This window comes from Streptomyces sp. NPDC030183 (genome assembly GCF_055573455.1).
The window spans coordinates 1-57,671 of the sequence record NZ_JBVIBK010000011.1 but is presented as its reverse complement, the minus strand read 5'-3'; the positions used below and the strand labels follow the sequence as shown (position 1 = coordinate 57,671).

Below are 57,671 nucleotides of genomic sequence, written 5' to 3'. Positions count from 1 at the left end.
GTCGGCACTGGGGTCGAAGAAGGGGTCCTTCTCGTCGCGGGTGGAAGCCGTGATGTGCTCCGAGCGCACCACCCAGAGGGAGACGCCCTCGTTGCGACGGGTGTACAGGTCGCGGGCGTGGGTGAGGGCCATCTGGTCGTCGGCGGCGTGCAGGGAGCCCACGTGGACGTGGTTCAGGCCCCGCTTGCCGCGGACGAACACCTCGTACAGCGGCCAGTCGCCCTTGTTCCCGCGCGCCGCGCCCCTGTCGTCCGTGCCGGTCATGCCGCCGTCCCCTTCCGGGCTCGCTCGCTCTGCCGGGCGGCGTGGGCGGTGGCCGCCTCGCGCACCCAGGCGCCTTCCTCGTGGGCCGTCCTGCGGCGTTCCATCCGCTGGTCGTTGCAAGGTCCGTCGCCGCCGATGACCCGCTTCAGCTCGGCCCAGTCGGGGGTGCCGAAGTCGTGGTGGCCGCGCTCCTCGTTCCACTTCAGGTCCGGGTCGGGGAGGGTGACGCCGAGCTTCTCGGCCTGCGGGACGGTCATGTCGACGAAGCGCTGGCGCAGTTCGTCGTTGGAGTGCCGTTTGATCTTCCAGGCCATGGACTGCGCCGAGTTGGGCGAGGCGTCGTCGGGCGGGCCGAACATCATCAGCGACGGCCACCACCAGCGGTCCACCGCGTCCTGCACCATCGCGCGCTGCTCGTCGGTGCCGCGCATCATCGTCAGCAGCAGTTCGTAGCCCTGCCGCTGGTGGAACGACTCCTCCTTGCAGATCCGCACCATCGCGCGCGCGTACGGGCCGTAGGAGCTGCGGCACAGCGGGACCTGGTTGCAGATGGCGGCGCCGTCCACGAACCAGCCGATGACACCGACGTCGGCGAAGTTCCGCGTGGGGTAGTTGAAGATCGACGAGTACTTCTGACGGCCCTCGATGAGCCGGCGGGTCAGGTCCGCGCGGTCGGCGCCGAGAGTCTCGGCAGCCGAGTACAGGTACAGGCCGTGGCCCGCCTCGTCCTGGACCTTGGCGAAGAGGATCGCCTTGCGGCGCAGGGACGGCGCGCGCGTGATCCACTCGCCCTCCGGCTGCATGCCGATGATCTCGGAGTGCGCGTGCTGCGCGATCTGCCGGACGAGGGTTCTGCGGTAGCCCTCCGGCATCCAGTCGCGCGGCTCGATCCGCTGGTCGCGCGCGATCGTCGCGTCGAAGTGCTCCTGGAGCGCGTCCTCGGGCGGCGCCCCGGCGGAATCTGTCGTCGTCATCGATACCAGCTTCCCAACCGACCATTCGTTCGGTATCAGTGTGACGCGATTCGCGCGGCCGGGCAAGACCCGTCTTCCCTCCCCCCGGCGCCGCCCGGGGACCCGCCGACGGGCCGGGGGCCGAGTCGGTGCCGGCCGCCGCCGGTGGCGCCGTGCCGACCGCCCCCGGTGGCGCTACCGCCCGGTGCCCCGGTGCACCACATGGCCGCCCGTCAGGGTGAGGAGGACCGGTGCCTCGGCGACCTCGTCGGCGGGGGCCTCGACGGGGTCGAGGCCCAGTGCCGTGAGGTCCGCCCGGAACCCTTCGGCGATCCGTCCGGCGACCGCCTCCTCGCCCGCCGCGAGCGCCGCGTGGCTGGTGCAGCCCTCCAGCGCCTGGAGCCCGGTCAGTCCGGCCCGGCCAGACGCGGCGCCGCGCGGTGCCCGGGCCGTGGCCAGGACCCCGCGGGCGTCATGGTGGGCGATCGGCCAGTCCGAGCCGAGCGCGACGACCGCGCCCGCGTCCCGCAGGTCCCGCAGCCGCCAGGCCCGCGAGGCGCGCTCCTCACCGAGCCGGGACGACCACGCGTCGGACAGGTCGGCGCGGGTGTAGCCGGTGTGCGGGGGCTGCATGGAGGCGATGACCCCGACCTCCGCGAACCGTGCCACGACATCGTCGGGCACCGACTCGATGTGCTCGATCCGGTGCGCGTGCCGCGCGCCGGCCCCCAGCGACTCGACGGTCGCCAGCACGTGCCGTACGGCGGCGTCGCCGATCGCGTGGGTCGCGGTCCGCACACCGGCGCGGTGCAGTACGCGCACGGCGTCGCCGTACGCGTCCGGGTCGGGCCAGAACGCGTCGGTGCCCTGGCCGTGGCAGTCGGGGTGGTCGAGCCAGGCGGTGCCGCCCTCGACGGTGCCGTCCATGAAGAACTTCGCCCCGTCCACCCGCCAGTGCCGGCCGCCCGTGCCCTGGAGGGCGATCAGCTCCGCGAGGTCGTCCGCGTCTGCGCCGGGCATGCACCACGGCGCGAAGCGCAGCCGCAGCGGCAGGACGGTCTCCCGCGCCACGGCGTCCACGAGGGCGGGGTCGCCGAGGTCCATGACGTGGGCGCCGGTGAGGCCGGTGGCCGCCATCGCGTGCAGGAGCTCGACCAGCCGGGCGCGGCGTTCCTCGTACGCCGGGCGGGGCATGACCGAGGTGACGAGGTCCATCGCGGCGTGCTCGACGAGGTGTCCGGTCAGGCGTCCGTCGGCGTCGACCGCGATGTGGGAGCGCTGGACGAAGGTGCGTGGCCCGGTGATACCGGCGGACTTCAGCGCGGCGCCCGTGGCGAGGCCGGAGTGGCCGTCGTAGAGGCGGAGGAAGGCGGGCGCGCCGTCCAGGACGTCCTCGACGAGGGCGCGGTCGACGGGGCGGTCCCCGAACACGTTGTGGTCGAGACCCCAGCCGATGACCCAGCCGTCGGCGCGGGGCGCGGAGGCGAGCGCGGAGCGCAGTCCGGCGAGGTCGCGTACGGCGGTGAGGTCGAGCCCGGTGGCCATGTCCAGGCCCCACACGGGGTGGCTGTGGCTGTCCACCAGGCCCGGCACCAGCCATCCGCCGCCCAGGTCCACCACCTCGGTGTCCGGCCCGCGCCAGTCCCGTACGTCCGCGTCCTCGCCCACGGCGGCGATCAGTCCGTCGCGTACGGCGACCGCGGAGGCGTGCGGCCGGCGCGGATCGAGGGTGCGGACGCGGGCGCCGGTGATGACGAGATCGGCGGTGGACATGGCGAGGCGTCTCCTCAGGGTGGGGCGGCGGGTGGGGGTCGGTCGGCCGGTTGTCCGCCGGTCACTCGGCGGCTTCGGCCGGGGGCTCGGCGGCGAAGCCCGCGTACACCTCGGGCCTGGACCGGCGCAGCCACCACCCGAGGGCGAGGCCGATGACGAGGACGGCCGGAACGATGGCCGCGAGGACGGTGTTGACGGTGGTGGAGGCGCCGGTGAACTGGTCGAGATGCGTGACGACCAGGGCGATGGCACCGGCCAGGAGCACCGCCGCGGCGACGGGCGCGACGACCGTGCGCACGGCGCCCTCGCCGTGGGTGACGCGCCGGAAGTAGAGCGGCACGGCGATCGCGGCGAGGAGTTGCAGCACCAGCAGGGCGAGCATGCCGGGCGTGTTCACCCACAGCAGCAGCTGCGTGTACGGGTCGGCGCCGGCCGCGGCGAAGGCGAGGACGACGGCCGCCCCGAGGACGGTCTGGGCGATGCCGGCGACGTACGGGGAGCGGTGGCGGGGGTGGACGCGGGCCAGGGCCCTGGGGAGGATGCCCTCCTCGGCGAGGGCGAGCCCGTAGCGGTTGATGGCGTTGTGGAAGGCCAGCAGCGAGGCGAGGACGCTGGTGACGATCAGGAGGTGCATCAGGTCGGCGGCCCAGGAGCCGACGTAGACCGTGATGGCGGAGAAGAACAGGTCCGCGGGGTTCGAGCCGGCCGCGCCGATGACCTTGGTGTCGCCGAACGCCTGGATGACCGTCCACACGATGAACGCGTAGAACAGGCCGAGGAAGGCGACGGCGAGATAGGTGGCGCGGGGCACGGTGCGGGCCGGGTCGCGGGCCTCGCGGCGGTAGATGACGGTGGACTCGAACCCGGTGAACGCGGCGAACGCGAAGGCCAGGACGGCGATCATGCCGGGGACCATGGCGTTGCCGGGCGCGAAGGACGCGAGGGACAGGCCGTCGGCGCCGCCCTGGACCAGGACTCCGCCCGCGAGCAGGACGAGGATGCCGGTCTCGGCGACGAGCAGGACGCCGAGGACCTTGGCACCGAAGTCGATGGACCGGTAGCCGCCGTAGCCGATGATCAGCAGGCCCAGGAGGGCGACGGGCAGCCAGGGGATGTCGGCGCCGAACAGGGAGCGGGCGGTGTCGCGGGTGGCGGTGCCGAGGAGGCCGTAGACGCCGATCTCCATGCCGTTGTAGCCGATGAGCGCGAGGAGCGCCGCGCCGATGCCGGCCCGGCGGCCGAGGCCGCGGGTGATGAACGCGTAGAACGCGCCGGCGCTGCGGACGTGGCGGCTCATGGTGGTGAAGCCGATGGCGAAGACGGCGAGCGTGAGACCGGCGAGCAGATAGCCCACGGGAGCGCCGATGCCGCCCATCAGGATCGCGAGGGGGGCGACGCCCGCCATCACGGTGAGCGGGGCGGCGGCGGAGACCACGAAGAAGGCGATGTCGGTGGTGCCGAGGGAGCCCCGGCGCAGCGAGTACATGGCGGGCGCTTCGGTCCCGGCCTGGTCCGCGCCGGGCGCGGAGGGGGTGACGGTCATCGGGGAAAGCCCTTCTGGCTGCTGGGCGGACAGGGCCACCGGGTGGGCGGGTGACGAGGCCACCGGGTGGGCGGGGTCGCCCGGACCGGTAAACCTAAAGGCTTTCGGTTTTGGCAATGTAACCTTCACCACGACCGCTGGGAAGACCCCGAAGAGGACGGACACCATGGGACGGCCGCGCACGCCCCTGCTGGACCGGGAGCGCATCACCACCACCGCACTCGAACTCGTGGACGAGCAGGGCGATTTCAGCGTCCCGCAGATCGCCAGGCGGCTCGGGGTGCAGACCGGGTCGCTGTACCACCATGTGGACGGCCGGGACGGCATCGTGGAACTGCTGCGCGAGCGGGTCGCCGAGGGCATCGACGTCTCCGCGCTCGAACTGCGCCCCTGGCACGAGGCCCTCGCTGCCTGGGCCCGCTCCTACCGCGCCGCCTTCGCCGCCCACCCGCGTGCCATCCCGCTGCTGATGACGTCCCCGGTACGGGCTCCGCGCGTCCTGGAGCAGTACGAGCGTGCCGTCGCCCTGCTCCTCGACGCGGGCTTCCCCCTCCCGGACGTGATGCCGGTGCTGGTCGCCCTGGAGAACGTCGTCCTCGGTTCGGCCCTCGACCTCGCCGCCCCGGCAGCCATGTGGGAGATCGCCGACGAGACGGCCACGCCGCGCCTGGCGGAGGCCCTCGACGCGGTCGGGGACCACCGCGCGGACGCCGCCTTCGAAGTGGCCCTGGAGGGCTTCCTCACCCATGCGCGCCGCCGACGGGCGACCTACGCGGGGACCTGACACCGCGGCCCCCGTCACCGGGGACAGCACGAGGAGCACTCCCGCGCACCACCGGCACACCGACGCCCTGACGCGCTCCCCCGCTCGGGCGTGCCCGATTGCCGTGGACCGCGCCGCGGCTCAGAGTCGTGGCGTGGTGCGACGCTTGGGCAGTCGGCGATACCCGGGGGCCGTGTGCCGTTGACGGTCACGGTGCCGACCTCGCTGGGTGTGCGCCCCGGGAACGACACGCGTACCTTCCTGAGCTGGGTGAAGGGGGAGAGCGACCGGGTCAGGTTCCTGTTGCCGGTGGTCGTGTACCCGCCCGGGCGGAACGACCCGGTGAAGCCGGCCGGCGGCTACGACGCCTACCTGGCCTACCTGCGCGGGCAGAGCGACTACCACGTGAAGGGGCGGGACACGGACGAGACCACCGTCGACGGGCACCGGGCGACCCTGATGACCGGCACCACCGACTGGTCGCTCAACGGCAGCATCGGCTGCCCCACGGCCGACGGGGACGCCGAGGACGACTGCTTCGGGCTCCAGCCCGAGTACGCGCTGCGCGTGGCCGTCGTCGACATCGGCGACCGGACCCCGCTGATGGCCTGGGCCGGCGTGAACACCGACCGGCAGCGCGACACCACGGCAGCGTTCACCCGCTTCGAGACCATGCTGCGCGGTCTGGAGTTCTCGCCTCAGTCCTGGCGAAACCCTTCCGCCCGGCGCACCGGGCATGGCGGGAAAAACTCCTGTGCGGCGGTTCGTGCACCTCTGCGATCATCGCGGGATGGTCGACCGTCTCGCATCAGTGGTTCTCCGGCACACCCACCGTCTGCCCGCCCCCGTGGGGTCCGCGGGGGACGGCGCCGCCGCGGCGCGGCAGTTCGACGCCGCGTTGCTGTCGGTGGGGTTCAAGCTGTCGGCGGAGCTGATGGCGCATCTGTCGGGGCTGTCGCCCGCCGCGGTGGCGCACACCGCCACGCGCACGCTGCGCACGGTGCGCGAGATGGTCGGCGACCACGTCGCGCACAACGCGTACTTCATCGACTTCCCCGCCAACGTGCCGGACACCGAGGAGTTCTGGACGCGCTGCGTCGCCGAGGCGCTCCGTGACCGCAAGGCGCGCGGCAGTGTGCTCTCCCAGCTGGCGCACGGGGTGCTGAACCTCCTCAGCCTGCCGTCGTACGGCCGCTACCAGCACACCTACGAGGAGATGCTCGCGGTGCAGGACGAGCTGATCGCCTCGGCCGGCGACCGTCTGACGGTCCTGCACCTCGGCGGGGCCCTGGACGACGAGGTCACCGCCCTGTACCTGGCGCTCGCGGGCAGCACCACACCGCTGGGCGAGGAGCACCTCGCCGATCTCAAGGCCCTCGCGGAGCGGTGCGCGGCGGGGCCGCAGCCCGAGGCGATCCCGGTCCGGGAGAACCGCGCGGTGGTCAACGAGGCCCGCCTCGGCGTCGGCGCCGACCTGCTCCTGGACACCGTCACCGATGTGCTGCGGCTGGCCTGCGCCCTGTCGGGCGGCGACGTGACGCTGCGGGAGCCGACGCGGTTCCGGACGGTACCGCGTCCGGTGCGCCGGGCGCTGCTCGCCGGTCTGGACGCCGTGGTCGCCGCGAACCCCGCGAAGCTCTGCGACGTCCACGCGTACCGCGAGCCCTTCAAGCGGCTCGGTGAGCGTCTCCACCCGCACGAGTACCCGCGGTGGCCGCACGCCGCCCACGTGTTCGCCGTCGCCCGCGGCGAGAAGGAGGCCCGGTCCTTCGACAGCCGGGCGCAGCGACTGCTCGGTGCGTACGACGTCCCCGGCGCCGTCGGGCTGCTCTGCTCCGCCCCGGGCAAGCTGTTCCGGGCGCTCGACCATCTGCTGCGGATCGCCCCCGACCAGGACGAGCGGGACACGGTGGTGGCCGCGGCCGTGGAGGCCGCCCCGCGGGTGTCGGGCCGGGTCGTGCTGGCGGTGCGCGAGCATCTGCTCAACCGGGAGCGGGAGTCCGGCGAGCGCCGGGTGTTCGTCAACCGCGCGGGCCGCGCCTGGGTCGCCGCCGATGCGCGGCCGCCCGTGCCGGCGCCGGACCGCGAGCGCCTGATCGCCGCCCTCGACGCGGAGCTGCGGCGCCGTCTGCCGCCGGCGGGCCGGCTGCTCGTCGACCCGGACGTCCTGGACGTGGCGCTCCCGCTCAGCGGCCGGGCGACCACCGGCGGGCTCGGGGTACTGCCCCGCGGCTCCGTCTCGGCCGTCGAGGGCGAGCTGTTGCGCTTCTTCGTGTACTGGAAGGAGCGGGAGCGGCGAACCGACTACGACCTGTCGGCGCTGCTCCTGAACGCCGACCACAGCACCGACAGCTGGCTCTCGTACACCTCGCTCAAGGCCGTCGGAGGCGAGCACTCCGGCGACGTCACGGAGGCGCCGGAGGGGGCCTCGGAGTTCATCAACCTGCGGCTGGACCGCGTGCGGGCCACGTTCGTCGTGCCGCAGGTCAACATCTACGCCGGCGAGGGGTTCGAGGAGGTCGAGGAGTCGTTCTTCGGGTTCATGCTGCGGGACGGGGAGCAGAAGGGCCGTCCGTTCGAGCCGCGCACGGTGCGGATGAAGTCGGAGCTCCGGGGACCGGGCCGGGTGGCGCTGCCGCTGGCCTTCAAGCGCGAGCGGGACGGCGGGTGGCGGGCGAAGTGGCTGCACCTGTACCTCAGGGGCATCTCGTCGGAGAACCGGGTCGAGGAGAACCAGGCGTCGGTGTCGAAGGTGGTGAAGGCCGTCATGGAGCGGGAGCAGCTGACCGTGCGGTACCTCGTCGGCCTGATGGCGGACGCCGAGGGGACGACGGCCGTGGAGTCCTGGGACGGGAAGTCCGTGCCCGACGAGCCGGTCACGTACCTCGGTCTGGAACGCCCCGAGGGGCTGCACCCGGACTCCCGGGTCATCACCCTCGAAAATCTGCGCGACGTGATTCCGGCCTGAGTGCTAGCGTTGCCGACGGCGAGGCCATGAAGGGGCTTCCTTCTCAATTCCTTTCCAGAAACGAGTCCCTTCGCTTTCCTCGCCGTTCACGTCGCCCCGGGCGGCGCCCGCGTTCAGTGCGCAAGCGCCGCCCGTGCCGCGTTCAGGGCCTGTTCCGCGTAGCCGCGACCGAAGAGCACCGTGTGGACCAGCAGGGGGAAGAGCTGGTGGAGGCCGACACGGTCGCGCCAGCCGGCGGCGAGGGGCGCCGCCCGCTGGTAGCCGTCGAGCACCCGGTCGAGGTGGGGGCAGCCGAAGAGGGCGAGCATCGCGAGGTCGGTCTCGCGGTGGCCGCCGTGCGCGGCCGGGTCGATGAGCCAGACCCGGCCGTCGCCGCCCCAGAGGACGTTGCCGTTCCACAGGTCGCCGTGCAGCCGGGCGGGGGGCTCGGCGGGTCCCGCGAGGCCGGGCAGTCGCGCGCAGACCTCCTCGATCACGGCGGCCTCCGCGGGTCGGATCGTGCCGTCGTCGACCGCGAGCCGCAGATAGGGCAGCACCCGGTGCTCGGCGTACCAGCCGGGCCAGTCGGTGCCGTGGGCGTTGCGCATGGGGGCGCGCCCGATGAACGCGTCCGCCGGGCCGCCCGGGGGCGCGGCGCCGAAGGCGGGCGCTCCGGCGCCGTGCAGGGCGGCCAGCAACTCCCCGAAGCGGGCCGCCGCCTCGGCGCCCGGTGAGCCCTGCCGGACCCGGTCGATCACCAGGCGGTCCCCCTCCTGGCCATGGACCGACGGGATGGGCACCGCCCCGGCCTGAGCCAGCCAGCGCAGCCCCGCGGCCTCCGCCCGTGCCGCGTCCGGTCCGTCGCCCCGCTTGACGACGACCACCCGGCCGTCGTCGAGGGTGACCTCGGTGAGGGCGCCGGACAGCGGGCGCTCGTCGCGGGCCGTACGGCCGGTGAGCCGTACGGCCAGGTCACCGGGTGCCTCGTGACCGGTCATGGAGAACCACCTCCGGATCCCGTGTCGCCGACCGTGTCCCCAGGAACCGTACGGGCGGTGTGCGGCCCCGGTGAAATCCCCCGGCCGTGTCCCGGACGGGGCCGCCGGCGCGGAGAGGGCGAGGTGTGTGCCCTCTCCGCGCCGGGGCCGGGGGCGGGCGAGGGGCGCGGGTGCGCGGACCGGCCCCGACTCTGCCTCGGTAGGCGGTTTCCGCCTCCCAGGACACGAAGTCGCCCCTTTCACGCGGTGCCCGGCCACCCGCCCGGCCTGTTTGGCTTGACCCGCGGCGCGCCCCGCACAGCGGCACGCGCCGCTCACCGCCGCCGCTCCGGCGTCCACCGCCTCGGAATCCGCCCACGACCACGTCGTACGCGCGCCACCCGAGTTCCCCGCACCACCGTCGACCGGTGTTCCGGTGTCCGCCCGTGTTCCCGCGCGTCCCCGCATGTCCAGGCACATCCGCGTACGTCCGCTCACCCTTCGGGAGGGAATGTGACCGCCCCCGTAAGTTCCTCCGAAAGCGCCCCGGATCCCGCCGACGGACCGCACAGCACCAGTCTGAGCACCCGGGCCGCGCGTCAGCTCGCGACGACCACCAAGTCCGAACCGCAGATGCAGGCCATCACGTCCCGGTGGCTGCTCAGGACGCTGCCGTGGGTGGACGTCCAGGGCGGCACCTACCGGGTCAACCGGCGCCTCCAGCTGCGGGTCGGCCGGGGCAGGGTGCAGTTCGACCAGAACGGCGCCGACGACGTCAAGGTCATCCCGGAGACGCTCACCGAACTGCCCGCGCTGCGCGGCTACGCGGACCTCGCGGCGCTGCGGGAGATCTCGCAGCGCTTCCGGGTCCGTGAGGTGCGGGCCGGCCAGGTCCTGGTCGACGCCGGGCAGCCGGTGACCGAGGCGTACCTCGTGGTGCACGGCCGGTTCACCCGCTACACCACCGGCAAGTACGGCGAGGAGGAGATCCTCGGCGTCATCGCCGACGGCGACGGGCTGGGCGACGAGGCGATCGGCCACGCCGACCCGCTCTGGCTCAGCTCCGTACGGGCCGAGACGGCGGCCGTGGTGCTGGCGCTCAACTGGGACACGCTGATGGCGTTCGTGGACCGCACCCCGTCGCTGCGGGCCCAGTTCGACGCCTTCGCCGACCGGCAGAACAAGCCGATGAACCGCAAGGGCGAGGCCGACGTCCCCCTGGAGGCCGGCCATGTGGGCGAGTTGACGCTCCCGGGCGGCTTCGTGGACTACGACCTCGCGCCACGCGAGTACGAACTGTCGCTCACCCAGACGGTGCTGCGCGTGCACACCCGGGTCGCGGACCTGTACAACCACCCGATGGACCAGACGGAGCAGCAACTCCGCCTGACCATCGAGGAGATCCGGGAACGCCAGGAGTGGGAGCTGGTCAACAACCGCGAGTTCGGGCTGCTCCACAACGTCGACTACGGGCAGCGCATCAGCACCTTCTCCGGGCCGCCGACCCCGGACGACATGGACGAGCTGCTGTCCATGCGCCGCAGGACCCGCCTGTACCTGGCCCATCCGAAGGCGATCGCGGCCTTCTTCCGGCAGTGCAACCGGCGCGGCCTGATGCCCGGCACGGTCACCGTCGGCGGGCACGAGGTACCGGCGTGGCGGGGTGTTCCGCTGCTGCCGTGCGGCAAGATCCCGATCAGCCCGCAGCACACGACCAGCATCATCGCGCTGCGCACCGGCGAGAAGGACCAGGGCGTCATCGGACTGCACCGGACCGGTATCCCCGAGGAGTACGAGCCGTCGCTGAACGTGCGGTTCATGGGCATCGACACCACCGCGATCATGAGCTATCTGGTCACGGCCTACTACTCGCTGGCCGTGCTGGTCCCGGACGCGGCCGGGATCCTGGAGAACGTGCAGATCGGGTGGATGCCCGAATGAGCGAACCCTCGCCGTACGCCACGACCGTGACCCGTCTGCCGGGGCCGCCCGGCCTCGCCCGTTCCGGACGCGCCCGGCGCGGCGGCGCGGTCCCGGGGCTGCGGTACCGCCCTGCCGCGCCCGCCGACCCCGGTACGGTCGCGGAGGTCGACCGCAGGCTCGCGGCGTGGGCCGACCGCCTCGACCTGTTCCCCCGGCAGTGGCGGGCGCAGTTCGACCGGTTCGGACTCGGCCGGGCGATCGTGCTCGCGCATCCGGGCGCGGCCGGACTCGAACACCTCACGGCCGCCGCCAAGTTGCTGCTCGCCGAGCATCTCGTGGACAACGTCTACTGCGAGGTGGACGAGGGCAAGGGCGGGTCGCCGCGCGGCCTCGGCGGCCGGCTGCTCATGGCCCAGTCGGCGCTCGACCCGTTCCACGGCATCCCCGACCTGGAGGAGCGGTGGCAGCGCGGCGTACGGGCCGACGGGCCGCTGCGTTCGTACCGCCACGCGCTGCGGGACTACGCGGTGTTGGCCACGCCCAGCCAGACGAACCGGCTCGTCCACGACCTGGCGCGGCTGCACCTGGGCTATCTCGGCGAGGCCGCCTGGGCCGAGGCCGGGCACATGCCGGGGGTGTGGGAGTACCTGGTGATGCGGCAGTTCAACAACTTCCGGCCGTGTCTCGCGGTGGTCGACGCCGTGGACGGCTGGGAGCTGCCGGAGGCGCTCTACGCCCGGCCCGAGGTCCAGCGGATCACCGCGCTCGCGGGCAACGCCGCCACCATCGTCAACGACCTGTACTCCTTCACCAAGGAGATGGCCGACGACCCGGGGCATCTGAACCTGCCCGTGGTGATCGCCGCCAACGAGCGGCGCGGGCTGAAGGCCGCCTATCTGCGGGCCGTCGAGATCCACAACCGGGTCATGGAGGCGTTCGAGGAGGAGGCCGCGGCGCTGTCCGCCACCTCCCCGCCGATCGAGCGCTACGCCACCGCTCTCGCCGCCTGGGTGGCCGGCAGCCATGAGTGGCACGCCACCAACACCGACCGCTACAGCCTGCCCGACTACTGGTAACGGCCCGCACGGCCGACGCCCGATCGCAGCGAAGGAGCCTTTGTTGACCATCATCGACGCCGTCACCCCGCCCGCCGCACCGCTGCCGGACCGGTCCCCGGTCCCCTCCCCCGCCCGGTCCACCTACCAGCGGCGGGTCGCCGACTACTGGAACGCCGAGGAGAACCCGGTCAACCTCGAACTCGGCAGGATCGACGACCTGTACCACCACCACTACGGCGTCGGGGAGGCCGACTGGTCGGTCCTCGACGACGACCCCGACCCGGCCCGCCGCCGGGAACGCGTCACCGCCGAACTGCACCGCCTCGAACAGGCCCAGGCGGAGCTGCTGGCCCGCCATCTGGGCCCGCTCTCCCCCACCGACCGCGTCTTCGACGCCGGGTGCGGGCGCGGCGGCGGCAGCGTGGTGGCGCATCTGCGGTACGGCTGCCACGCCGACGGCGTCACCATCTCCGCCAAGCAGGCCGAGTTCGCCAACGACCAGGCCCGCGGGCGCGGCATCGACGACCGGGTCCGCTACCACCACCGCGACATGCTCGACACGGGGCTGCCCGCCGGGGAGTTCGCCGCCTCCTGGAACAACGAGTCCACCATGTACGTCGAGCTGGACCTGCTGTTCGCCGAGCACGCCCGGCTGCTGCGCCGCGGCGGACGCTATGTGACCATCACGGGCTGCTACAACGACGCCTACGGGCGCGCCTCCCGCGAGGTGTCCCTCATCAACGCCCACTACATCTGCGACATCCACCCGCGCTCCGCGTACTTCCGCGCGATGGCCCGCAATCGTCTGGTCCCCGTCCATGTGCAGGACCTCACGGCGGCCGCCCTGCCCTACTGGGAGCTGCGCAAGCAGGCCGACCACCTGGTCACCGGCATCGAGGACACCTTCATCACGGCCTACGAGAACGGCAGTTTCCAGTACCTGTTGATCGTGGCCGACCGCGTCTGACGCCCCCCACGGTCATGGTTCCGAGGTCTCGGATTCGAGCGCGGCGCGCGTGGGCCCGCCGTAGACGCCCGACTCGTCGTCGAGGACGACGCGGGTGAGCTGGTAGCCGCGGACGGCGTTCTCGACCTCGGTGTCGTACGCGCCGTCGGCGTCGCCGTTGTAGAGGCCGACCTGGCGCAGACGGAGCTGGAGTTCGGTGACCTCGGGGCCTCGGTCGCCGAGGCCGAGGACGGGGTTCTGCTCGGCGCTCCCGGTCGGCACGGGGACCGAGGTGCGGGTGGCGCCGCTGTGGGACGGGGTCCGGGTGGGGTCGGCGGAGCCGCTCGGGCCGGCCGGGTTCTCGGTGGTGGCGCTCTCCTCCGGGGAGGCGGTCGGGGAGCCCGCCGGCCGGGTGGGTGAGGCCGTGCCGGTCGGGGTCGGCGGCGGGGCCGTGCCCTCCTGGGCGGCCGCTTCCGGCAGCCGGGCGCGGACGTCGTCGGGCAGGGAGCCGTCGCGTGAGGGGGTGTCGTACGAGAAGAGTCCGGTGACGAGTCCCGCCGCCACCAGGGCGGCCACCGCGGCGGCTCCGGCCCCCGCCGCGAGCGCCTTCCGGCGGTGCCGTCCGCCCTCGCGGAGGCCGGCGCCGGCGGCGGGGTGCTCGTGCGGGGCACGCGCCGGACGCGGGTCCTCGGCGAGGGACGACAGCTCCTGTGTGGGGGCGTCCGACGGGGGCGCGGTGCCGTCTGCGTTGTCCGTTCCGGGGACAGGGCCGTCGTGTGGCTCGGCGGGGTCGTGGGAGCCGGTGGTGTCGTCGCCGACCTTCACGAACGGCCGTATCCGTACGGGGTCGAAGTCCTCCGCCGCCGCGGCCTGTGCCGTCCGGGAGTCCCGGTGGGCCTCGGACGCCTGCTCGGCGCAGGAACAGGCCGGGGTGCCGTCCGCCGCCCGGGGCGTACCGCACTGGGGGCAGACGGGGCCTGTCGGTTCAGTCACGGGCGGTCTCTCTTCGAACGGGTCTTCCAGAGTTCTCACAGTCTTCTACACGAAATCCCCAAGACTTGCTTGAATCTCGAACCAGAACCCGCACAGGAGATCGAAAAACGGCCAACTCGACGCGTCACTGAACAAGGTGACGGTCCGTCGAGTGGTGAGGACGGCGGTTGAGGAGCTGCCGTCGGGCCAGGCGGCCGACCGTCCTGCGGGGTGCCGTGCGGATGGTCCGCAGAACGGGCAGCTGATCCGGGGAGAGCCTGGCCCGCTCGCCACCGCCCGCGATCAGGGCGTTGACCGGGGCCATCGGGTCGCCGCCGAACTGCCGCGCCACCAGCGCGCCCACCACCAGAGGGATCAGCACCACGGCGAGGGCCGAACCGGTGGCGGTGGCCGTGGCGGTGACCTGCCGGAGGGGGCGCGGACGCGAGGTGTGCGTGTTCATGACGACAGTGCACCAGCGGCGGGGGCGGCCCGGCACCTGCCCGCGTACTCAATTCCGGCGCCCCGGATACTCAGTGCCGCGTGGGGCACCCTTCCGGTGCGAACACCGGTGGCCGCCCCGCCCGCTCAGGCCGCCGCGGCCTCCCGCTCCCCCGCCGCCGCCCGGTGGATCGGGGTGCCCGACCCGGTCAGCGGAACACCGGTGCCGCCGCGCCGGGTGGCGACGATCTCCGCCGCGATGGACAGGGCGGTCTCCTCGGGCGTACGGGCCCCCAGATCCAGCCCGATCGGGGATCTGAGCCGGGCCAGCTCCCGCCCGCTCAGGCCCACTTCGCGCAACCGGCGCTCCCGGTCGGCGTGCGTGCGCCGGGAGCCCATCGCGCCGACGTACGCGACCGGCATCCGCAGCGCCGTCCTCAGCAGGGGCACGTCGAACTTGGCGTCGTGCGTCAGCACGCACAGGACGGTGCGCGCGTCGGTCCCGGTGCGCCCGAGGTAGCGGTGCGGCCAGTCCACCACGATCTCGTCGGCCTCCGGGAAGCGGGCCCTGGTGGCGAAGACGGGACGGGCGTCGCACACGGTCACGTGGTAGCCGAGGAACTTGCCCGCGCGGACCAGCGCGGAGGCGAAGTCGATCGCGCCGAACACGATCATCCGGGGCGGCGGTACCGACGACTCCACGAGCAGGGTGAGCCCGCCGGGGCAGTGCGAACCGTCCGGGGACAGGTCGACGGTGCCGGTGCGGCCGGAGTCCAGCATCGCCCGTGCCTCGGCCACGGCCGTCCGGTCCAGCTCGGGGTGGCCGCCGAGCCCGCCCTCGTGGGTGCCGTCGGGCCGTACGAGCAGGGCGCTGCCGAGGAGTTCGGCCGGGCCCCGCGCGACCCGGACGAAGGCGGCGGGGCCGCCCCCGGCGACGGCCGCGAGCGCCGACCGGACCACCGGGGTCCCCGCGGTGACCGGGGTGACCAGGACGTCGATCACCCCGCCGCAGGTCAGACCGACGGCGAAGGCGTCCTCGTCGCTGTACCCGAACCGTTCGAGGACCGTCCTGCCGTCCGCGAGGGCCTGTCGGCACAGCTCGTACACCGCGCCCTCCACGCACCCGCCGGAGACGGAGCCGATGGCCGTGCCCTCGCTGTCGACGGCGAGCGCGGCGCCGGGCCCCCGGGGCGCGCTGCCGCTGACGGAGACGACGGTGGCGACGGCGAAGTCCCGTCCCTCCTCGGCCCAGTGGCGCAGTTCGCCGGCGAGGTCAAGCATCCGGCGCTCCCGCGAGGAGGACCCGGTCGGGCCGGATGGGCAGGTGGCGCTGGCGTACGCCGGTCGCGTGCCAGACGGCGTTGGCGACGGCCGCGGCGGCCCCGACGATGCCGACCTCCCCGATGCCCTTGATCCCGACGGGGTCGTCCGGGTCGGGGTCGTCCACCCAGTGCGCCTCGACGGCGGGCACGTCGGCGTGCGCGGCCACGTGGTAGGAGGCCAGGTCGGCGCCGTAGTGGCCGCCCGTGGCCCGGTCCCGTACCGCCTCCTCGTGCAGGGCCATGGAGAGGCCCCAGATCATGCCGCCGGTGAGCTGGCCGCGCGCGGTGAGCGGGTTGACGATCCGCCCGGCCGCGAAGACGCCGAGCATACGGCGGACGCGGACCTCCCCGGTGGCGGTGTCGACGGCGACCTCGGCGAACTGGGCGCCATAGGAGTGCCGTTCCTTCTGCGCGAGGGCACCGAGGGCGGCGGTGGTGTCCGAGCGGACGGTGATGCCCTCGGGCGGTACGGTGCCGCCCGGGGTGAGCCGCTCCCGCAGTTCGGCGGCAGCGAGGTTGATCGCCCAGGACCAGGAGCGGGTGCCCATGGAGCCGCCGGCGATCATGGCCGGGCCGAAGTCGCTGTCGCCGATCCGCACCCGGACGCGGTCCGGCGCGACGTCCAGCGCGTCGGCGGCGACCAGGGTGAGCGCGGTGCGCGCACCGGTGCCGATGTCCGCCGCGTTGATCCGCACGGTGAAGGTGCCGTCCGCCTCCGCTGTGACGGCCGCCGTGGAGGGCCCGGCGCCCGCGGCGAAGGAGGCCCCCGCCGTGCCGGTGCCGAGCAGCCAGCGTCCGTCGCGGCGGACACCGGGACGCGGGTCGCGGTCGGCCCAGCCGAACCGGCGGGCGCCCTCGCGGAAGCACGCGGCCAGGTTGCGGCCGGCGAACGGCAGGCCCGACGCGGGACCGCGCTCGGGCTCGTTGCGCAGACGCAGGTCGATCGGGTCGACGCCGAGCTTCTCGGCGAGTTCGTCGAACGCGGACTCCAGCGCGAACGAGCCCGGCGCCTCGCCCGGCGCGCGCATCCAGGTCGGGGTCCCGACGTCGAGGCGAACGACGCTGTTGACGGTGTGGTGGGCGTCGGCGTCGTACATCACGCGCGACGGCCCGCTGCCCGGCTCGATGAACTCGTGCACCGTGGAGGTGAGGTTCAAGGAACGGTGTTCCAGGGCGCGCAGCCGTCCGTCCGCGTCGGCGCCGAGCCTGACCCGCTGGGAGGTGGGGCTGCGGTAGCCGGCGAGGGAGAACATCTGGCGGCGGGTCATGGCGACCCGGACGGGGCGCTGGAGGGCCGTCGCGGCCATCACGGCGGCCACCTGGTGGGCGCGTGCGCCCTTGCTGCCGAAGCCGCCGCCCACGTGCTCCGAGCGCACGCGCACGGCGGACGGGTCGAGCGAGAAGAGGCCGGCGAGCTCCCCGGCCACCCACATGGTGCTCTGGTTGGAGTCGACGACGTCCAGTCGGCCGTCCTCCCAGCGGGCCGTCGCCGCGTGGGGCTCCATCGGGTTGTGGTGCTCCTCGGGGGTGGTGTACTCGGCGTCCACGACCACGGCGGAGGCGGCGAGTTCGGCCTCCAGGTCGCCCTTCTCCATGACGGCGGGTTCGAAGCCGGCCGCGGGGTACGCCCGCGGGTGGTCGGCGGTGAACGCGATGTCGTGCGGCTCCTGGTCGTAGTGCACGACGAGCGACTCGGCGGCCTCCCTGGCCTGCTCGGAGGTCTCGGCCACGACCAGCGCCACCGGCCAGCCCAGATGGGGCACCCGGTCGTGCTGGAAGACGGCGGTGGTCGGGTCCGGCTCGGTGCCCAGGAGGCCGGGGTAGTCGGTCTCGACGCGCGGGGCGTTGCCGTGGTGCAGGACGGCCAGGACGCCGGGCATCGCGAGCACGGGATCGGTGTCGATTGCGCGGATCCGGCCCCGGGCTACGGTGGAGAGCACCAGCCAGCCGTGGGTGAGTCCCGTGAAGGGGATCTCGGCCGCGTAGCGGGCGGCTCCGGTGACCTTGTCGCGGCCCTCGACGCGGGTGTGGGCGGTGCCGACGGCGCCCCGGCGGGCGGCGGGGGCGGTGGTCATCGGGCGGCCTCCTCGGTGAGTCGGGTCAGTTCGGCCACGACGAGGTTCCGCATCAGGGTCACCTTGTAGGCGTTGTGCGGCAGCGGCCGGGCGGCGGCCAGTTCGGCGTCCGCGGCGGCGGCGAAGGTCTCGGCGTCGGCCCTCGCGCCGGTCAGGACGCGTTCGGCGGTACGGGCCCGCCAGGGCCGGGAGGCGACGGCGCCGAACGCCAGGCGCACGTCGTGCACGACGCCGTCCCGGACGTCGAGGGCGGCGGCGATCGAGCCGATGGCGAAGGCGTACGAGGCGCGTTCGCGCACCTTGCGGTAGCGGGAGCGGGCTGCGACGGGCGAGACCGGCAGGGTGACGCCGGTGATCAGCGCGCCGGGCGGCAGGGCCGTCTCCCTGTGCGGGGTGTCGCCGACCGGCAGGTAGAAGTCCGCGAGCGGCAGCTCGCCCGGTCCGTCCGGGGTCTCGTAGGACACGACGGCGTCGAAGGCCGTCAGCGCCACGCCCATGTCGGAGGGGTGGGTGGCCACGCAGTGCTCGCTGGCGCCCAGGACGGCGTGGTTGTGGTGCTCGCCCTCGATGGCGGGGCAACCGCTGCCGGGGACGCGCTTGTTGCAGGGTTTGGTGATGTCGGCGAAATAGCCGCAGCGGGTGCGCTGGAGCAGATTGCCGCCGACGGTGGCCATGTTGCGCAGCTGCCCGGAGGCACCCGCGAGGACGGCCTGCGTCAGCGCCGGGTAGCGGCGGCGCACCTCGGGGTGGGCGGCGAGGTCGCTGTTGGTGACGGTCGCGCCGATCCGCAGGCCGCCGTCGGCGGCGGACTCGATGCGGTCCAGTGGGAGGTCGCGGACATCGACGAGGCGGGCCGGCCGTTCCACGCCGGTCTTCATCAGGTCGACGAGGTTGGTGCCGCCGCCGAGGAAGCGTGCGTCCGGGTCGGCGTCGAGCAGGGCGAGGGCGCCGGGGACGTCGTGGGCGCGCCGGTAGTCGAAGTCCTTCACGCGACGGCCTCCTTGGCGGCCGTACGGTCGGCGGCGGCACGGGCGACGGCGTCAACGATGGACACGTACGCGCCGCAGCGGCACAGGTTGCCGCTCATGCGCTCCCGGATCTCCTCCGGTGTGAGGGGTGGTGGCCCGGCCTCGGGGCGTACGTCGTCGGTGGCGGCGCTGGGCCAGCCCGCCGCGTGCTCCTCGATCACCGCCATCGCGGAGCAGATCTGGCCGGGGGTGCAGTAACCGCACTGGTAGCCGTCCAGTTCGAGGAACGCCTCCTGCACCGGGTGCAGCCGGTCGCCGTCGGCCACTCCCTCGATGGTGGTGATCTCACGTCCCTCGGCCGCCACCGCCAACTGGAGGCAGGAGACGTTCCTGCGCCCGTCGACGAGGACGGTGCAGGCGCCGCACTGGCCCTGGTCGCAGCCCTTCTTGGTCCCGGTCAGATCGAGGCGCTCGCGCAGGGCGTCGAGCAGAGTGGTGCGGTGGTCGACGGTCAGCGTGTGCTTCTCGCCGTTGACGGTCAGGGTGACGGCGCTGTACGTCGAGGATGGGGCTGAGGACATGAACAGCCTTCTTTCGCGTATCCGGAGCGGGCCAGGGGACGGCTCCGGCAGGCACAGATGTGCGAGGACATGAAGGTCTTGGGGGGCGCGGCGCGCGGCGGCGCTAGGATGAGCCAAGCGGACAGGTGTCCGTCTACCCGGACAACGTAACGGACAGCTGTCCGGATCGGCAAGCGCACATTCCGGCCAGAGGCCGGGCGAGGAGGACTCGTGGCAGAGGAGAAGGACGCGCCTCTGCGCTCCGACGCACGGCGGAACCGCGAGCGCATCCTGGCCGTCGCACTGGAGGAGCTCACCCGGGCCGCGGACGTTCCCCTGAGCACCATCGCCAAGAAGGCGGGGGTCGGCCAGGGCACGTTCTACCGCCACTTCCCGAACCGCGAGGCCCTGGTCCTGGAGCTCTACCGGCACGAGATGCGGCAGGTCGCCGACAGCGCGGCCGAACTGCTCGCGGCCCACGCGCCGGACCGGGCCCTGCGGGAGTGGATGGACCGCCTGGCCGGGTTCGCCCTCACCAAGGTCGGCCTCGCGGACGCGATCCGGCAGGCCGCGGGCGCTCCGGGAAGCCCCGGCAGACCGGGCCCCGCCCCGGTGCTCGCGGCCGCCGACGTCCTGCTGCGCGCGGCCGAGGAAGCCGGGACCATCAGGCCCGGGGTGACCGCGGACGACTTCTTCCTCGCCATCGCCGGGCTCTGGCAGATCGGCCCGAGCGAGGACTGGCAGGCCCGCGCCACCCGCCTCATGGACCTCGTCATGGACGCCCTGCGCACGGGGGCGCCGAACAGATGACACACCGCCGGAGAGCCGACCGCCCGTGTGCGCGGCGGCCCTCCGGCGGTCGGCCGGGTCAGGACTACTTGAGCTTGTACGCGTTCTTCACGGTGATCTCGAAGGTCGACGCCCGGTCGGAGCCCTTGACCCTCAGGCTGACGGAGCCGTGCCCGTTGCGGTCGAGGTGCTCGGCGGGCAGCGTGGCGAGCGCCGGGTGCGCTATCAGCGCCCGGTTCTTGACCACCGGCACCCGCCGCCACGTCGAACCGCCGTCGAAGGACGCCTCGACGGTCAGCGCGCGCACCCTGCCCCGCGCCTGGTCACCCGTCCGCTCGATCGTGAAGGGAACGGCGGCCGTACGGCCGTCCGCCGCCCGCGACCACCTGTCGACCGGCGGCGCGAAACGCACACCGGTCAGCGGCAGCGCGGCCGCCCTCCCCTCGGCGGTCCGCCCCGAGCGGAACGTCCACACGCCCTCGACCTCGGTGTTGACGGCGTTCCACGGGGTGCGGTCGGCGTGGGCCCTGAGGGTGTAGGTCCCGGTGTCCGCCGGCACCTCCCAGGCCGCGAGCGCGGTGTTCCGCGGGAACTCCTCGGCACCGTCCCGGCTCCGGGCCAGCTCCTTCCCGTCGCGGCTGAGGGTGTAGGAGTACGTGGCGTAGAGGTCGTCGCTGGTGAACAGGTGCCGTCGGTCGGAGTCGCCGCCCAGCGGCAGGTCGACGGTGACGGTGTCGCCGGTCCGCGTGAGCTGGCGGCCGTCGGGCGCGAGCGCGGGCGCGCCCGCCGGACGGTTCCAGGACTCGGCGCGAGGGCCGGGCCGGAAGACCTCGGGCCGGGTGAACAGCGCCCTGTGCGCCAGCGGGTCGAAACTGTCCGAGTTCTGCCAGCTCCCCCGCAGCTCCTGCGCCCAGGCGATGTTCCTGGACGCGGTGAAGAACTCGGTACGGGTGCCGGGCGAGGGGACGTTGACCCGTCGTCCGCCGACCGGGACGCCCTTGACGGTCGCGGTGGCCAGCTTGGACTTCAACGGGAAGGGCCCGTCGAGGTCACCGGTCTGCTCGGCCGCGTAGTAGCGCGCTTTGGTCTGCGCGAGCTGGGAGTCCCTGACCCGTCCGGTGAAATCGGCCGGGACGCGGCCCTCGCGGAAGGCGGCCAGGTAGTACACCGGGCCGGTGGCCGTCGGGTACGCGTACTCACCCTCGCCGGGGGCGCCCTCGGGGGCCTTTCCGTACACGTAGCCCTCGGCGAGGTCCTCGCGGAAGTACGCCGTGTACCGGTTGCCCTTGGCGCGGGTCCTGGACGGCACCGCCCAGTAGTCCGGCGCCCGGTGCCGGAACTGCACGTCGGTGTGGAGGGAGAGCGGGGCGCGCTCCCCCGTGGGGGCCTTCGCCTGCCGCTGGGCGACCCCGACCTGGCGGTAGATGTTCTCGGCCTCGCGGTTGTCGACCTTGTGGGCGAGCCTGCGGGCCGCCGTGCCGCCCAGCGTCAGCTCGGTCGCCCGGTCGACGCGCACGCGGGGCTCACCGGCGAGCACGATGTCGCTGTCGAACCAGTACGAGTCGTCCTCGCTCCGGCCGATGAACGCCGAGACGGCGTAGGTGCCGGCCGGGACACGGACGCTGATCTTCGAGGAGAGGGTGGCGAGCTGCGGCTCCTCGAACGGCTCCAGGGCCCGGTCCAGCGGCATGATGTCCACGAGGGAGATCCCGTCGGCGCCCTCGCCGAGATGGTCACGGAGGTCGAGGGTGAGCTGGTGGCTCTCGGGTTCGAGGCTGAGGCCGACCGGGACGCGCACGGCCGTGGAGCCGGACTCGGCGGTCAGCAGGGCCGAGAGGGCGCCGCCCGTGCGGATGCCGTTGTCGCGGAACTCGACGGCCACGGAGGCCGTGCCCCCGGCAGGGACGGTCACCCGGTCCTCGGCCAGGGCGAGCAGACCCGTGGGCAGGTTCCCGCGGGTGGACTTCACGTCGAGGGTGAGGTCCAGGGTGATGTCCTCGGCGGAGTCGTTGGCGAAGGACACCTTGCGCCGGGTGTCCTGCGAGGAGCGGGGCCACGACAGCCGGCCGAAGTCCAGGGCGGACGACGTGGCCGTGACCCGCTGGTCCACCGCCCGCTCGGCGTCGACCAGTCCGGAGCCCTGGTCGTACACGCTCTCCTCGGCGCTGGGCCGGGCGCTGGACACCAGGGCACGGGCCACCTGGCGGGGCGACCAGTCGGGGTGGGCCTGCATCACGAGGGCCGCGGCTCCGGCGACGGCGGGCGACGCCATGGACGTACCGGACAGCCGGGTGTAGGCGTCGTCGACCGGGCCCTCTGGGCCGGGCGGGTCGATGTCGCCGATGGGGGTGTCCTTGGCGCGGGCCGCCGTCACGGCGACACCGGGGGCCTTGATGTTGGGCTTGACGCTGTGGTCGCCGAAGAGCGGCCCGCGGCTGGAGAAGCTCGCGACGGCGTCGTCACCGCCGGCCGCGCCCACGGCCAGCGCGCCCTCGGCGGCGGCCGGCGGGGAGACCGTGTAGGAGCGGGGTCCGCTGTTGCCGGCGGCCACCACGGGCAGCACACCGCGCTCCAGCAGGGCCTCGGTGGCCAGCGACCAGGGGTCGGTGCCGTCGCTCAACACCCGTGAGCCGAGGGACATGTTGACGATGTCGACGCCCTCGTCGGCCGCCCATTCCATGCCGTCGATGATGTGGGAGACGGAGCCGAGCGGGCCGGACAGCACGCGGGCGCTCAGGATCTCGGCGCCGGGCGCGACGCCGGCGTATCTGCCGTCGGACGCGGCGCCCGTCCCGGCGATGATCCCGGCGACATGGGTGCCGTGGCCGTCGATGTCGCTCTTCTCCTCGTCCCAGGAGATGAAGTTCTCCGCCTTGGAGACCCGTTCCCGGAGGTCGGGGTGGGTGGCGCGCACCCCGGTGTCGATGACGGCGACCTTGACGCCGCTGCCGTCGAGGCCCCGCTCCCTGAGGCCCTTGGCGTTGATCTGCCCGACCAGGTCGGAGACGGCGACGTCGCCGTCCGGGGTGGTCTCCGGTTCGCCGGCCGCGCTCCCCGCGTCGGCGAGTTCGACGGGGGTGTCCAGCCACACCTTCTCGACGGCGGGCCGGAGTTCGGGATCGGCGCCCTTCTCGGCGGTGGTGAGCGTCCGCCACAGGGCGCCGCCGTCGTCCTCGGGCAGGGTGACGGCGGTGGCGTCGATCGACTCCAGCGTCACCGTGGTCCCGGGCAGCGCCTCGGCCCGTGTGGCGGCGGGCAGCCGCGTGCCGCGGTGCCGGACGATCAGCGGCAGCCCGCGTCCGTCGGCGGTCCCGTCGTCGTAGCCGAAGCGGCGCAGGGCACCCAGGTCGAAGAGCTGGTCGTCGACCTCGCCGGTGGCGACCAGCGGCGCCGCGTCCATGGGGATGACCTGGAGGTCGGAGCCACTGCCCCGCCGCACGAACCCTATGTTCTCGCGGCCCTTGCCGGGCTGGATGTCGACGCGGGGCTCGCCCCGTTCGGTGCCGACGATCACGACGTCACCGGTGACGAGGGTGAAGCGCCCGCCCTTGAGCGAGGCGGACCCGTCCGCCGCGGGCGAGGCAGGGGCGGGCGTCGGGGCGGCTGCGGGGTCGGTGGGAGTGGCCGCGGTGGATAAGCCGCTCTGGGCGGTCACGAGCAGGACGGCGGCCAGGGCGCCGCCCGTCCATGCCGGGACACGTGGTCTGGTCACGCGAACTCCGTTCGGGGTGGGGGGTGTTGGGGATGGTTCAGAAGTGAACGAAGGAACGCGAGTCACGGTATCGAAAAGGTGATCGTTTTCTAAGAGGGCCAACTCCCTTTGACCGCAAGGGAATCGGACCACTCGACGCACCCATCTTGACGCGTAAATGACAAGAGTGGCATGTTCCCCTGGGAGCGCTCCCATCTCACCAGGGAAGGGAACACCATGCGCAGCACCCGCCACTGCCCCGTCCGGATCCTTCCGCTCACCGGCCTGCTGGCCGCCCTCCTCCTCCCGTTCACGGTCGCTCTCGCACCCTCGGCCTCGGCCGCCACGGGGCGGGACACGTCCGCCGATCCGGTGCGCATCATGCCGCTCGGCGACTCCATCACCGGCTCACCCGGGTGCTGGAGGGCCGTGCTGTGGAACCGGCTGCGGAGCGCCGGCCACACGGACATCGACTTCGTCGGCACCCTCGGCCCCCAGGGCTGCGGGCAGGCCCACGACGGCGACAACGAGGGCCACGGCGGCGAGCTCGTCACCCACGTGGCCGACCAGAACCTGCTGCCGGGCCGGCTCGCCGCGACCCTTCCGGACATCGTTGTCATGCACTTCGGCACCAACGACGTCTGGAGCGGCGTCTCCCCCGACCGCATCCTCGCCGCCTACACCAAGCTCGTCGGCCAGATGCGGGACTCCAACCCCGACATGAAGATCCTCGTGGCGCGGATCATCCCCATGAACCCCGGCAGTTGCACGGGCTGCGCGCAGCGCGTCGTCGACCTCAACGCGCGGATCCCGGCCTGGGCGCGGGCGACCGGCACGAGCCGTTCACCGGTGTCCGTCGTCGACCAGTGGACGGGCTTCGACACGGCCGCCGACACCTACGACGGGGTGCACCCGAACGCGGCCGGCGACGACAAGATCGCCGCCCGCTGGTACCCGGCGCTGAGCGCGCTGCTGGAGCCGGGCTCCGGGGACCCGGGCGACCCGGGTGACCCCGGCGACGGGCCGTGCGCCGCGGTCTTCCGTGCCGTCAGCGTCTGGCAGGGCGGCTACCAGGGCGAGGTGACGGTGACCAACACGTCCGCCTCCCCCGTTCCGGGCTGGACCGCGACCGTCGTACCGGCCGGCGGGGCCCGGATCACCCAGGTCTGGAACGGCACCTTGAGCACCGCGGCCGACGGGACGGCCACCGTCACCAACGCCGCCTGGAACGGCACGCTCGCGCCGGGTGCCCGCGCCACCTTCGGCTTCGTCGCCGAGACCCCGTCGGCGTCCGGGACACCGTCGGCGACCGTCAGCTGCGTGGCGAGGAGCGCCGCCGGTTCATGACGGCCGGTGTCCTCGTCCCGCACCCCAGCCCCCGCGCCCCCCACCACCACCTCTGGAGCCGCCATGAGATCCCGTACGCCGACCGTCCGCCGCGCGGCCACGGTCGCCGCAGCCCTGCTCGGGCTGCTGCTGCCCCTGCTGGTGTCCGGCCCGCCCGCGCAGGCCGCGCCCACCGGTTTCCGTATCCAGAACGGCCGGCTCGTGGAGCGCGACGGCAACGACTTCGTGATGCGGGGCGTGAACCACGCCCACACCTGGTACGCCAACCAGATCGGTTCGCTGTCCCACATCAAGGCCAAGGGCGCCAACACGGTGCGCGTGGTGCTCTCCAGCGGTGACCGGTGGACACGCAACGACGCCGCGGACGTGGCGAACGTGGTCGCGCAGTGCAAGCGGAACCGGCTCATCTGCGTCCTGGAGGTGCATGACACCACGGGCTACGGCGAGCAGAGCGGGGCCGTCACGCTGTCGCGGGCCGCCGACTACTGGATCAGTGTGCAGAGCGCGCTGGCCGGTCAGGAGGACTACGTCATCGTCAACATCGGCAACGAGCCGCACGGCAACCTCAACTACCTGTCCTGGACCGCCGACACCAAGGCGGCGATCCGGAAGCTGCGCACCGCCGGCTTCCACCACACGATCATGGTGGACGCCCCCAACTGGGGCCAGGACTGGGCGTTCACGATGCGCGACAACGCGGCGTCGGTCTTCGCCGCCGACCCCGACGCCAACACGGTCTTCTCGGTCCACATGTACGGCGTCTTCGACACGGCCGCCGAGATCACCGACTACCTGGGCCGCTTCGTCGCCGCGAAACTCCCCGTCGTGGTGGGCGAGTTCGGGCACGACCACTCGGACGGCAACCCCGACGAGGACACCATCCTGGCCACCGCACAGCAGCTCGGCCTCGGCTATCTGGGCTGGTCGTGGAGCGGCAACGGCGGCGGCGTCGAGTACCTGGACATGGTCACGAACTTCGACCCGGATCAGCTGACGAGCTGGGGCCGGCGGCTCTTCGAGGGCCCGAACGGCATCGCCGCCACCTCGAAGGAGGCCGCGGTCTACGCCTCATCGGGCGGCGACACCACGCCGCCGACCACGCCGGGCACTCCGACCGCCTCGGCGGTGACCTCCTCGTCGGCGAGGCTGACCTGGACGGCCGCGACCGACGCGACCGGTGTCACCGGCTACGACGTGGTCCGCGTCAACGGCACGACGGAGACACCGGTGACGACCAGCACCGGCACGTCGGCCACGCTCACCGGGCTGGCGCCGTCGACGTCGTACGTGTTCGCCGTCTACGCCCGTGACGCGGCCGGCAACCGTTCGCCGCGCTCCGGCACGGTGAGCGTCACGACGCCGGCCGGCGGCACCTCGGCGTCCTGCTCCGTCGGCTACCGGGTGACGAGCGAGTGGCCCGGCGGCTTCCAGGGCGAGATCGTGATCCGCAACACCGGTGGCTCGACGATCAACGGCTGGACCCTGCGCTGGACGTTCCCGGACAGCCAGCGTGTCAGCAACCTGTGGGGCGGCACGGTGGCCCAGAGCGGCCCGGACGTCACCGTCACCTCGGCGCCGTACACGGCGAACATCCCCGCGTCGGGCTCCGCCACGCTCGGTTTCACAGCCGGCCGCGGCGGCACGAACCCGGCGCCGACGGCGTTCACGCTCAACGGAGCCGCCTGCACCGCGGTGTGACGTGTCGTCACGCTCCCGGGGCCGGTCGAACGACCGTCTCCGGGAGCGCGCCTGCCGCTGCCTGCCGGATCCCGTCCTAGAGCTCGTCCGGTCCGGCGGCGTTGCGGAGGGTGCTGATCATGGTGAGGACGGTTTCGCGGTTCGGCGGCTGGACGCGTTCGGCACCGCCATGGGTGAGGAGGCGGTGGAGTTCGTTGCTGTCGGCGAACGGCTGCAGGTACTCGGGGAGCTCCATGGTGAGAGTGCCGCGCATGGTGGGCTTTCCCTGCACGGTCTCGAAGAACACCGTCAGGGCTCGCCACGCCTCCGGCTCCGACGTCAGCGTGTGGAAGAAGGCGCGGTGGCGGCTGCGGATGATCAGGAGCACCGCGAGCTGGAGTCGGAACTCCCGGCTCAGGGGCTGTGTCCCATGGGCCTGGAAGACCGCCAGGGCCATGTTGAAGACGTTGATGTACCGCTTGAGCCGGCGCGGGTTGACGCCGAGGCCGCGCCGCAGCAGTTCCCAGAAGAAGGTGTCGTCGGCCAGTTCGGACAGATAGGGCCCGAACGCTTCCCGCAGCGTGTCGAACTCTACGTCGGGAAGGAAGAAGGGCAGCTGGACGATCTTGTCCAGGTAGGCCATGCCGGACACGACGTCCGAGGGGGCGCCCTTGAGTGCCTCGTCGAACTTGTTCGTGGCGACCGCCGCGAGTACGTCGAGATCGAGCGCCAGGACAAAAACGCACTGCGACTGCGCGAAGAAGAGCTTCAAGGACTCCAGCACCGTCATCGCCGATTCCGGCGTGCACCGGTCCAGGTCGTCGACGAACACGACGAGCCGGCCGTCCTCCCCGACGAATTCGCTGACGGCTTCGGCGAAGTCGAACTCGAAGCGGTTGACCTGCCGGTACTGCGCGGAGTCCTCCTCGGCGAGGCCCTGCAGCATGGTGTCGACCTGCTCGCCCTTGACCATGCCACCGGTGGCGAGGGCGGCCGCCGTGCCGAGTCCGGCCCGTACGGAGAGCCAGGTGGCGGCTCTGGCGAGCTTCTTCGCCTTGTCCTTGAGCGTGTCCTCCTTCTCCATCTCGGAGAGGATCGTGTGCAGCAGGGCCGCCCACACCTCGACCTTGCGGTCGTACTTCCAGGGGTTGAACCAGATCGTCCGGGTCCGGTTCGCATCGAAGCGGCGCTGCCACAACTGCAGGAAGCTCGACTTCCCCGCGCCCCAGGAACCGAAGACTCCGACGGTCAGCGGCAGCGGCGTGGCCTGTTCCACGGCATGGTGCAGCACGTCGACGTAAGGTCCGAACCGGAACGAGTCGTCCTCGGGGTTGCTGATGGGGTTGTCGGTCAGGGGACGCAACAGAGATTCTCCCGTGCTTCGAGCGGAGCCGCGGCCTTCGGGTGCCGATTATTCAGTCCGGCCGTGCCGCTGTCAGCGGAACGGAGAGTCGTCGTGTCACAGGTCGTGCCAGCCCCAGGGGTCCGACGGTGTTCCGTCCGGTTCACGGCCGTACGGGAACGCTTCCACGAGGTCGGGATCGATCACCAGGGCGAGCGAGAAGTGCCCCGAGTCCGCTGCCGTGGCGGCGAGTTCCGCGACGTGGTCGTGAGCGCCCACGTCGCGCAGGGCGGCGGCGATGTCCGCCGTGGTCCCGACGAATGAGAAGTCGGGCCTCTCCATGAGCCTCGAAGCGAACGCGGCGCAGGCCGTGAGGGCTCCGGCCTCGTCGAGGAGCCGCAGCAGCGCGATGACGAAATGGCGTTCTGCTCTCCGGTCGGACCCCGCGCCGGGGGTCACGTCCGTCTCGATCCGGGACAGCAGAGGGGGAACGGCCTCTGTGAGCCCGTGGTCGCGGAAGTACCGCAGCAGCATGTGGGCGGCACTGGGCGCTACGACATCGGCCTCGGCCGCCACCCGCTCGGCCAGCCTCGTCCGCTGGGTTTCGTGGCGCAGTTCACCGAGGACGCCCAGCAGGGTCAGGACGCCCCCGAGATCGGTGAGGTCCGCCGCGTCGGCCACCCGACGAGCGACGAGGGAGACCTGGTCCGCCGCGCCGCACCGGTCGAGTTGCCTCAGCAGGTCAGCCGTGCCCGCCGGGTCGCCGACAGGGACGGCCGACCCCACTCCTCGGGTACACAGTGCCGCGATCTCCTCCTCACACCCCAGCGCTTCCAGTTCGGCGAGGAGCAGGGCCAGCGCTCCGGGGTCGTCGAGCCTCGCGGCCGAGGCCGGGCGGCGCGCCAGCAGGGTGGTCAGGTCATCGTCCCGGCCGTCCGCGCGGAGCGCGGCCAGCGCCCACGCCGTCATGCCGGCGTCCTCGACGGGTACCCATGTCGCGACGGCGCTCGCCACGTCGGCGACGAGTGTGTACTCCTCACTGCCCGTCAGTGTCTGCCCCAGTGCCCACAGTTCGTCCGCGGAACGGCAGACGTACGGCTTCGCGGCACTGCGAGTGATCAATTCGGTCACCTGCGACTCCTTCCCCAGCCGTCGGCCGGCGTCCAGGAGCCACCCGAGCGATGACAGGTCGGTGAGATCCAAGGAGTCATCCGGCAGGCGGAACGGCAGCAGCGCGGTCACGGCCTCGTCGAGGTTCAACTCCCTGGCCATCATGTGGAGATGGGCCGACCATGCCACGTGCGCCGTCTCCGCACAGGTCCTCACTCGGGCGATCAGTCGCTCCAACTGCCGCCCCAGCCCTGCCCTGTGGAACACCCCGAGCAGCCAACCGACCGCGAGAGGGTCGCCGATGTCGGCGCCACCGACGAGGTCGAGCCCGCGCAGTGCGTCGAGGTGACGGGGGTTCGCCGATTCCGCCAGTGCGTTCACCAGCCACGTGACCTGCTCCGTGTCCGCGGGGTCGAGTCGGTCGCACGCCCGCCTCACCGCCACGTCCAACTGCCGCTCGGCTCCCGCCTCGCGGAGGACGGAAAGGGGCAGGTAGGCCCTGACGCCGAGGTCGGACTCGGCGACGCGGTCGGCCAGTGTCGTGAACGCGGTGTCAGCGCCGGACTCCTTCAACCGGGTGAGGAGTCGGGTGATGTCCCACAGATCGTCCTCGTCCAGCATGACCTGGGAAGCCCAGTCGCGCGCGAGCAGGACTCCCACACCGTCTTCGTAGCCGAAATCCAGCACCATGTCCCAGACGGCGGTGATGTCGGACACACGAGCCAACGAGGTCTCCTCCACCGCCCTCGCCAGCAGCCGTCTGATCGACTCGGTGGCCTGCCGGGAACGGAGAAGGTTGACCAGGCTCCACACCTCGAAGGAGCTGGACAGACTGGCGTGCCGCAGGACCCAGGCCACCGCCTCGTCGGCGGTTTCGGGGCTCGCGAGCGCCACGGTGTCGACCAGCCTGGCCGCTCCGGACGCGGCCCCCGCCGACAGCGCGCGCTTCAGCATGCGCGCGCCGAGCCGGCGCAGTCCCCGTCCGTTCGCCTCCCAGGCCAGCGCCGCCAGCGCGTCCCCGGGCAGATGGCCGGCCGCCGCCTCCCAGAACGTCCGCGGCGGCACCTCCGTGGCTCGCTCCGCCCGGCCCAGCTGTTCCAGATAGTCGGCCAGCCGGTGGCTCCGGTCCTGGGCCCCACCGCCCCCCGCCGACCGTGACCTGCGGGGACTGAGCGGGCCGAGTACCCCCTTGCAGGGTGTGGCCGCGTCCGTGAACGCCTCGTCCAGCCAGGCGTCCCCCTCACCGGTCCCGAGCCATTCGACATCGGTCAGGTACCCCGGGGCCGCGTCCCGGAGGAATCCCGCCGGGATCCACTCCTCGAACACTCCGAGCCGTCGGGCGTCCATCGCGGCGTGGATCAGTGCCTTCACGGCGGGCGACGCCGTTCGATAGCTCGCGAGGAGGGCGGGGACCCCGGCCAGGTACTGGGTGATGCGGGTGCCCTCGGCCTCGGAGACGGCCCGGGCGAGGCGGGGGTCCTCGGCGGCGGCGCGGCGCAGGGCCGCCAGTGAGCGTGTGCCGAAGGTGTCGGGGACGTCGATGCCACTGTCCACGAGCAGGGCCCGGGCCTGCGCGTGCGGATCGACCGCCCCGTCCACGGGCTCGGCCGTGAGGTCCTTCCAGTAGCGGGGCCAGATCGTGGCCAGGACGAGGACCGGTCCGCGCGCCGGGTCGGCCAGGAGTTCACGGAGCCGGGCCGCGGCCACTTCCCCGTGGTCGGCCGTCCCGACGTAGTGCTGGGCCTCGTTCAGCCAGATCACCGTCCGGGGTCCCACCCGATCGAGGCCCTGGAGCAGCGCCTCGCTCCGGCCCGGGCTGATGGGGTGCCACAGCCGCCAGTCGTCCGCCAGGCCCCGTACGGCTTCCCAGCAGGCCCTGGTCTTACCCGTGGAGGACCCGCCGACGAGCGTCACGACGGCACTGGTCCCGGCGGTCGCCCGGGCGACGGCGGCGGCGAGTTCGCGGTCGTGCGGGCGGGGGACATAGAACGGCAGCGGGGGCAGGGCGCCCGCCCCCGGACCGAGGTCGATGGCCCGGTGGACCTCGAGGAGCAGCGGATTCGCGGCGTAGGCCGCCACCGGTCTCCCCACACGGTCGTCGAGACGTGCCCCCTCGTCGTCCCCGGACAAGTCCACCTCGTCTCCCCGTAGGCGCCCGTCCTCATCACCCCGGCCCATTCGCGTCACGACCCCGCCGACGTCGCCCCGACTCGCCTACCGCGGTGCGCCGGTGGTGGTCAGGGGCTCGTTCGGTCGCCGCGGCCATCGTACAAACGCGGGGCGTCTCCGCGCCTTTCCGGCGGTTCAGGCACCGGCTCCCGGCCCCACCCCGTCGCCCTTCAGTCGTTCGAGGTCGGAGGGGCGGACCTGGATGGCGAGGACGGCGATGAGCGCGGCGATCACGGTGAAGATCGCGGCCATGACGAAGGCGGCCGAGACGCCGGCGGTGAGGACCTCGTCGCCGTAGGGCGGCGGGAGTTGCCCGGTGCGTTCGAACTGGAGGCGTTCGAGGGGGGTCGCCTGGGAGAGGAAGCGGGGGATCTGTTCCTCCGCCTCGTTGGTGCTGGCGGTGCCGTACATCGTGACGAGGATGGACAGGCCCAGCGAACCGCCGACCTGCTGGGTCGCGTTGAGGAGGCCGGAAGCCGCGCCGGTCTCCTGGGTGGCGACGTCGGAGAGCGCCATCAGGGTCAGGGAGACGAACTCCATGCCCATGCCGAGGCTGAACACGAGCATCGGGCCGAGGACGCTGCCCGCGTACGTGGAGTGCACGTCGGTCAGGGTCAGCCAGCCCAGGCCGGCCGCCGCGAGGATGGCGCCCAGCACCATGAACGGTTTGGGCCCGTACACGGGCAGGAACCGGGAAGCCAGCCCGGCGCCGATCGCGATCACCGTGCTGACCGGCAGGAACGCGAACCCGGTGGCCAGTGGGCTGAAGTCCAGCACGTTCTGCACGAAGAGCGTCAGGAAGAAGAACATGCCGAAGATGGCGGCGGCGAGGCAGAGCATGATGCCGTACGTGCCCGCCCGGTTGCGGTCGGCGAACATGTGCAGCGGGGTGATCGGCTGCCGGGAACGCTTCTCCACCAGGACGAACAGCAGGAGCAGCACGACGGCCCCGGCGAACGACGCCAGCGTCAGGGCGTCCCGCCAGCCCTCCTGGGCCGCGCGGATGAACCCGTACACCAGCAGCACCATGCCCGCGGTGGAGGTCAGCGCGCCGGTGATGTCGAAGTGGCCGGGGTGCCGTTCGGACTCCCGGATCCAGCGGGGGGTGGCGAGCACGATGAGCAGGCCGATCGGCACGTTGACGAACAGCACCCACCGCCAGTTGAGCCACTCCACGAGGACCCCGCCCGCCAGCAGCCCGATCGCGCCGCCGCCCGCCGAGACCGCGGCGAACACGCCGAACGCCCGGTTGCGTTCCGGCCCTTCGCGGAAGGTCGTGCTGATCAGAGCGAGGGACGTCGGAGACGCGATGGCGCCGCCGACACCCTGGAGGGCCCGGGCGGCGAGGAGTTGACCGGCGTTCTGGGCGAGGCCCCCCAGGAGGGAGGCCAGGACGAAGAGGAGGACGCCGAAGACGAACACCCGGCGCCGGCCGAGGATGTCACCGGCCCTGCCGCCGAGCAGCAGCAGACCGCCGAAGGTCAGCGTGTAGGCGTTCACCACCCAGGCCAGGCTGGTGGTGGAGAAGTCCAGGGAGCGCTGGATGTCCGGCAGCGCGATGTTCACGATCGTGATGTCGAGGACGACCATCAGCTGGCAGGAGGCGATCACCAGCAGCGCCATCGCGCTCCCGCCACCACCTGGTTCCCGGGTGGTGGTCTCTACTGGGGAGGTCGACTGGGGGTCGCTGCTCATAGCGTATCGCTCGGCACTGGTCGGTGGACGGTCGGGTCCACTCATGCGTCCGTTGTTCGACCGTACGCCCGCGCCCTGCCCCTCACCACTCGAACGCCCGCCCCGCCCGCCCGGCCCGTGCCCCCTGAGCGGAAACGCCTCGCACGCGGACGGGGGCTTCGAAAACCTGTACCGGCGTGCGGACGGTGAGGGCTATGCTCGCCGCGATGACCACTCACTCCGTTCACAGAATGGGGGTCCCGTCCGCGCAAGGTGAGTGCTGATGCTCACTCATATCGCGAACGGGGATTCCCGACTCTCCCTCTGGTCGCGCGTGCGCCGGTTCGCCGTGCCGCCGTCGATGATCGAGACCGCCACCGTCCGCCGGGAGGTGGGCGACTGGGCGGGGGCCTGCGCCGCCGCGGGCGTCGACGTCGACTTCCAGCCGCGTACCGTCGCCCGGCGTCACGGCCAGGACGTGGCCGCCCGGCTGCGGGACGATCTGCGGCATCTCGCTCCGGACCTGCTGCGCTGGCACCTGCCGAGGATCGCCCCCGACGGGCTGCTGCGGCCGGGGCTGACCATCACGCTGGCCCGGTACGGCGCCGAGGGGCGCGCGGGCCCGTACCCGGTGCACCTCGTGGTGCGGACCCCGCCCGCCTGGGCGGACGCCGGTCAGCGGATCGGGCTCACGCTGTGGGACGGGGCCGCCGGGTCCCGTACCGCGCCGGACACGTACCGTCATCCGCACCCCCGGCCCAGCCGCCGCTACCGGCTCGACCTGCACCGGCACCTCTGGGACGCCCGCAGCGCCCCTGAGCTGCGCCTCCGTTCCGGGGCCGGCCAGGAGGCCGCCGACGGGCCGGCCCTGGCGGACGACGAGGTGTCGGGGGTCGTACCGCCGGAGTACGGCTGTGCCGTGGGCCGATGGGCGGACGAGGCGCGGATCCTGCTGCGCGCCGAGGGGCGTTCGGGCGGGCCCGTCCTCGTACGGCTCGGGGCTCGACGCCGACTGCTCCTGCACCTCGACGACGGCCCGGACGACGCCGTGCGGGCGGCCGGGCCGGCCGGGCTGCGGATCGAGGCGGCGTCCGACGGGGACGTGGCCGCCGTTCCGCTCCCGGTGCTGCCCGACGCGGCGACCTGGGTGGCGCCCGACCTCGAGTTGCTGCGTGCCGGGGCGATCGACGCGGACCGGCTGCATCCCCTGGTCGCCTCGGCGCTGGTGCCCGGCCGTGTGCCCGCGCGGCCGTCCTGGGTGCCGGACCGCGCCGGGGAGTCACGGGTCGTGGAGTGCCGGGGCGAACCGCACCGCATCGGGCTGATCGACGGCGTGCTCGCGCCGCTGGACCACCATCCGGACGAGATCCGGCGGGAAGAGCTGCTCTTCGCGCTGACCGGCACTCCCCTGCCCTGCCTCCAGGCGATCGACCGGGCGCACCGCCGCCCGGACTGTCTGTCCGGCGTCCGCGAACGGCTGGACCACGGGGACACCGCCGGCGCGCTGGCCGTCGTCGAGGGTCTGCTCGGCCCCGACGCGGTCCTGCGCGACGGCCCGCTGCGGGACGAGCTGGAGGCGGCAGCCCGGCGGCGGATCACCTACGGGCTGTACCGGTCGGGGCTGATCGGGCCCAGCCCGCGACGCATCCGTCCGGCCGGCCGGCGTCGCCCACCCCGTACCCGCCGGTCACGCGACGCGCTCTTCTACTGACCTCTCCGCATCCCCTTCCCTCGGGCCCCGGCCCGTCCCACCACACACCCACAGGTGATCGAACATGACGACTTACGCACCCTTTGCCCCTGTTTCCGCCCCGGTGGAGGAGTCCTTCGCCTCCCAACTCGACGTCGCCGACGCCCTGCTGACCCTGTTGCGCGACACCACCACCGAACCCCGGCCCGACACCCAACTGGAGGCGCTGACCCTGGCCGTCGCCGCCGATCTGCCGGTACTGCTGTGGGGTGAACCGGGGATCGGGAAGACCGCGGCGCTGACCCAGCTCGCCGCGGCGCTGGACCTGCCGTTGACGACGGTGATCGCGAGCGTGCACGAGCCGTCCGACTTCTCCGGCCTGCCCATCGTGGGTGACGACCCCGCCGAGCAGGGTGTGCCGATGGCGCCGCCGGACTGGGCGGTGCGCCTGGTGCGGGCCGGGCGGGGCCTGCTGTTCCTGGACGAGTTGTCGACCGCGCCGCCGGCCGTGCAGGCCGCCCTGCTGCGGCTGGTGCTGGAGCGACGGATCGGCGCGCTCCAACTGCCGCCCGAGGTGCGGATCGTGGCCGCCGCCAACCCCCGGTCCTCGGCGGCCGACGGCTGGGAGCTGAGCCCGCCGCTCGCCAACCGGTTCGTGCACCTCCAGTGGACCCATGACCACGAGGTCGTCGTGCGGGGCCTCGGCGGGACCTGGCCCCGTGCGACCCTGCCCCGGCTCGACCCGGAGCGGCTCCCGGAGGCCGTGGACCGGGCCCGGCGCGCGGTGTGCGGGCTGCTCGCCGCCCGCCCCCGGCTGGTGCACCAACTGCCCAACAGCGAGAGCCGGCGGGGCGGGGCCTGGCCGTCGCCGCGGAGCTGGGAGATGACCCTGCGGCTGATCGCCTTCGCCACCGCTTCCGGCGTCTCCCGCGATGTGCTGTCGCTGCTGGTCAGGGGAACGGTGGGCGACGGTCCGGGGCTGGAGCTGCTGGCGAGCCTGGACCGGCTGGACCTGCCGGATCCCGAGGAGCTGCTGGCGGACCCGGCCGGTGCGGTGCTGCCGGACCGGGGGGATCTGCGCCAGGCGGTCCTCGACGGGGTCGTGGCGGCCGTGCGGTCGCGCCCGGAGAAGCCCCGCTGGGACGCGGCGTGGGCACTGCTGGTCCGGGCGCTGGAGACGGGCGCCCCGGATCTGGTGGTCGTCCCGGCGACGACGCTCGCCTCGCTGCGCCGGGCGGACTGGGATGTTCCGGCGGCGATCGAGCAGCTCGCCGGAGTGGTCACGCTGTCCCGGCGGGCGGACGAGGCGGCGACCCGGGCCGCGGCGGCGACGAAGGCCCGCCGATGAGCGCCGGCACGCCGATGAGCGCAGGCACGGCGAGGGCGCGCCTCGAAGCGGCGCTGGACCGCGACAAGCTCTTCACCGCCAGGCTCCAGGCGGCCAGGGCGCGGCCCTATCTGGCGACGGCGCTGTTCGCGCTGCATCCCGTGGTGTCCCGGCGGGTGCCCACCATGGCCGTCGACCCGCACTGGCGGTGCTATGTCTCCCCGGGATTCGTGGACCGCACACCGGTGGAGGAACTGGCGGGCGTCTGGGTGCACGAGGTGTCGCATCTGCTGCGCGACCATCACGGGCGCGGTGACCGGATCGCCAAGGAGCTGGGACTGACCGGCCCCGGGGACCGGCTGCGGATCAACATCGCCGCGGACTGCGAGATCAACGACGACGCGTTCGGCGACGGGCTGGTCAAACCGGAGGGCGCCGTCGAGCCGGCGACGCTGCGGCTGCGGGAGGGGCTGCTCATGGAGGAGTACCTGCGGCTGTTCCGGCTCGGGCCGATGATGACCGACCTGGCGTGGCTGGACTGCGGCAGCGGCGCCGACGGCCTGGAACGGGAGTGGGATCTCGGGCCGGACGGGGCGCACGGACTGAGCGAGCAGGAGAAGGACGGGGTCCGGTTCCGGGTGGCGCAGGGCATCAAGGGGCGCCCGGGGAACGCCCCGGAGGGATGGCGGCGCTGGGCGGAGGAGGCGTTCCATCCGCCGCAGCCGTGGCGGGAGTTGCTGGGCGCGGCGGTCCGGGCGGCGGCCTCGGGTGCGGGCGGGGGCGACGACTACACGTACGGACGGCCGGCCCGGCGGTCGGCCGGGGTGCCGGGGGCGGTGCTCCCCAGTCTGCGGCGGACCCCGCCCCGTGTCTCGGTGGTCATCGACACCTCCGGATCGGTCAGCGACGCCGAACTGGGCAGCGCGCTGCTGGAGGTGGCCGCGATCTCCCGTGCCGTGGGCGGGAGGCGCGACCTGGTCACGGTGGTGCCCTGTGACGCGGCGGCCCGCATCGCCCATCCGCTGTGCCGGGCGGAGGGCATCCCCCTGGTGGGCGGCGGGGGTACGGACCTGCGGAGCGGCTTCGCCCGGGCGCTGCGGTCGCGGCCCCGGCCCGATGTCGTGGTGGTCCTCACCGACGGGCAGACGCCGTGGCCCTCGGACCGGCCGCCGTGCCGGACGGTGGTGGGCCTGTTCCCCCGGCACGGCGTGGGCGCCTCCTGGGACGAGGACGACCCCGACTACGTGCCGGACTCACCGCCGGACTGGGCGCGGGTGGTCGAGATCGGCTAGGTCGTGTCCGCGAAGTCCCGTCATCCGCCCGGAGGGCGGGCCCCGCGGCGTCTGGCGCGTGCTCCCGCCGTGCCGGGCGGAAGCCCTCGTACCGGACGTACTCGGGCTTTCGCCCGGTGCAGCGAGTGGGGGTACCCCCTGCTCGAAGAGCTTGGGGGAGCGTCACCGTCACCGGGCCCACCACCCTCAGGGTCGACCCGCGGCCGGGTGTCAGCCGCCTCAGGATCACCGGGATCACGAAGGACGCGGTCGTCCTGCGGTCCTCCGGTGCCGGCACGTCCCTCAGCAGTTCCCTCGGCGAGGGGGCCACCGGCGGTCTCCACGGCCTCGGCTTCCGCGTGCGGTCCCTGGGGAACGGCACGGCGGTGCTGGAGTTCTTCCCCCGGGCCTGAGACCGACCCCCTCGCCGTACCGGCTCAGCGGATCTCCACGAGGAGGTCTCCGCCCTCCACCTGCTGGATCCGGTTGATGGCGAGCCGGGACACCCGTCCGGCCTTCGGGGCGGTGATCGCGGCCTCCATCTTCATCGCCTCGATGGTGGCGACGGTGGCACCGGACTCCACCTCGTCGCCCTCGGCGACCGCGAGGGTCACCACTCCGGCGAACGGGGCGGCGACGTGGCCGGGGTCGGAGCGGTCGGCCTTCTCGGTGGCGGGGATGTCGGAGGAGGCGGCGACATCGCGCACCTGGATGGGCCGCAGTTGGCCGTTGAGGGTGGCCATCACGGTGCGCATACCGCGCTCGTCGGCCTCGCCCACGGCCTCCAGGCCGATCAGGAGCCGCACACCGGGTTCCAGGTCGACGGCGTACTCCTTGCCGGGGCCGAGCCCGTAGAAGAAGTCCTTGCTGTCGAGGACGCTGGTGTCGCCGTACGTCTGCCGGTGCGTCTCGAACTCGCGGGTGGGGGCGGGGAACAGCAGCCGGTTGAGGGTGGCGCGCCGGTCCTTCTCCAAGCCCTCGCGGTCCTCGGCGGTCAGCTCCCGCACGGGCTTGGCCTCGCCGCGGCCCTGGAGGGCCTTGGTGCGGAACGGCTCGGGCCAGCCGCCGGGCGGGGTGCCGAGTTCACCGCGCAGGAAGCCGATGACGGAGTCGGGGATGTCGAACCGGTCGGGGGTGGCCTCGAAGTCGGCCGGTGCCACCCCGGCACCGACCAGGTGCAGGGCGAGGTCGCCCACCACCTTGGACGAGGGGGTGACCTTCACGAGGTGGCCGAGGATGCGGTCGGCGGCGGTGTACATCGCCTCGATGTCCTCGAAGCGGTCGCCGAGGCCGAGCGCCACGGCCTGGGTGCGCAGGTTGGACAGCTGGCCGCCGGGGATCTCGTGGTCGTAGACGCGGCCGGTCGGCGAGGCGAGGCCCGCCTCGAAGGGGGCGTAGATCTTGCGGACGCTCTCCCAGTAGGGCTCCAGGTCGCCGACGGCCCTGAGGTCGAGGCCGGTGGGCCGGTCGGAGTGGTCGGTGGCGGCGACGATCGCCGACAGGGAGGGCTGCGAGGTCGTGCCGGCCATGGACGCCACGGCTCCGTCGACGGCGTCGGCGCCGGCCTGGATCGCGGCGAGGTAGGTGGCGAGCTGGCCGCCGGCGGTGTCGTGGGTGTGGATGTGGACCGGCAGGTCGAACTCGCGGCGCAGCGCGGACACCAGCTTGGTGGCGGCCGGGGCGCGCAGCAGGCCCGCCATGTCCTTGACGGCGAGGACATGGGCGCCGGCCTCGACGATCTGCTCGGCGAGCCGCAGATAGTAGTCGAGGGTGTAGAGCTTCTCCGCCGGGTCGGACAGGTCGGAGGTGTAGCAGAGGGCGACCTCGGCGACCGCCGTCCCGGTGGCGCGTACGGCGTCGATGGCGGGCCGCATCTGGCTCACGTCGTTGAGCGCGTCGAAGATGCGGAAGATGTCGATACCGGTACGCGCGGCCTCCTCCACGAAGGCGTCGGTCACCTCCGTCGGGTACGGGGTGTAGCCGACGGTGTTGCGGCCGCGCAGCAGCATCTGGAGACAGATGTTCGGCACGGCCTCGCGGAAGGCGGCCAGCCGCTCCCAGGGGTCCTCGGCGAGGAACCTGAGGGCGACGTCGTAGGTGGCGCCGCCCCAGCACTCCAGGGAGAGCAGCTGCGGCAGGGTCCGCGCCACGACGGGCGCGACGGCGAGCATGTCCTTGGTGCGGACGCGGGTGGCGAGCAGCGACTGGTGGGCGTCGCGGAACGTGGTGTCGGTGACGCCGATGGTCGGCGACTGGCGCAGCCAGCTCGCGAAGCCCTCCGGGCCCAGCTCGACGAGCTTCTGCTTCGAGCCGGCGGGCGGCTGTGTGGCGGGCACGGCGGGGATCTTGCCGGCCGGGTCGATGAGGGCGGGCCGTTCGCCGTGCGGCTTGTTCACCGTCACGTCGGCCAGATAGGTGAGGAGCTTGGTGCCCCGGTCGGCGGAGTGGCGTGAGGTGAGCAGGTGCGGGCGCTGCTCGATGAACGACGTGGTGACCCGGCCCGCCTGGAAGTCCGGGTCGTCGAGGACGGCCTGGAGGAAGGGGATGTTCGTGGCGACGCCGCGGATGCGGAACTCGGCGACGGCGCGCCGGGCCCGGTTGACGGCGGTGGTGAAGTCCCGGCCCCGGCAGGTGAGCTTGACCAGCATCGAGTCGAAGTGCGCGCTGATCTCCGTGCCGGCGTGGGTCGTACCGCCGTCGAGGCGGATGCCGGAGCCGCCGGGCGAGCGGTAGGCGCTGATGCGGCCGGTGTCGGGGCGGAAGCCGTTCGCCGGGTCCTCGGTGGTGATACGGCACTGGAGGGCGGCGCCGCGCAGGGTGACCGTCTCCTGGGAGAGGCCGAGGTCGGCGAGGGTCGCGCCGGCGGCGATGCGCAGCTGCGACTGCACGAGGTCGACGTCGGTGACCTCCTCGGTCACCGTGTGTTCGACCTGGATACGGGGGTTCATCTCGATGAAGACGTGGTTGCCGTCGCGGTCGAGGAGGAACTCGACGGTGCCCGCGTTGCGGTAGCCGATCTCGCGGGCGAACCGTACGGCGTCGGCGCAGATGCGTTCCCGCAGCTCCGGGTCGAGGTTCGGGGCGGGCGCCAGTTCGATGACCTTCTGGTGGCGGCGCTGCACCGAACAGTCGCGCTCGAACAGGTGGATGACGTTGCCGTGGCCGTCGGCGAGGATCTGCACCTCGATGTGGCGGGGCTCGACGACGGCCTTCTCCAGGAAGACGGTGGGGTCGCCGAACGCGGACGCGGCCTCGCGGGACGCCGCCTCGATGGACTCGCGCAGCGCCGCCGGGTCCTCGACGCGGCGCATACCGCGCCCGCCGCCGCCCGCGACCGCCTTCACGAACACCGGGAAGCCGATCTCGTCGGCGGCGCGCACCAGTTCGTCCACGTCGGTGGAGGGCTCGGAGGACCCCAGCACCGGTACGCCGGCCGCGCGGGCGGCGGCGACGGCGCGGGCCTTGTTGCCCGTCAGCTCCAGGATGTGGGCGCTCGGTCCGACGAACGTGATGCCCGCCTCCTCGCAGGCCCGCGCGAGTTCGGGGTTCTCGGACAGGAAGCCGTATCCCGGGTAGACGGCGTCGGCGCCGGCCTGGCGGGCCGCGCGCATGATCTCGTCGACGGAGAGGTAAGCCCGCACGGGATGGCCCGGCTCACCGATCTCGTATGCCTCGTCGGCCTTGAGCCGGTGCAGTGAGTTCCGGTCCTCGTGGGGGAAGACGGCGACTGTCCGCGCGCCCACTTCGTACCCGGCGCGGAAAGCGCGGATCGCGATCTCGCCACGGTTGGCGACCAGTACCTTGCGGAGCATCCCTGATCCCTTCGGCCTGCGATGAGGAACACCATGGTCGCGGCAATGTAGCCCACATGCCATGAGAGTCGTGTCACTGAGTGCCAGTATTTTTCGGACGCATACGGAGGATCGGAGCGAACCGTCGGCAGCGGACTGCCTCGAACCCTGTCCCACAGTGCCACCACGCAGCGGGCGAGTGGCTGGTTTTGTATGCCGTACGCGGGTACGGCCTCCCGCGCGCGCCACCCTTGGGGTCGGATCTGTCGGTCAGGGAACGAGAGCGATACGGAAGTGACAGAAACCGCGTACATTGCGCCCGGCTGAGCTAGCCTCGACTTCCGTAAGCGAACTGGCGTACGCGGAAAGTGACTTCGGGGGTGTTGTGTCAGACCAGCGGCCGGTGCCACCGCGCTCGACGGCAGACGAGGCTCCGGCGCTGCGCAGGACGGGCGCCCTGCCCCTGCGCCCCGGCGACCCGGGCCGTATCGGTCCGTACGTGTCCCTGGGGCTGCTCGGCAGCGGAGGCATGGGGCGCGTCTATCTGGGGCGCCCCGCGGACGGCGGGCCCTCCCTCGTCGCCGTCAAGGTGATCCGACCGGAGTACGCGGAGGACGTCCGGTTCCGGCGCCGGTTCGAGCGCGAGGCCGCGGTCCACGGCCGGGTCCGCACCGCGCACATGCCGAAGCTGTGCGGCACGGGGTTCGAGGACGAACTGCTGTGGATGGCCACCGAGTACCTGCCGGGCCTCGATCTGGCGGACGCCGTGAACGAGGAGGGTCCGCTGCGCACCGCCGCCGTCTGGCGGCTCGTGGCGGAGCTGGGGCAGGCCCTGGCCGACCTCTCGGACGCGGGGATCGTGCACCGGGACCTGAAGCCCTCCAACGTCCTGGTCTCCGAGCGGCGCGCGTACCTCATCGACTTCGGCATCGCGAAGGCGGCCGACGCGAGCGCCATTACGGGGACGGGCAACCGGGTGGGCACCCCGGCCTACATGTCACCGGAGTATCTGCGCACCGGTGAGTGCGGCACCCCCTCGGACGTGTTCTCCCTGGCCTGCACCCTGGTCTACGCGGCGACGGGCACCGCCCCGTTCGGTGACGGCACCGGGGTCGACGTGATGCACCGCGTCGCCTTCGAGGAGCCCAACGCGAAGGTGATCGGGGAGCTCGCGGAGTCCGACGAGCCGCTGGCCACGCTGCTGTGGTCGTGTCTCGCCAAGGAGCCGGGGCGCCGGCCCACGCCGCAGGACCTGGTCCGCAAGGCAGGGCCCCGCACCGGGCCGTCCGGGACCTTCGACTGGCCCGAGCCGCTGGGCGGCATGGTCCTCGTCCGGCAGCAGGCGTACGAGGCGCTGTGCCGGCTGCCCCTCGTGCAGGCCCCCGCCTTCCCGGCCGCCGACGGCCCGGCGGAGCCGGCACCGGCTGCCGACGCGGAACCCCGGCCCGCCGCGCCCGGCTCCGCCGAGCCGGCGCGCGAGGCTCCCCCGGCCTCCGCCGGTGGCCGGGCCGCGTTAGATCCGGCGGCGCCCACCCGGACGCGCCGGAAGCGGGCGCTGGCGGTGGGCGGCGCAGGGGTCGCGCTCTGCGCGGTGGCCGCGGGTGTCTTCGTCCTCACCCGCGCGGACTCCTCGGGCACCGCCGCACCGGAGGCGGGCACCTGGTCGACCGGGAAGAGCGCGCCCGGCGACGCCGCCTCCCCGTCGGCTCCGGGGAAGTCGAAGCGCGCGCCCGCCCCGGACGGCGGCTCCTCGCTCTCGAAGGTGTCCGGGAAGGACGAGGACAAGGGCGACACCGCCGCCATCGACGGCTCGTCGACACGTCCCGACGCCTCCGCGTCCGCCGACGACGACCGGCCCGCCGACGCCGATCCGGACACCCCGGACGACGGAACCGACGGTCCCGGCGATCCGGAACCGACCCCGAGCGACCCGCCGGCCGACTCCGGTGATCCGTCCTGGCTCACGGACTGCACCTACTACTCGGGCAACGGCCGCACCCGCCTCGGCAACAGCGGCAACCGCGTGCTCCAGGTGCAGTGCATCCTCAGCGAACGCGGATACGGCGTCAGCATGGACGGCGACTTCGACAGCGGGACGGAGGCCGCCGTCCAGGCGTTCCAGAGCGACGTGGGACTGAACGCGACGGGTGTCGTCGCCCACGACACCTGGTCCGCCCTGCGCAGCCCGGAATGACGGCCCCGCGCACCTGCCCGGCGCGGCGGTCCCGCACCCCCGTGCGGGGTGCGGGGCGCCGGGCCGTCAGCCGGTGAGGCCGGACTTCGTCAGCCACTCCTCGGCGACGGCGCTCGCGTCCTCCTTGTCGTTGACGAGCTTCTTCATCATCCGCAGCAGGTCCTCGGTGGTGAGCTTCGCGGACACCGCGTTGAGCGCCTGCCTGGCCTTGTCGTCGACCGCCTTCCTGTAGACGAGCGGTGTCACGTTCTGCGAGGAGAAGAGGTTCTTCGGGTCCTCCAGGACGACGAGCTTGTCCTCGACGATGGCGGGGTCGGTGGTGTACAGGTTGGCGGCCTGCACCTTGTCGTCCTTGAGCAGCTTCACCAGGGTGGTCTGGGCGCCCGCGTCGAGCGGCTGGAACTTGCCGAACTCCACGCCGTAGACCTTCTTCAGGCCCACCCCGCCCTGGGTGCGGGTCTTGAACTCCGAACCGGCCCCGAGGGTCATCCGGCCCGCGACGGGCTTGAGATCGGCGAGGGTCTTCAGGTCGTACTTCTTCGCCGTCCCGGCGGTCACCGTGACCGAGTCCTTGTCCTCGGCCGCGGCGGAGTCGAGTATCTCCACCGACTTCGGGAGCTTGGCCTTCAGTTCGGCGTTGATCTCGTCGGTGCCGGTCGCGGTGCTGTTCTTGTCGACCGCGACCGACAGCAGGGCGCCGTTGTACTCCGGGAAGACGTCGATGCCGCCCTTGACGACCTGGTCGTAGTAGACCTCGCGGGCCCCGATGTCGAACTTGCGGGTCACCTTGACGCCCTTGTCCTCCAGGGCCTGGGCGTAGATCTCGGCGAGCAGCTGGTTCTCGGGGAAGTTGGCCGAGCCGACGACCAGGGAGGAGCCGCCGCCACCGCCGTCGCCCGTCAGCGGATTGTCGTCGCTGCCGCCCCCGCCGCCGCAGGCGGTGAGGGACAGGGCGGCGATCAGGCCGAAGGCGACGCCTCGGTACATGCCTCGCATGGGTGTTCCTTTCTCATGGCCCGAAGGGCGTGACGAACGACGGAGTTCAGGACGTGGGCGCCGAGACCCGCAGCCCCGGCGAGACGACGGCCCGCGCCAGTACGGTGAAGAGGGCCTGCACGACGAGGGCCAGGGCGACCACGACCGCGGAGCCGCCGATGACCAGCTCGTAGTCGTTGCGGGCGAGTCCGTCGACGATGAAGCGGCCGAGGCCGCCGAGGCCCGGGTAGGCGGCGACGGTCGCGGTGGCCACGACCTGGATCGCGGCCACGCGGAGACCGAGCAGGATCAGCGGCAGAGCCATCGGCACCTCCACCTTCACCAGGACCTCCCACTCGGTCATGCCGACCCCGCGCGCGGCGTCCCTGGTCGGGGGGTCCACACCCCGGACGCCCTCGAACGTGTTGATGAGGATCGGCGGCACCGCGAGCGCGACCAGGGCGACCAGGACCGGCGTGGTGCTGAGCCCGGCGAGCGTGACGACGAGGACGACGAGACCGAAGGTGGGGATCGCGCGGGCGAGGTTCGCGACGCTCGCCACGACGAACGCCCCGCGGCCGGTGTGCCCGACGAGGAGTCCGGCCGACAGCCCGATCAGGGCGGCGAACAGCAGGGACAGGCCGCTGTAGGTGAGGTGTTCCAGGAGTCGCGCGGGGATCCCGTCCTCGCCGTGCCACTGCTCCGGCGCGGTGAGCCAGTCCCCCACGAGCCGTATCTGGTTGAGGAAGTCGTTCATGCCGTCGTCACCTTGCTCCGGGACCAGGGGGTGAGCAGCCGCTGCGCGAGGACCAGCAGCGCGTCGGTGGCGAGCGCGAGCAGCATGATCAGCACGATGGCGGTGACGATCGGTGTCGGGAAGTCCAACTGGAGGCCGCGGGTGATGTAGTAGCCGAGGCCGCCCTGTCCGATGAGCTGGCCCACGGCGACGAGGCTGATGGAGGAGACCGCGGCGACGCGCACACCGGCGATGACGACGGGTACCGCGATGGGCAGTTCGACCTGGAGGACCCTGCGGACGGTGCCGAACCCCATGGCGGTCGCGGCGAGCCGGACCGGTTCGGGGACCGAGGCCAGGCCGTCCACGACATTGGGCACCAGCACCGACAGGGTGTACAGCGTCAGCGGGATCATCACCGTCTGCTCGGTGAGCCCCGTGTAGCGGACGAAGATCATGAACAGTGCCAGCGACGGGATCGAGTACAGCACGTTGGCCACGGTCAGCACCGGTGTGTAGAGGCGGCGCCAGTGATGGCAGAGGATGCCCAGCGGGACCGAGACGATCAGCCCGAACAGCACCGGCAGCAGACCGAGTCTCAGGTGGAGGGCGGTGTAGTCGGCCAGTTCGGCGGTGTGGTCGGCTATCCACTGCCACCGGACCAGCGGTTCCCCGTCGCTCATCGGTCACCGCCCGCGCTGTCGGCGGCCACCGGGCTCCCGGCCGGGTCCTCCCGGTCCGGGCCGACCGCTCCGGCGGTGAGTTCCCGGGCGTCGGCCACGCCGACGACCGCGCCCTCGGCGTCCACGCCGACCGCGAGCCGGGCCGGCGACAGCAGCGCCGAGTCGAGGGCGGCCCGCGCCGAGTCCCCGGCCAGGCTGAAGGTGTGCCCGAGCGGCACCAGGGCCGCGTCCGCGAGGGTGCCGCTCCGCGGCAGGTCCGCGCCCCGGGCCCAGCCGAGGGGCCTGCGGGCGTCGTCGACGACGAGCACCCAGGGCTCGTCCAGGGCGCGGGCCGCCGCCACGGCCGAGGTGGCCGGCAGCACCGGTCCGGCCCGCAGCGGCAGTCCGGCGGCCTGGACGAAGGACAGCCTGCGGATGCCCCGGTCCTGGCCGACGAACCCGGCGACGAAGTCGTCCGCCGGTTCGGCGAGCAGCCGCTCGGGCGTGTCGAACTGGGCGAGCCTGCCGCCGGTGCGGAACACGGCTATGCGGTCGCCGAGCCTGATCGCCTCGTCGATGTCATGGGTGACGAACACGATCGTCTTGTGCAGTTCCTTCTGGAGCCGGACGAACTCCGCCTGGAGCTCGGCCCGCACGATGGGGTCGACCGCGCTGAACGGCTCGTCCATCAGCAGCACCGGCGGGTCCGCGCCCAGCGCCCTGGCCACCCCGACGCGCTGCTGCTGCCCGCCGGAGAGCTGGTTCGGGTAGCGCTTGGCCAGCTCGGCGGGCAGCCCCACCAGTTCGAGCAGCTCCGCCGCCCGCGCCCGCGCCTTCTTCCTGCCCCAGCCGAGGAGCATCGGCACGGTCGCGATGTTGTCGAGGACCGTACGGTGCGGGAACAGCCCCGCGTGCTGGATCACGTACCCGATGCCCCGGCGCAGCTCGGGCGCGTCGACCTCCCGGATGTCCCGGCCGCGCAGGCTGACCGTGCCGGCCGTGGGCTCCACCATGCGGTTGATCATCCGCAGGGTAGTGGTCTTGCCGCAGCCGGAGGGACCGACCAGGATCGTGATGGCGCCCTCGGCCAGCTCCACCGTCACCTCGTCCACGGCTGTCGTGCCGTTCGGATACTTCTTGCTCACCGCGTCGAATCTGATCAAGAGTGCCCCTCACCCGACTGCATATGCTCATGCACAGTTGTCCGTGACTGAATGACAGTCAATGGACTTTCATGAACGGCACGTTACGTTCACACGATGTCGGGCCGGGGGCGTCCGGATCATGCGGATCCAGCAGCTTATATTCCCTTCGCAGGCCACGGCCGTCCGTCGGCGGCCGTGCTTTCCTGGAGTCATCATGACCAACGTCGACGTGCACCAGCATCTGTGGACCCCCTCGCTGGTGGCGGCCCTGCGATCCCGCCGGGAGCCGCCGTTCCTGGACGGCTGGACCCTGTTCCTGGACGGCGAGCCGCCCTACGAGGTCGCGCCCGCCGCCCATGACATCGCCCGGCGCGCCGAGCTCGCCGCCGCCGACGGCCTGGGACGGGCGCTCGTCTCGCTGTCCTCCCCGCTCGGCGTCGAGTGGCTGCCCGGGGAGCGGGCGCGGCCCCTGCTCGACGCGTACCACGAGGGCGCGGCCGCCCTCCCCGAGCCGTTCGGGGCGTGGGCCGCCGCGTGTGTCCGGGACGTCGACGCGTCCGCGACCGCCGAGGCCCTGGACGCGGGCTTCGTCGGTCTCCAGCTCCCGGCGGACGCCCTCGCCGACGCGGCGGGTTACGCGCGCTGCGCCCCGCTGCTCGATCTGCTGGAGGAGCGGGGCCTGCCGTTGTTCGTGCATCCCGGCCCGGCGGGCGACGCCGGGGCCGAGGGGCCGGGCTGGTGGCCCGCGATGGTGCCGTACGTACGGCAGATGCACGCCGCCTGGTTCGCCTTCCGCGCCTTCGGCCGGCCCCGCCATCCCCGGCTGCGGGTCTGCTTCGCCCTGCTGGCCGGGCTGGCGCCGCTGCACGGCGAGCGTTTCGCCGCCCGCGGTGGCGCCGGTCCCGCCGGGACGGACCCGGGAGTGTTCGTGGAGACGTCGTCGTACGGCCCCACCGCCGTGGACTCGGTCGTGCGGGCCCTCGGTGTGGACGCGGTGGTGCAGGGCTCGGACCGCCCCTACGCGGAGCCGCCGCTCCACCCCGGCTTCGGCCTGGGCGGGGCGGCGGCCTACGCCTTCCGCATCGCCAATCCGCGGCGGCTGCTGACGGGCGAGGACTGATGCGGGCAGGTTGAACCGGGGTCAGCGGCCGGTGCGGATCAGGCCCGTCAGATAGCGCCACAGCGACGAACGGTGCCGGGCGGAACGGTCCCGCGCCACCGGTCCGGCCGTCTCCGGACCCGGCACGGCCTCCCCCGCCGGCTCCGTCCCCGCGGCGTCGGCCGGGAACGGCTCGGGCGTCGGGGCCAGGGTGTACCGGACCGGCAGCGAGCGCAGGCCCCGCATGAACGGCGAGGAACGCCAGGGGAGTTGGTCGACGGGCAGGGCGAGTTCCAGATCGGTGAACCGCTCGAAGAGACGGCCGACCCCCACCGCCGCGACCGTGGAGGCCAGCTCGCGGGCGGGGCACTGGCGGGGGCCCGCGCCCCAGGAGAGGTGCGCGCGGGTGCTGACCGTGGTGTTCGACGCGGCGTGACCGGCGAAGACGGGGTCGGCGTGGGCGGCGGCGGACGAGACCCAGACCGGGTCGCCCGCGCGGACGAGGTAGTTGCCGAGGCGGGTGTCGGCGGCGGCGAAGCGCGGCACGAAGTTCACCAGCGGCGGCTTGCGCGTGACCACCCGGTTCATGGTCTCCCTGACCATGCCGGCGGAGAGGCTGGCGCGGATGCTGCCCTCGCCCGAGAGGACCTCGACCACGGTGTTGGAGATGAGGATGCCGACGTGGTCGGAGGTCATGCCCAGCAGCATGAACAGCTCGCGGGACAGTTCGTCGACCGAGAGGTCGGGGTGCGCGGCGAGGAGGTGGGAGGGGAAGTCGTCACCCGGGGTCTTCATCTTCTGCGCCGCCAGGTCGGCGAGGGCCGCCAGCAGCCGCTCCAGGGCGGGCTCGGCGTCCGGGCCGGCGTCGAGTACCCGCCACATGTCCATCAGCGCGTCGTCGCCCTGGGAGCCGGGGAAACCGAGCAGGTGGCTGGCCGCCATCAGCGGCAGCGGCCTCGAGTACTGGGCGGACAGGTCCGCCAGGCCCGTGCCGCCGGCCTGGCCGACCAGGGTGATCAGGTCGTCGGCGCAGGCGGTGACGGCCGCCTTGAGCCGCTTGGCCTGGGCGTGGCGCGGGTCCTGGAACGGCCGCAGGGCGGTGTCCCACGCGGCCCGCAGCGGCTTGTAGCCGGGGCCGCCCTGGATCAGTACGTGGTTGACCTCCAGGGAGGGGCCGAGCGGCCAGTCCGCGGGTACCCGGCCCTCGGAGCGGGCCCGCCAGTTCTCCAGCCCCTTCGGCCAGCCGTCGTCGTCCTGGAGGACCTCCAGCGCTTCCTTGTAGCCGAGGACCAGCCAGGCGGGGACACCCAGCAGGTCGACCGGCGCGACCGCGCCGTGCCGCTGCCGCAGCCGCTCGTACACCAGGGAGGGGCGCATCTCGTAGTCCCGGGTCAGCAGCGGCTGGGGATCCAACGCCTCCAACCGCCTGTCGTCCGCGTCCACGGACCCGCCCTCGCCCGTCTGGGATTCCACCGCCATGCCGCCCCTCCGACACTCCCCGTACCGGCGCACCTTCAGTCGGTAGCCGGAACCGGTGGGGACCTTACCCCAGGCCAACCCGCCGGAGAACGACGGGTTGCCGGATTCACAGGCAGGGACACGACAAAGGGGTCACCCCCCGGCAAAGGGCACCGGGCCCGGGGTGCGGCCGGCGCGCCCGGGGCCCGGCCAAGGCGTCGGGTGGCCCGGCCGGCGCGCCCGGGGCCTCAACGGCGGGCCACGACCCGCAGGGTCTTGACCGACTGGTCCGTCGCGTCCGGGATGAGGACACCGTGCTCGACGCCGCTGCGGAGATAGTCGAGGACCTCGTCGGTGATCACCTCGCCGGGGGCCACCACGGGGACGCCCGGCGGGTAGGGGCTGATCATCTCGGCGGCGATACGGCCCGCCGCCCGCTCGGCGGGCACATGGTCGACCTCGGCGAAGAACGCGTCGCGCGGCAGCATCGCCTGCTCCAGCTCCAGCACCGACGGCTCGGGCAGATGGACCGGCGGCTGCTTCTCGATGGACTCGGCGCCCTCGACGAGGGCCCGCAGGGAGTCGAGCAGCACCTTCTCGGTCTCGTCGTCGTCGGCGTGGGTGATCGAGGCGCTGATCCGGCAGGTGTCGGACCCGCCGACGTCGACGTGGCGGTGGGTCCGCAGCCACTCGGCGGCCTGCATCCCGCTGATGCCGAGCTCCCGTACGTCGATGACCAGCTTCAGCGGGTCGAACTCCGCGGCGAGCCCCTCGTCGACGATCTCCTGGCCCATCGGCCGCAGCCCCGGCAGGTCGCCGGCGGCGGCCCGGATCCGTTCGGCGCGCTGCAGGGCGGCCTCCAGCAGGCCGTGCCCCTGCTCGACCATCTGGCGGCGCCAGCCGTCGAGTGTGGCGAACACCAGCGACGAGGCGCTGGTGGTGCCCAGCAGGTCCTCGCGCTGCTTGAGGGCCTCCGGTGAGACCCGGTCGTACTGGAGGTGGAAGACGGAACTCTGCTCCACGGCGCCGCCCATCTTGTGGACGCTGGTGACGACCAGGTCGGCCTCGGCGTCCATGCCCCAGGCGGGCAGCGCGGGATGGAACGGCAGGTGGGCGCCCCACGCCTCGTCGACGATGAGCGGGACGTCGTACTCGTGGCACACCCGGGCCACGCCCCGGATGTCGGCGCAGGTTCCCCAGTCGGTGGGGGTGATCAGCAGCATGCCCTTGGCGTCCGGGTGCTCCTCCAGGCGACGGCGTACGTCGTCGGGCTCCGGGGGGTGGGCGATGTGGCGTTCGCGGTCGAACTTGGGGTGGACCCAGATCGGTTCGACCCCGTTGACGACGACGGCCGCGATCACGGACTTGTGCGCGTTGCGGGAGAGCAGCATCTTCTCGCCGGGGCCGGCGACGGACAGCATGGCGGTCTTGACCGACAGGGAGCTTCCGCAGGTGGAGAAGAAGGCGTGGTCGGCGCCGACGGCGTCGGCCATCAGCTCCTGCGCCTGGCCGATGACGCCCTGCGACTGACGGCGGTCGTCCAGTCCGTTGAGGGAGAGGACGTCGGAGCGGAAGACGTCGAGCCCGACGATCTCCGCGACCCGCGGGTCCACACCGCGGCCCTGTTTGTGTCCGGGCGGCCCGAACACCGTGTCGCCGCGCCGCCGGAACTCCTCCAGCGCCTCCAGCACGGGTACCCGCGAGTGGTCCATGTTTCCTCCCAAGTGGGCTCCCGTCCGCACCGCGCCCCGAGGCACCGCGCGGCCATCCGCTCATACGCCCATCGGGTTGCACGCGCGGAGCGCTCGAAACGCCCGGTTCGCTCCCGTGGGCGCGACAGACTCACGAGCCACCGGTGTCCCAGGAGGAGAGGGCCCCCGCGGGGGGATCACTTCCCGGCGCGGGCGGCCTTGACGAAGGCGGTGATCAGGGCGGGGTCCTTGACACCCCGGCTCCGCTCCACGCCGCTCGACACGTCGACGCCCCACGGGCAGGCGGTGTCGACGGCGTCCCGGACGTTGTCGGGGGTCAGGCCGCCGGCGAGGAGCCACTTCTCACCGGCGGCGGCGGTCGGCGTCCGGGACCAGTCCCAGGCCGTGCCGGAGCCCGGTACGGGCGCGTCGAGCAGCAGCATGTCCTCGCCCATCTCGCCGCAGCGGGGCACGGAGTCGCCGAACGCGGCGGCGCGGATCAGCGTGTGGCCGTCCGCCGCCAGGGCGTCGTAGTAGCCCCGGTCCTCCGACCCGTGCAATTGGACGGCGCGGATGCCCGACTCGGCGGCCAGGGACCGTACGTCGTCCAGGGTCTCCCCGCGGAAGACACCGACGGTGAGGACGTGTTCCGGGATGCGGCGGGAGAGCCGTGCGGCGGTGGCCGCGTCGACCCTGCGCGGGCTGGCGGTGAGGACGAATCCGATGGCGTCGGCGCCCGCCTCGACGGCCGTGTCGACGTCCTGCTCGGTGCTCAGACCGCAGATCTTGACGAAGAGGGAGTCACTGGAGTTGCTCACCGCCCCAGAGTGCCTCATCGGCGGCGCCGGCGGGACCACGAGGGCCCTGTTCGGGAGGGTCCGCGCTTCCTCCCTGCCTCATGCGCCCTTGCTGCGCGTCCCGGTCCCGCGTTCGTCCCACGCTCCGGACAGCCGCCGGGTGACGACCGAGCTGAGGACGCGCACACCGTGCGTGGAGCCGGGGTCGATGCCGGTGAGTTCGCGTACCCGGCGCAGGCGGTAGTCCAGGGTGCGGGTGTGCACGTTGAGGGCCGCGGCCGTGGCGCCGCGGTGCATCTCGTGGCGGTAGTACGCGTCGAGGGTGACGAGGAGGTCGGGCACGGCTCCAGGCGCGCCACCACCGAGTGGAGCCACTCGTCGACGAACGGCACGTCCGCGACGGCGACTTCGGTGAACACATCGGCCACGGTGTACGGCCGCAGCCGCCCGGACCCCGGGCGCAGGGGGGCCGCCCCGGCTGACCCGCCGGGCCAGGTCGAGCGCGTCGGCCGGCTCGTGGACCGGCGCGGCGGCGGGGCCGACGGCACAGGGCCGGCCGAGGCCCGGGCTAAGTCGCGTGCGAGGGCGGCGAGGAGGTCGGGCACGGAATGGGCCGGGACGGTCTCCGCGACGTCCCGCGGCAGGGGGACCAGGACGATCAGCTCACCGTCCCTTTCCCGGGTCACCGCAGGGTGGCGGGGTCGAGGTCCGTTCCGACGACGAGGGTGACCACGCCCTGCGCGGCGCCCGCGTCCTCGGCGGCCCGGGCGTCGGGCAGGCGCGAGGTGAGGACCTTCGCCTGCTTCGCCAGGTCCGGCGGGTAGCCGACCGTCGTCTTCGCGGTGGTCTCCGGGGCGTTGCCGGTGCCGACGACGGTGAGGCCGGCCACGCGCAGCTTCTCGGCGACGGCGGCGGCGCGCCCCGTGACCCCGGTGCCGTTGAGGACCCGCACCCGCACGTTCGAGGCGTAGACCAGGTCCTGCTTGGCCCGGGTCTGCAGCTCCTTCTTGTCGACCTCCCGGTCCTTGGCGAGGGAGGTGAACAGGTCGGCCGCCTGCGGGTACTGCCAGACCACGTTGGCGCGGTCAGTGGGGACGTCCGCCTCACGCGGGTAGTTGGGGACCGTCAGGAACGTCAGCCGGTCGCTGGGGATGCCCTTCAGCTCGGAGGCGAGGTCGTAGAGCGGGTCGATGCCGGCGAGGTCCTCGTCCGTGGTCAGGGACTTGGTGGCGGACTGCATGAAGTCGTACAGCGCGCCGGGGCTGGTCAGCTTGGACTTCGCCTTGGCGGCGAGGGCCTCCATGAACTCCTGCTGGCGCCCGATGCGTCCGATGTCGGAGCCGTCGCCCACGGCGTAACGGGTGCGTACGTAGCCGAGGGCCTTCTCGCCCTTGACCGTCTGGCAGCCGGGTTCCATGTCGAGGAGGGCGTTCTCGTCGTGGATGGCCTGCTCGGGGCAGACCTCTATGCCCTCCAGGGCGTCGACCATCCCCTTGAAGCCCGAGAAGTCGACGGACATGAAGTGGTCGATGCGCAGCCCCGTGTTGGCCTCGACCGTCCTGATCGAGCAGGCGGCGGCCCCGGCGACCTCGCCGGTGGAACCGCCGATCGCGAACGCCTCGTTGATCTTCGCCCGGTGTGCGCCGGAGGAGCCGCCGTCGCCCTTCTCGCAGGCCGATATCTCGACCCACGAGTCACGGGGGAACGACACCACGGTCGCCCACTCCCGGTTCGCGGGGATGTGCAGCACCATCAGCGTGTCCGACTGCATGGTGGTCAGGTCGCGGCCGTACTTGGCGTTCTTCCCGTCACGGCTGTCCGAACCGACGACCATGATGTTCTTCGAGCCGGGGCTGAGGTTCACGGGACGGTTGCCGCCGAGTTTGTTGTCGACGTCGGCGGCGGTGATGTTGTCGTCGAGGTCCTTGTACACCCAGGCCCCGACGCCCGCGACGCCGAGCACGGCCACCGCGGACACCCCCGCGACCCAGCCCACGATCCTGCCCCGCCGCGTGAGCCGCGTTCCCCCGCCCACGACCCCGGCACGCCGCCTTCCCGTACCACCCACCGGCGTTCCCCCGCCTCGGCCGCACCCGGCCGGTCGACTGATCCTCCACGTCCGGCACTTGTGATCACCGAACGCCAGGACTCTATCCCTGGAGACATACGGACGGGCGCCCAACTCGGCTCACCCACCCCCGTGTCCACGCCCGACACCCCGTCATACGCGCGGTTACGCCCCCCAACGGTCCCTGGGGCGGCTCAGCCGTGCGGGGCCCAGCGGGCGCGGAGTTCGTCGCGCAGACGGCGGGCGACCTGGCCCATGAGCGCGTCGGCGCCGGGCTGGATGCGGGCCGCCACCCGGGACTCGGTGAGGGCGGCCACGGCGTAGCTCCGGCCGTCGGCGTGCTCGACGACTCCCGCCTCGTGACGCAGGTTGAGCAGGGTGCCGGTCTTCGACGACCAGGAGGAGGCGTCGGTGGCGAAGTCCGGGGCGAGTCGGTGGCGTACGACGTTCTCCGCCATGAGGCCGCGTACCCGTGCCGCGACCTCGGGGTGGATCGCGGGGACCTCGGCGTCGGACGGGTGCTGCCGGGACCGCCACACCGCTTGGAGGAGGTCGACGCAGGCCCGCGCGGTACCGGAGTTGGCGTGGGAGATGTCGAGCTGCGGCACCCGGTGGCCGCGCCCGGGGGTACCGGAGTCGATGGCGAGGGCGTACGCGAGGTGCGCGTCGGCCGTGTCGAACCGCTCCACCGGCGTCTCCGTCAGCTCCCGCATGGTGTGCCGTACGGACAGGCCGCCGAGCCCCCACCGCACCAGGAACGCCTCGACCCGGGACGGCGGGGTGAGGTCGAAGAGGGCGTCGGCGGCGTTGCTGTCGCTCATGCTGGTGCTGAGGTAGAGCAGGTCGTCCACGGCGATCCGGGCGGGGTGCCGGAACCGGCACAGTCCGGTGGGCCCCGGGGTGGTGACCCGGCCGGGCGGTACCTCGATGACGTCGGCGCCGTCGAGTTCCCCGCGCCGCATCCGTTCCAGCGTCGCCAGCGCGAGGGGGACCTTCACCAGGGAGGCGACGGGGAACGGGACGTCGGGGTCGATCCCGATCTCCTCACCCGTCTCCAGGTCACGCACCAGGAACGACCCGTACAGGCCGCCGTCGCTCAGGGCCCGGCGCAACTCGCCCAGGAGCCGTTCGGTGCCCGCGGTCACGCGACGGCCCCGGTGTGCTCGTTGGCGCCGAGGCAGCGGGCGATGCCCCGCGCGCACGTCTCACGCACCCGAGCGGCCGCGGTGTCCGCCGCGTCGGCGAGGACCAGCGAGTAGCCGCGGGCGAAGCCGGCGTCGAGTTCGCCGACGGGGCGCCAGCGCAGACCGAGTTCACCGGCCTGTGCGGGCGAGCAGAGCAGTGCGTCGCCCCGGCCCAGGACGTCCGCGGCCGCGGCGGCGAGGGACGGGGCGACGGCCAGCTGCGCCGGGAGCAGCCCGACGGCGTCGCCGAGCCGGGCGAGGCGGTCCCTGATGTGGGGTACGTCGTCCTCGGGCGAGAGCCGGACCCGCCGGGCCCGCCGGTCGCGGTCGGCGCGGCCGGGACGCAGGGTGTCGAGGTAGAGGGGCCCGCCGGAGGCGTCGCCGACCGCCAGCCCCAGGCGCACGGTCCAGTCCGCCCCCGCCGGGGCCACCGCCAGCAGCGCCGCGCGGACCTGCCGGGACGTGACGAGGTCGGCCCGCTCCGCCGGGCCGGCGGGACGGGGGTCGAGCCGTGCTCCCTGGTCGTGGGCGTCGGCGATGAGGCGGGCGAGGCCGGCGGTGGTGCAGTCGGCGGGGACGGCCAGCCGCAGCTGTCCGCGCCGTGCGGCCTCCGCCTCGTGGTCGAGCCGGTCGGCGAGTTCGACGAGCCGCCGCGCCAGCGGAAGCATGTCCCGGCCGAACGGGGTCAGCGCCACCGCGCGCGAGGAGCGCTCCAGCAGCCGGTCCCCCAGCCGCTCCTCCAGCGCGGCGACCCGGCGGCTCACCACGGACTGCGCCGTACGGGCCGCCGCCGCCCCCACTGTGAAACTGCCGTGCTCGCTCACATGGACGAACGCCCGGCACGCCGCTACAAGATCCACGGCCCCCACTATGCCAAATCGGCATGGAGGCGAGCGTCGCGGTCTTGGACCTCCCGGCGGAGCGCGGACCAGAGTGATCTCAACGAGGGCTTCTCCTGCGGGAGTCGAGCCCTGCGTCTGCTCCTCGACGACGACTCGGAGGTTCGTTCCATGGCTCGCTCCATGCCGTTCCCGCCTCGCCGACTCCGCCGCGCCGCCGGTGTGGCGGCCTGCTTGCTCGCGCTCACGGCACTGCCCGCCTGCGGTCAGGAGAAGGGGTCCGCGATCGGCCCGGCCGCGGGTTCCGGGCGGTCCGCGACACCGGCGGCGGCCACCGGCGCCACGGCTCCCGCGTTCCGGAAGCTGGAGCGCGAGTTCGACGCGCGGCTCGGGGTGTACGCCGTCGACACCGGCACGGGCCGCACCGTGGCCTACGGGGCCGACCGGCGGTTCGCGTACGCCTCCACGTTCAAGGCCCTGGCGGCGGGCGCGGTGCTGCGGAAGCACGGCGTGAAGGGCATGGAGAAGGTCGTCACGTACGGACGCGACGACATCGTCGCGGACTCGCCCGTGACGGAGGACTTCGTCGAGACCGGGATGAGCCTGAGCGGCCTGTGCGCCGCCACCCTCTGGTACAGCGACAACACGGCCGCCAACCTGCTCCTCGACGAACTCGGCGGCCCCGACGGGCTGGAGAGGGTCCTGGAGGAACTCGGCGACGACGTCACCGAGATGGACCGGCCGGAGCCGGACCTGAGCGAGGGCAGGCCCGGAGACCTCCGCGACACGAGCACACCTCGGGCGATGGCCGCGAGCCTGCGGACGTTCCTGCTCGGCGACGCCCTGAAGCGGGACGAGCGCGCGCTCCTGCGCACCTGGATGGAGACGAACCGGACCGGCGGCACGCTCGTCCGGGCCGGTGCCCCGGACGGCTGGACCGTGGCCGACAAGAGCGGCACCGCCGGCTACGGCGGCCGCAACGACATCGCCGTCCTCTGGCCCGAGGACGGCGGCAACCCGGTCGTCATGGCCGTCATGACCAGCCGCGACAAGCAGAACGCGGAACGCCGCGACGCCCTCGTCGCCCGCGCCGCCACGACCGCGATCGACGGCCTGGGCCGCTAGACGAGTAAGTCCGAAGTCTTGGTCAGTGGTCGTAGGCGGTCAGCGATCGGGGGATGGCTCGGCCCGTGTTGCGGTTGTGCCAGATGGCGGCCGTCATGGCCAGGATGCGTTGTCCGACGCGGGTGAGGACCCCGGCCGGGGTCCTCGCTCCGTGGCGTTCGAGGTCGAGTTGGCCTTTGAGGGTGTCGTTGACCGACTCGATGAGCTGGCGGATGGGCTTGAGCAGGTGTTCGCCGGGCCGGGGGTGAGGTTGCGGTAGGTCGGCCGCAGCAGGGTCAGGCCGTGCCCGGCCATGAAGGCGTCGAGGTGCTTGGACACGTAGCCCTTGTCGCCGA

Annotated in this window: 42 protein-coding genes and 2 pseudogenes (1 of these 44 running past the window's edge); 15 read left to right on the top strand and 29 right to left on the bottom strand. The window is 73.0% G+C overall.

The genetic code is table 11. The annotated features are described in order from the left end of the window. The 4 genes from paaB to ACZ4Z2_RS15275 all read right to left on the bottom strand — a co-directional run. Positions 1-264 carry the 5' portion of a 1,2-phenylacetyl-CoA epoxidase subunit PaaB gene (paaB, locus tag ACZ4Z2_RS15290; RefSeq protein ID WP_468076063.1) on the bottom strand. The gene continues 57 nt to the left of window position 1, outside the view, so the window shows 264 of its 321 coding nt (coding positions 1-264); the start codon lies at positions 262-264; its stop codon lies beyond the left edge, outside the window. Next, the gene (gene paaA, locus ACZ4Z2_RS15285; protein ID WP_468076061.1) at positions 261-1,238 is read right to left on the bottom strand and encodes a 1,2-phenylacetyl-CoA epoxidase subunit PaaA; all 978 of its coding nucleotides are present in this window, start codon (positions 1,236-1,238) and stop codon (positions 261-263) included. Before paaA ends, paaB begins: the two co-directional genes overlap by 4 nt. A 174-nt stretch (positions 1,239-1,412) precedes the next feature. After that, on the bottom strand, positions 1,413-2,990 hold the full coding sequence (locus ACZ4Z2_RS15280) for an amidohydrolase (protein ID WP_468076059.1): 1,578 nt from the start codon (positions 2,988-2,990) through the stop codon (positions 1,413-1,415). Between the two features lie 61 nt (positions 2,991-3,051). After that, positions 3,052-4,533 (bottom strand): APC family permease, encoded by a 1,482-nt coding sequence (locus ACZ4Z2_RS15275; RefSeq protein WP_468076057.1) that lies wholly within the window; start codon positions 4,531-4,533, stop codon positions 3,052-3,054. A 166-nt stretch (positions 4,534-4,699) separates the two neighbouring features. Here ACZ4Z2_RS15275 and ACZ4Z2_RS15270 point away from each other — a divergent pair, with 166 nt between their 5' ends. Next, positions 4,700-5,317 carry a TetR/AcrR family transcriptional regulator C-terminal domain-containing protein gene (locus tag ACZ4Z2_RS15270; RefSeq protein WP_468076056.1) on the top strand — a complete coding sequence of 206 codons (618 nt, stop codon included), beginning with the start codon at positions 4,700-4,702 and terminating at the stop codon, positions 5,315-5,317. Positions 5,318-5,694: 377 nt separating this feature from the next. Here ACZ4Z2_RS15270 and ACZ4Z2_RS15265 read toward each other — a convergent pair whose 3' ends face one another. Further along, positions 5,695-5,970, bottom strand: coding sequence for a hypothetical protein (locus ACZ4Z2_RS15265; protein ID WP_468076054.1), 276 nt, complete (start codon positions 5,968-5,970; stop codon positions 5,695-5,697). 116 nt (positions 5,971-6,086) lie between these two features. Between ACZ4Z2_RS15265 and ACZ4Z2_RS15260 the strand changes: the two genes are divergently transcribed. Beyond that, a complete protein-coding gene (locus tag ACZ4Z2_RS15260) occupies positions 6,087-8,264 on the top strand; it encodes a TerD family protein (protein ID WP_468076052.1) in 2,178 nt (725 codons plus the stop codon). Positions 8,265-8,377: 113 nt separating this feature from the next. On the opposite strand, the gene ACZ4Z2_RS15255 is transcribed toward ACZ4Z2_RS15260, so the two are convergent. Then, positions 8,378-9,241: a fructosamine kinase family protein gene (locus ACZ4Z2_RS15255; RefSeq protein ID WP_468076050.1), complete on the bottom strand. Its 864-nt coding sequence runs from the start codon at positions 9,239-9,241 to the stop codon at positions 8,378-8,380. Positions 9,242-9,733: 492 nt separating this feature from the next. Between ACZ4Z2_RS15255 and ACZ4Z2_RS15250 the strand changes: the two genes are divergently transcribed. The 3 genes from ACZ4Z2_RS15250 to ACZ4Z2_RS15240 are packed head-to-tail and all read left to right on the top strand — an operon-like array spanning position 9,734 to position 13,168. Next, positions 9,734-11,161, top strand: coding sequence for a family 2B encapsulin nanocompartment shell protein (locus ACZ4Z2_RS15250; protein ID WP_468076048.1), 1,428 nt, complete (start codon positions 9,734-9,736; stop codon positions 11,159-11,161). Beyond that, entirely contained in the window at positions 11,158-12,219 is a 1,062-nt protein-coding gene (locus tag ACZ4Z2_RS15245; RefSeq protein WP_468076046.1) for a family 2 encapsulin nanocompartment cargo protein terpene cyclase, read from the top strand. The genes ACZ4Z2_RS15250 and ACZ4Z2_RS15245 overlap by 4 nt, the downstream gene beginning before the upstream one ends. Positions 12,220-12,268: 49 nt before the next feature. After that, positions 12,269-13,168: a geranyl diphosphate 2-C-methyltransferase gene (locus tag ACZ4Z2_RS15240; protein ID WP_468076388.1), complete on the top strand. Its 900-nt coding sequence runs from the start codon at positions 12,269-12,271 to the stop codon at positions 13,166-13,168. A gap of 12 nt (positions 13,169-13,180) precedes the next feature. Here ACZ4Z2_RS15240 and ACZ4Z2_RS15235 read toward each other — a convergent pair whose 3' ends face one another. The 6 genes from ACZ4Z2_RS15235 to ACZ4Z2_RS15210 all read right to left on the bottom strand — a co-directional run bounded on the left by ACZ4Z2_RS15235 (position 13,181) and on the right by ACZ4Z2_RS15210 (position 19,506). After that, entirely contained in the window at positions 13,181-14,140 is a 960-nt protein-coding gene (locus ACZ4Z2_RS15235) for a peptidoglycan-binding domain-containing protein (protein ID WP_468076044.1), read from the bottom strand. Positions 14,141-14,264: 124 nt separating this feature from the next. Then, positions 14,265-14,582 carry a hypothetical protein gene (locus ACZ4Z2_RS15230; RefSeq protein ID WP_468076042.1) on the bottom strand — a complete coding sequence of 106 codons (318 nt, stop codon included), beginning with the start codon at positions 14,580-14,582 and terminating at the stop codon, positions 14,265-14,267. A 125-nt stretch (positions 14,583-14,707) separates the two neighbouring features. After that, a complete protein-coding gene (locus ACZ4Z2_RS15225; RefSeq protein ID WP_468076040.1) occupies positions 14,708-15,841 on the bottom strand; it encodes an XdhC family protein in 1,134 nt (377 codons plus the stop codon). Continuing rightward, positions 15,834-17,957, bottom strand: a complete 2,124-nt coding sequence (locus ACZ4Z2_RS15220) for a xanthine dehydrogenase family protein molybdopterin-binding subunit (protein ID WP_468076038.1) — start codon at positions 17,955-17,957, stop codon at positions 15,834-15,836. The genes ACZ4Z2_RS15225 and ACZ4Z2_RS15220 overlap by 8 nt, the downstream gene beginning before the upstream one ends. Further along, positions 17,954-18,946 (bottom strand): FAD binding domain-containing protein, encoded by a 993-nt coding sequence (locus tag ACZ4Z2_RS15215; RefSeq protein WP_468076036.1) that lies wholly within the window; start codon positions 18,944-18,946, stop codon positions 17,954-17,956. The genes ACZ4Z2_RS15220 and ACZ4Z2_RS15215 overlap by 4 nt, the downstream gene beginning before the upstream one ends. Then, a complete protein-coding gene (locus ACZ4Z2_RS15210) occupies positions 18,943-19,506 on the bottom strand; it encodes a 2Fe-2S iron-sulfur cluster-binding protein (RefSeq protein WP_468076034.1) in 564 nt (187 codons plus the stop codon). Before ACZ4Z2_RS15210 ends, ACZ4Z2_RS15215 begins: the two co-directional genes overlap by 4 nt. A 210-nt stretch (positions 19,507-19,716) precedes the next feature. Here ACZ4Z2_RS15210 and ACZ4Z2_RS15205 point away from each other — a divergent pair, with 210 nt between their 5' ends. Beyond that, on the top strand, positions 19,717-20,295 hold the full coding sequence (locus tag ACZ4Z2_RS15205) for a TetR/AcrR family transcriptional regulator (RefSeq protein ID WP_468076032.1): 579 nt from the start codon (positions 19,717-19,719) through the stop codon (positions 20,293-20,295). 64 nt (positions 20,296-20,359) lie between these two features. Here ACZ4Z2_RS15205 and ACZ4Z2_RS15200 read toward each other — a convergent pair whose 3' ends face one another. Further along, positions 20,360-23,986, bottom strand: coding sequence for a S8 family serine peptidase (locus ACZ4Z2_RS15200; protein ID WP_468076030.1), 3,627 nt, complete (start codon positions 23,984-23,986; stop codon positions 20,360-20,362). Between the two features lie 216 nt (positions 23,987-24,202). Between ACZ4Z2_RS15200 and ACZ4Z2_RS15195 the strand changes: the two genes are divergently transcribed. Both ACZ4Z2_RS15195 and ACZ4Z2_RS15190 read left to right on the top strand, forming a co-directional pair. Next, the gene (locus tag ACZ4Z2_RS15195; protein ID WP_468076028.1) at positions 24,203-25,312 is read left to right on the top strand and encodes a GDSL-type esterase/lipase family protein; all 1,110 of its coding nucleotides are present in this window, start codon (positions 24,203-24,205) and stop codon (positions 25,310-25,312) included. Between the two features lie 63 nt (positions 25,313-25,375). Further along, a complete protein-coding gene (locus tag ACZ4Z2_RS15190; RefSeq protein WP_468076026.1) occupies positions 25,376-27,010 on the top strand; it encodes a cellulase family glycosylhydrolase in 1,635 nt (544 codons plus the stop codon). A gap of 76 nt (positions 27,011-27,086) precedes the next feature. Here the strand turns inward: ACZ4Z2_RS15190 and ACZ4Z2_RS15185 are convergent, their stop codons facing one another. The 3 genes from ACZ4Z2_RS15185 to ACZ4Z2_RS15175 all read right to left on the bottom strand — a co-directional run bounded on the left by ACZ4Z2_RS15185 (position 27,087) and on the right by ACZ4Z2_RS15175 (position 33,233). Beyond that, on the bottom strand, positions 27,087-28,352 hold the full coding sequence (locus ACZ4Z2_RS15185) for a KAP family P-loop NTPase fold protein (protein WP_468076024.1): 1,266 nt from the start codon (positions 28,350-28,352) through the stop codon (positions 27,087-27,089). Between the two features lie 96 nt (positions 28,353-28,448). Beyond that, the gene (locus ACZ4Z2_RS15180) at positions 28,449-31,577 is read right to left on the bottom strand and encodes a hypothetical protein (protein ID WP_468076022.1); all 3,129 of its coding nucleotides are present in this window, start codon (positions 31,575-31,577) and stop codon (positions 28,449-28,451) included. A gap of 168 nt (positions 31,578-31,745) precedes the next feature. Continuing rightward, positions 31,746-33,233, bottom strand: a complete 1,488-nt coding sequence (locus tag ACZ4Z2_RS15175; RefSeq protein ID WP_468076386.1) for an MFS transporter — start codon at positions 33,231-33,233, stop codon at positions 31,746-31,748. A gap of 334 nt (positions 33,234-33,567) precedes the next feature. Here ACZ4Z2_RS15175 and ACZ4Z2_RS15170 point away from each other — a divergent pair, with 334 nt between their 5' ends. From ACZ4Z2_RS15170 to ACZ4Z2_RS15155, 4 genes are all read left to right on the top strand, one after another. Continuing rightward, positions 33,568-34,995: a hypothetical protein gene (locus ACZ4Z2_RS15170; RefSeq protein WP_468076020.1), complete on the top strand. Its 1,428-nt coding sequence runs from the start codon at positions 33,568-33,570 to the stop codon at positions 34,993-34,995. 64 nt (positions 34,996-35,059) lie between these two features. Next, entirely contained in the window at positions 35,060-36,322 is a 1,263-nt protein-coding gene (locus tag ACZ4Z2_RS15165) for an AAA family ATPase (protein ID WP_468076018.1), read from the top strand. Next, a complete protein-coding gene (locus tag ACZ4Z2_RS15160; protein ID WP_468076016.1) occupies positions 36,319-37,593 on the top strand; it encodes a vWA domain-containing protein in 1,275 nt (424 codons plus the stop codon). The genes ACZ4Z2_RS15165 and ACZ4Z2_RS15160 overlap by 4 nt, the downstream gene beginning before the upstream one ends. 125 nt (positions 37,594-37,718) lie before the next feature. Continuing rightward, complete coding sequence (locus ACZ4Z2_RS15155) at positions 37,719-37,985, top strand: hypothetical protein (RefSeq protein ID WP_468076014.1); 267 nt, start codon at positions 37,719-37,721, stop codon at positions 37,983-37,985. A 24-nt stretch (positions 37,986-38,009) separates the two neighbouring features. Here the strand turns inward: ACZ4Z2_RS15155 and ACZ4Z2_RS15150 are convergent, their stop codons facing one another. Continuing rightward, positions 38,010-41,384, bottom strand: coding sequence for a pyruvate carboxylase (locus ACZ4Z2_RS15150; RefSeq protein ID WP_468076012.1), 3,375 nt, complete (start codon positions 41,382-41,384; stop codon positions 38,010-38,012). Between the two features lie 382 nt (positions 41,385-41,766). On the opposite strand from ACZ4Z2_RS15150, the gene ACZ4Z2_RS15145 reads away from it, so the two are divergent. Further along, entirely contained in the window at positions 41,767-43,557 is a 1,791-nt protein-coding gene (locus ACZ4Z2_RS15145; protein ID WP_468076010.1) for a protein kinase domain-containing protein, read from the top strand. Between the two features lie 66 nt (positions 43,558-43,623). On the opposite strand, the gene ACZ4Z2_RS15140 is transcribed toward ACZ4Z2_RS15145, so the two are convergent. From ACZ4Z2_RS15140 to ACZ4Z2_RS15125, 4 genes are read right to left on the bottom strand one after another with little or no spacing between them, the layout of a single operon-like run. Then, positions 43,624-44,544: an ABC transporter substrate-binding protein gene (locus tag ACZ4Z2_RS15140; protein WP_468076384.1), complete on the bottom strand. Its 921-nt coding sequence runs from the start codon at positions 44,542-44,544 to the stop codon at positions 43,624-43,626. A gap of 55 nt (positions 44,545-44,599) precedes the next feature. After that, positions 44,600-45,289, bottom strand: a complete 690-nt coding sequence (locus tag ACZ4Z2_RS15135) for an ABC transporter permease (protein ID WP_468076008.1) — start codon at positions 45,287-45,289, stop codon at positions 44,600-44,602. After that, positions 45,286-45,951: an ABC transporter permease gene (locus ACZ4Z2_RS15130; protein WP_468076006.1), complete on the bottom strand. Its 666-nt coding sequence runs from the start codon at positions 45,949-45,951 to the stop codon at positions 45,286-45,288. The genes ACZ4Z2_RS15135 and ACZ4Z2_RS15130 overlap by 4 nt, the downstream gene beginning before the upstream one ends. Beyond that, the gene (locus ACZ4Z2_RS15125) at positions 45,948-47,093 is read right to left on the bottom strand and encodes an ABC transporter ATP-binding protein (protein WP_468076004.1); all 1,146 of its coding nucleotides are present in this window, start codon (positions 47,091-47,093) and stop codon (positions 45,948-45,950) included. The genes ACZ4Z2_RS15130 and ACZ4Z2_RS15125 overlap by 4 nt, the downstream gene beginning before the upstream one ends. Before the next feature lie 196 nt (positions 47,094-47,289). Between ACZ4Z2_RS15125 and ACZ4Z2_RS15120 the strand changes: the two genes are divergently transcribed. Beyond that, complete coding sequence (locus tag ACZ4Z2_RS15120; protein ID WP_468076002.1) at positions 47,290-48,195, top strand: amidohydrolase family protein; 906 nt, start codon at positions 47,290-47,292, stop codon at positions 48,193-48,195. 21 nt (positions 48,196-48,216) lie between these two features. On the opposite strand, the gene ACZ4Z2_RS15115 is transcribed toward ACZ4Z2_RS15120, so the two are convergent. The 7 genes and pseudogenes from ACZ4Z2_RS15115 to ACZ4Z2_RS15085 all read right to left on the bottom strand — a co-directional run bounded on the left by ACZ4Z2_RS15115 (position 48,217) and on the right by ACZ4Z2_RS15085 (position 56,232). Then, positions 48,217-49,653, bottom strand: a complete 1,437-nt coding sequence (locus ACZ4Z2_RS15115) for a cytochrome P450 (protein ID WP_468076000.1) — start codon at positions 49,651-49,653, stop codon at positions 48,217-48,219. A 227-nt stretch (positions 49,654-49,880) separates the two neighbouring features. Then, entirely contained in the window at positions 49,881-51,344 is a 1,464-nt protein-coding gene (locus tag ACZ4Z2_RS15110; RefSeq protein WP_468075998.1) for an aminotransferase class I/II-fold pyridoxal phosphate-dependent enzyme, read from the bottom strand. A 176-nt stretch (positions 51,345-51,520) separates the two neighbouring features. Beyond that, positions 51,521-52,159 carry a phosphoribosylanthranilate isomerase gene (locus ACZ4Z2_RS15105; protein ID WP_468075997.1) on the bottom strand — a complete coding sequence of 213 codons (639 nt, stop codon included), beginning with the start codon at positions 52,157-52,159 and terminating at the stop codon, positions 51,521-51,523. A gap of 60 nt (positions 52,160-52,219) precedes the next feature. Further along, positions 52,220-52,788 (bottom strand): annotated as a pseudogene (locus ACZ4Z2_RS15100) (PucR family transcriptional regulator); the annotation flags it as partial. 14 nt (positions 52,789-52,802) lie between these two features. Then, on the bottom strand, positions 52,803-54,188 hold the full coding sequence (locus ACZ4Z2_RS15095; RefSeq protein ID WP_468075995.1) for an LCP family protein: 1,386 nt from the start codon (positions 54,186-54,188) through the stop codon (positions 52,803-52,805). A 194-nt stretch (positions 54,189-54,382) separates the two neighbouring features. Further along, positions 54,383-55,333 carry a serine hydrolase gene (locus ACZ4Z2_RS15090; protein WP_468075993.1) on the bottom strand — a complete coding sequence of 317 codons (951 nt, stop codon included), beginning with the start codon at positions 55,331-55,333 and terminating at the stop codon, positions 54,383-54,385. Next, positions 55,330-56,232: a LysR family transcriptional regulator gene (locus tag ACZ4Z2_RS15085; RefSeq protein WP_468075991.1), complete on the bottom strand. Its 903-nt coding sequence runs from the start codon at positions 56,230-56,232 to the stop codon at positions 55,330-55,332. Before ACZ4Z2_RS15085 ends, ACZ4Z2_RS15090 begins: the two co-directional genes overlap by 4 nt. A gap of 162 nt (positions 56,233-56,394) precedes the next feature. Here ACZ4Z2_RS15085 and bla point away from each other — a divergent pair, with 162 nt between their 5' ends. Next, complete coding sequence (bla, locus tag ACZ4Z2_RS15080) at positions 56,395-57,336, top strand: class A beta-lactamase (protein ID WP_468076382.1); 942 nt, start codon at positions 56,395-56,397, stop codon at positions 57,334-57,336. 22 nt (positions 57,337-57,358) lie between these two features. Here bla and ACZ4Z2_RS15075 read toward each other — a convergent pair. Further along, positions 57,359-57,671, bottom strand: a pseudogene (locus tag ACZ4Z2_RS15075) (IS982 family transposase); the annotation flags it as partial.

Excerpts from the sequence above, each read along its gene's own strand:
- ACZ4Z2_RS15175 (WP_468076386.1), bottom strand. The coding sequence starts at position 33,233 with ATGGCGCTGCTGGTGATCGCCTCCTGCCAGCTGATGGTCGTCCTCGAC.
- ACZ4Z2_RS15210 (WP_468076034.1), bottom strand. The coding sequence starts at position 19,506 with ATGTCCTCAGCCCCATCCTCGACGTACAGCGCCGTCACCCTGACCGTC.
- ACZ4Z2_RS15110 (WP_468075998.1), bottom strand. The coding sequence starts at position 51,344 with ATGGACCACTCGCGGGTACCCGTGCTGGAGGCGCTGGAGGAGTTCCGG.
- ACZ4Z2_RS15105 (WP_468075997.1), bottom strand. The coding sequence starts at position 52,159 with ATGAGGCACTCTGGGGCGGTGAGCAACTCCAGTGACTCCCTCTTCGTC.
- ACZ4Z2_RS15245 (WP_468076046.1), top strand. The coding sequence starts at position 11,158 with ATGAGCGAACCCTCGCCGTACGCCACGACCGTGACCCGTCTGCCGGGG.
- ACZ4Z2_RS15115 (WP_468076000.1), bottom strand. The coding sequence starts at position 49,653 with ATGGCGGTGGAATCCCAGACGGGCGAGGGCGGGTCCGTGGACGCGGAC.
- ACZ4Z2_RS15270 (WP_468076056.1), top strand. The coding sequence starts at position 4,700 with ATGGGACGGCCGCGCACGCCCCTGCTGGACCGGGAGCGCATCACCACC.
- bla (WP_468076382.1), top strand. The coding sequence starts at position 56,395 with ATGCCGTTCCCGCCTCGCCGACTCCGCCGCGCCGCCGGTGTGGCGGCC.
- ACZ4Z2_RS15220 (WP_468076038.1), bottom strand. The coding sequence starts at position 17,957 with ATGACCACCGCCCCCGCCGCCCGCCGGGGCGCCGTCGGCACCGCCCAC.
- paaA (WP_468076061.1), bottom strand. The coding sequence starts at position 1,238 with ATGACGACGACAGATTCCGCCGGGGCGCCGCCCGAGGACGCGCTCCAG.
- ACZ4Z2_RS15225 (WP_468076040.1), bottom strand. The coding sequence starts at position 15,841 with ATGCTTGACCTCGCCGGCGAACTGCGCCACTGGGCCGAGGAGGGACGG.
- ACZ4Z2_RS15255 (WP_468076050.1), bottom strand. The coding sequence starts at position 9,241 with ATGACCGGTCACGAGGCACCCGGTGACCTGGCCGTACGGCTCACCGGC.
- ACZ4Z2_RS15150 (WP_468076012.1), bottom strand. The coding sequence starts at position 41,384 with ATGCTCCGCAAGGTACTGGTCGCCAACCGTGGCGAGATCGCGATCCGC.
- ACZ4Z2_RS15140 (WP_468076384.1), bottom strand. The coding sequence starts at position 44,544 with ATGTACCGAGGCGTCGCCTTCGGCCTGATCGCCGCCCTGTCCCTCACC.
- ACZ4Z2_RS15190 (WP_468076026.1), top strand. The coding sequence starts at position 25,376 with ATGAGATCCCGTACGCCGACCGTCCGCCGCGCGGCCACGGTCGCCGCA.
- ACZ4Z2_RS15260 (WP_468076052.1), top strand. The coding sequence starts at position 6,087 with ATGGTCGACCGTCTCGCATCAGTGGTTCTCCGGCACACCCACCGTCTG.
- ACZ4Z2_RS15275 (WP_468076057.1), bottom strand. The coding sequence starts at position 4,533 with ATGACCGTCACCCCCTCCGCGCCCGGCGCGGACCAGGCCGGGACCGAA.
- ACZ4Z2_RS15135 (WP_468076008.1), bottom strand. The coding sequence starts at position 45,289 with ATGAACGACTTCCTCAACCAGATACGGCTCGTGGGGGACTGGCTCACC.
- ACZ4Z2_RS15130 (WP_468076006.1), bottom strand. The coding sequence starts at position 45,951 with ATGAGCGACGGGGAACCGCTGGTCCGGTGGCAGTGGATAGCCGACCAC.
- ACZ4Z2_RS15265 (WP_468076054.1), bottom strand. The coding sequence starts at position 5,970 with ATGGTCTCGAAGCGGGTGAACGCTGCCGTGGTGTCGCGCTGCCGGTCG.
- ACZ4Z2_RS15120 (WP_468076002.1), top strand. The coding sequence starts at position 47,290 with ATGACCAACGTCGACGTGCACCAGCATCTGTGGACCCCCTCGCTGGTG.
- ACZ4Z2_RS15230 (WP_468076042.1), bottom strand. The coding sequence starts at position 14,582 with ATGAACACGCACACCTCGCGTCCGCGCCCCCTCCGGCAGGTCACCGCC.
- ACZ4Z2_RS15165 (WP_468076018.1), top strand. The coding sequence starts at position 35,060 with ATGACGACTTACGCACCCTTTGCCCCTGTTTCCGCCCCGGTGGAGGAG.
- ACZ4Z2_RS15160 (WP_468076016.1), top strand. The coding sequence starts at position 36,319 with ATGAGCGCCGGCACGCCGATGAGCGCAGGCACGGCGAGGGCGCGCCTC.
- ACZ4Z2_RS15280 (WP_468076059.1), bottom strand. The coding sequence starts at position 2,990 with ATGTCCACCGCCGATCTCGTCATCACCGGCGCCCGCGTCCGCACCCTC.
- ACZ4Z2_RS15170 (WP_468076020.1), top strand. The coding sequence starts at position 33,568 with ATGCTCACTCATATCGCGAACGGGGATTCCCGACTCTCCCTCTGGTCG.
- ACZ4Z2_RS15195 (WP_468076028.1), top strand. The coding sequence starts at position 24,203 with ATGCGCAGCACCCGCCACTGCCCCGTCCGGATCCTTCCGCTCACCGGC.